A 56,106-nucleotide genomic window follows, 5' to 3' on the forward strand; every position below is an offset into this window, starting at 1 on the left:
ATCACACAATTGCCCTGAACGCTTTGCACGCGGATTGTCCCCTTCGAGCCGGTGTCCTGATTGAGCCAAGCCCTCTCCTGCCCCACGGATGGAGTGCCCGTCGACAGCAACGCGTTTGAGGTGTCGTTCAACACCTCAAAGTCAGCGGGGCTCAACCCCATTTCCGCGATGATTCGGGAAAGTGGTTTAGCCTGTGCTATTCCACCCACCCCCAGAAAAAGTGCAGCAACCAGCGCTGTGTAAACAAAGGCTTTCATCAAAGGGCCTCGCCGATTTGAATGACTTTCACGTCCATAGATATACCTCTATGCGTGTGCGGCCAAGCCCCACTTGGCCACCTTCAAATTATCCCGAACAAACCTTTCGCAAGGCGGGCGCTAGGTCCGCCCGTGAGATCGCCTCATATTGTGCCCAGACGAAGCAGAGGCATTTGATGACACATCCTAAATATTATGCACCGACAGGCGGACATCCGGGGCAAGAGCAACTGTTGACCGACCGTGCCATGTTCACCGATGCCTATGCGGTAATCCCCAAAGGCACGATGCGCGACATCGTTACCAGCTTTCTGCCTTTCTGGGAGAATACACGTCTTTGGGTCTTATCCCGGCCTTTGAGTGGTTTTGCCGAGACATTCTCGCAATACATAATGGAGGTGCAGCCCGGCGGTGGCAGCGATACGCCCGAAACCGACCCAAATGCGCAAGGGGTGATCTTCGTGGTCGAGGGCAGCGTCACGCTGACCCTGAACGAAGCGGATCATGTTCTTGAGATCGGTGGATATGCCTATATCCCCCCGGGCAGCGACTGGACGCTGCACAACCATGGCGATTCAGTTGCCCGGTTCCATTGGGTGCGCAAGGCTTATGATGCAGTGCCCGGCCTGCCCGCCCCTGACCCGATCATCACCAATGAACGCGACGTGGTACCCAACGAAATGCCCGGCACCGAAGGCCGCTGGTCTACCACCCGCTTCACCGATCCGCAGGACCTGCGTCACGACATGCATGTCAACATCGTCAATTTCGAACCCGGTGGTGTGATTCCCTTTGCCGAAACCCATGTGATGGAACACGGCCTTTATGTGCTTGAAGGCAAGGCTGTTTACCGGCTCAATCAGGATTGGGTCGAGGTTGAGGCCGGTGACTACATGTGGCTGCGCGCTTTCTGCCCGCAGGCCTGTTACGCAGGCGGACCGGGACGGTTTCGCTATCTGTTGTACAAGGATGTGAATAGGCACATGCCGTTGTCTGTACCGTCTAGGTAGCTGACGATCGGGGCTTTACCGGGTCAAGTTCTGGTAAAGGGGTTCACAGAATCGCTGGAATCTGATGAAATCAAATGAGTTTTCAGCACTGGAGATTGTTCGATGTTACTGCGCGGTACGATGATTGCACTGGTTGCCACCCTTGGCCTTTCGGCGTTCAACGCCGCCCCGGTCGCAGCCAAGGAAGAAACCAAATCCGTTTTCGTCATGAGCCGCACATGGGCGGTGACGCAGGTCTCGGACGCGCCTGTGGTTTATCGGGCGACGCGGGATAATAACAATCTGAACCCGTTTGGCCCGCCGCCACGTCTTCGCACCATCCAGGCAATGGCCGCGATACAGAAGGCGACTGGCTGCAAGGCGATCTATTCCAGCATGTATCAGAACATTTCGGGCCAGTTCTTTTCGCAGGTCAGCTGCAACTGAAATTGGTACAATACTTTGATTGAGATCGCCTGATCTGCCTGCCATAGCTTGCGCATGAAACTCGCGATCAACGGATTCGGCCGTATCGGCCGCACCATTCTGCGTCAGGTCTTAAGCCTGCCGCAGCATTCGGATGTAGAACTAGTGCTGATCAACGATATCGCACCGCTGGAAACATGCGCATACCTGTTCAAATATGACAGCACGTTTGGCCCCTATCAGGGTTCGGTCACGACCGAAGGTGAAGCACTGAATATCGATGGCCGCGTTATTCTGATGTCTCACAGCGCCGATTTGGCACAGGTCGATCTGTCCGGCGTCGATGTCATGCTCGATTGCACCGGCATCGCGCGAACATCCGACGTGGCCAGCCGGGGCTTGACTGCTGGGGCGGATAAAGTGTTGATTTCCGGTCCGTCACCCGCTGCCGAAGTCACACTGGTGCTGGGGGCAAACGAAGATCAATTGGGCAGCGCACGGATCGTTTCAAATGCATCCTGCACCACCAATGGTCTGGCACCGCTCGTCAAGCTGATTGATGAAATCGGCGGGCTTGTGTCCGGGCACATGACCACCATCCACTGCTATACAAACAGCCAGCCGATGGTCGATGCGCCACGCGGGGATTTGGCCCGATCGCGCGCCGGGGCATTGTCGATGGTGCCCACGACCTCGAGCGCGACGCATTTGATTGATATCGTCTTGCCAGACCTGGCCGGTCGTATGTCGGGGGCCGCGGTGCGTGTTCCGACGGCCAGCGTATCTGCCGTTGATCTTGTCGCCACGCTAGAACGTGGCATGAGCGCAGATCAATTCGAACAAGCGTTTCGCGACGCGGTCGCAGCTTCTGACGTGCTGGGCTGGACTGATTTGCCCTTGGTGTCATCTGATTTGCGGTCCCGCCCTGAGTCACTGGTAGTGGCGGGGCCCGAGACGCGCATGATTGGAGAGAGGCAGATCAGGGTCTTTGGCTGGTACGACAATGAATGGGGGTTTTCAGCCCGCATGCTGGATGTCGCGCGCCTGATGGCAAACGCCGGGTAATCCGCAGCGCTGAAGCACGCTGCGGATTACTTCAAGACTTCAATCGTGAGGTAGGCTACCCGCCCCGTGACCGGCCATACCCCCTGAAACCTCTTCAGTCGATTCTTCGGCCAATTCATCTGGCAGGACCAAATTCAGTACAATGGCGATCAGCGCTGCGGGCAGCAGGCCGCTGGTCATCAGGATACGAAGGGTATCAGGTAGGTGCTGAACCGCGCCGGGTTCCAGCTGCAACCCAAGACCGATCGACAGCGAAATCGCAAAGATCACCATGTTGCGACGGTTCCAATCCACGTCTGACAGCATCGAGATACCTGCCGCGACCACCATGCCGAACATGACGATCACACCACCGCCCAGCACTTCGATAGGCACGGTGCGGATAATTGCCCCGACTTTTGGCACAAGGCCACACAGGATCAGGAAGATAGCTCCACAGGTCACGACATGGCGGCTCATGACGCCCGTCATCGCAATCAAACCGACATTCTGGCTGAAGGACGTATTGGGAAACCCGCCAAACATACCGGCAATCGCTGTTCCGAAACCATCTGCATAAGTCGCGCCCGCGATTTCCTTGTCGGTTGCTTCGCGACCTGCACCCCCCTTGGTGATACCCGATACGTCTCCGACGGTCTCGATGGCCGAGACGAAAGACATGAGACAAAAGCCGATCACGGCGGCCAGAGAGAACTCAAACCCATATTTAAACGGCACGGGCAGAGCAAAAGCTGAGGCGCGTGACCAACTTGTGCCAATGGCCTCGAACGTCACCATCCCGACCATCAGGGCATAGACGTAGCCGATGGCCAAACCAACCAGTACGGCAGACACCGACAGCATACCGCGTGCAAAGAACTTGAGGCCAAGCGTCACAACAACCACAACCAGTGCAGCCGACCAGTTGAGCAGCGATCCATACTCAGGAGTTCCAATCGCAGGCACACCACCAGCGGCGTATTGTATGCCGACCTTGACCAGCGCCAAACCGATCATTGTTACGACAAGTCCGGTGACCAGCGGCGGAAGCGCAAACCGTATCTTGCCTATGAAGAGGCCAAGAAAGGCATGAAACAAGCCGCCAACCAGGACACCGCAAAACAGCGCCCCTAAGGCATCCACGCCTTTTCCGGCGACCAGAGGGATCATGATGGGCAAAAATGCAAAGCTCGTTCCTTGTACAATCGGCAGAGCCGCTCCGACCGGGCCAATCGTGATAGTCTGCAGCAGGGTCGCCAGCCCAGCGAACAGCATCGACATCTGGATCAGGTACAGCAATTCGGGAAAATCCGGGGAGTTCGACCCAAATCCAAAACCGGCAGCACCCGCCACGATGATGGCCGGTGTCACGTTCGAGACGAACATCGCCAAAACGTGCTGAATGCCCAGCGGTATCGCCTTGTGCAAGGCGGGTGTGAAGTTCGGGTCCCGAAGCTGTTCGGGCGTCCCTATCGAAGTTTCAGCCATGATCTCATTGTCCTCCCTAAGATCCAATGGGGTTCTTACCGCTTCTCTGGCGGCTTCGGTTCTGGTTTCAGCGGTTGACCACCTCGTACGGTGTGCTGAACCAGTATTCTTCTAAATTCAGGCCGACTCCGATGCGATCGACAACCGCAAACAGGCCGGGCCCATGCAAAGGCGTTAAGACGCCGTGCCATGTTCCACGGTGATAGTTCACGGCTTGCCCGGCTTGTGTGATGAATGCGCGTGGTTGACCCGGTTTCCCGCCTTCATCGGGGGCGACGACCACCAGAAAGGGCTGGTGGGTCATTGGAATGAAAGCCTGGCTGCCATCCGGATGACGCTCAACCATCTCCAGCAGGTAAGGCATCTCGCGCGAGTTGGCGTTGAATAGGCTGATGCCCGCGCGGGCATCACTGAAATCCAGTTTAGCCCGGTCGTGATACCGCCCGCATTGGCCCTGATTGATGATCTTGTCGGGCTCGCCCGAGATATCGATCAGATCACCAAACGGTGCGAAAGCTTCGGCCGAGATCGGTTCAGCGACAATCCGTGTCATGAGGGCAGCACATCGTGAAGACGGAACTCGGCAATCCGCTCGACCTGTCGGCAGGCCTCGGCGAACTCGGTTTCGCGATCCTGTTCGATGCGCCGTTCGAATGCGTTTAGGATCGAAGCCTTGTTGTGGTCCCGTACGGCAACGATGAACGGAAAGCCGAATTTTTCCGTATAGCGCTGGTTCAGTTCGGTGAAGGTGGCGCGTTCCTCATCCGTCAGCGCATCAAGCCCTGCCGAGGCTTGCTCGGACGTGCTTTCCTGTGTCAGCCGCTTAGCCTGCGCCAGTTTTCCCGCGAGATCAGGGTGGGCCGTCAAAACGCCCAACCGTTCCTCGGTTGAGGCGGACCGGAACATGCGGGTCAAAGCATTGTGTAATCCGCCTGCCGTGTCATGCGCCGCGCCCAATTCCAGATCATAGGCGCGCTCGGCGATCCAAGCGGAATGCTCGAAGATACCTCCATACGCAGAGACGAATTCTTCGCGGCCCATTTGCGAGGGTTGTGGACGCTCAGCCGCCGGGTGCTTCTCGGCCCAATGCTCGGCAATCTGCAATCGCGTCGCGAACCACACGTCCGAGAACCCGCGCGCGTAATCCAGAAATCGTTTCAGTGCCATAACACGACCCGGTCTCCCGATCAGGCGACAGTGCAAGCCGATCGACAGCATCTTGGGAGCGCTAGCTTCGCCTTCCGCATAAAGCACGTCGAAACTGTCTTTCAGATAGGAATAGAACTGGTCTCCGGCATTGAACCCCTGCGGCGTGGCAAAGCGCATATCGTTGCAATCCAGCGTGTAGGGCACAATTAACTGATCCCGACCACCGGTTTGCATCCAGTAGGGTAGATCGTCTGCATAGGTATCGGCAACATAAGCAAAGCCACCTTCCTCGGCGACCAGACGCACGGTGTTGTCCGAACAGCGCCCAGTGTACCAGCCGCGCGGGCGATCCCCTACAACTTCGGCATGCAGACGGATCGCTTCGGCGATCTGGGCCCGTTCTTCCGCCTCGGGCATATCCTTGTGCTCGACCCATTTCAGGCCATGGCTGGCAATCTCCCACCCTGCCGATTTCATCGCCGCAACCTGATCTGGCGAACGCGCTAACGCGGTAGCCACACCATAAACGGTGATCGGTAGGTCTTTCATCAAGCGATGCAGGCGCCAGAACCCCGACCGCGAGCCGTATTCATAGATCGATTCCATGTTCCAATGACGCTGGCCCGGCCACTGCGCCGCCCCAACGATCTCGGACAAGAACGCCTCGGACGCAGCGTCCCCGTGCAGGACACAGTTCTCGCCGCCTTCTTCGTAGTTCAACACAATCTGCACAGCCAGTTTTGCACCGCCGGGCCATGCGGCGTCAGGTGGGTTGGCTCCGTATCCGATCATATCGCGGGGGTAACGAGGCGGCTGCATAGGGTCTTCCAGTCCGGTTAGGTGTTTTGACAGCTTTACCGCAGAAACGGTCTATTGATTATCAAATCAATCCGAACACTGTTTCCAGTTCTTTCGGCATTTCAACCATTTTGCGGTTTGGCCCAGACTGTGGCACACCAAAAGAAACACATAGGAGAGACCCTTGGCTGGCTATCTGACAACCCACGTTCTCGACACGGCGCGCGGCTGCCCCGCTGAGGGGTTGAAAATCGCGCTCTACAAAGTGTCAGGGAACTCGCACCGTAAACTGGTCGAGATGGAAACCAACGCGGATGGCCGAACCAATAGCCCGATCTTACCGCAGGACGACTTTAAAACCGGCACTTATGAGCTGATATTCTTCGCCGGAGATTACCTGCGCGCGACGGGTCAGGATGGCGATGATCCTCTGTTTCTGGATCAGGTGCCGATCCGCTTTGGCATGTCCGATGCGGACGCGCACTACCACGTTCCGCTGCTGTTGTCCCCCTACGGCTACTCGACCTACCGGGGCAGCTAGCCCTAGATTTCGGCGCTTCGAACCACTTTGCCGATCCGGTCAATCATGAAATCCATAAACAGCCGCGCTTTCGGGTCCTGATGGCGGCGATGCGTATACAGACAGGCCATTTGCACGGGAACCGGAGGCGTCTTCATCGCCACCGGGATCAGCCTCCCCGCCTTCAAATGCTCTGACACCTCAAAAACGGGTTTCATGGCAATACCTTGCCCAGACAGCGCCCAATCGGTCAAAACATCACCATCGTCACATTCATACCTGCCCGAGACAGCAAATCGTTTCGGGCCATCGGGAGTTTCCAGCATCCACTGAAACTCTGCCGCGCCGGGGAAGCGCAGGTTCAAGCATTCATGCTTGCCTGAAATCAGATCGGATCCAGCTTCGGGCATCCCACATCGGCTCACGTAATCAGGGGCCGCGCATAGCACACGCTGGCAATCCGCAATCTTGCGAATGCGCAATGTGCTGTCTTCGGGCTGACCGATGAAAAAAGCCAGATCCAAGCCTTCGGTGGTCAGATCAACCGAGCGGTCTGTCAGTCTTAGGCGCACATCAATCTCAGGGTATTCTGACAGAAAATCAGGTACATGTGGCGCCAATAACCGGCGCCCGACACCTAAAGGCGCGGCAACAAACAGAGACCCGCGGGGGGCTTCGGTCAGATGCGTGACCTGGGCCTCTGCCTCATCAACTGCATCCAGAACCGCAACCGCGCCGGGGTAGAACGCCCGCCCCTGCTCTGTTGGTGTCAGGTTCCGAGTTGTGCGCTGAAACAGGCGTACTCCCAGATGATCCTCCAACTGCGAAATTCGCGCCGACGTCACCGCAGGTGAAATTCTCATATCCCGCCCGGCGGCTGACATGCTGCCCAAGTCATAGACCCGGACAAAGGTTCGAATGTTGTCGAGATAGGACATCTTATCGTTTTTTTTGATACAGTTTGACAATATACGGGAATACCGAAGAAAAGCCCGTTTGCCTAGTGTGGCGCAACGCAATCGGAGACATAAGCATGTACGACTTCGCCGTTTTCTGGGATTGGATTGGTTTTGGCGTGCGCTGGTTGCACGTTATCACCGCGATTGCCTGGATCGGATCATCCTTCTACTTCATCGCGCTGGATCTTGGTTTGAACCGCGATATCCCCGGACCGGCGGACGGCGAGGAATGGCAAGTCCATGGCGGAGGATTCTATCACATCCAGAAATATCTCGTCGCTCCAGAACGTATGCCCGACCACCTGACCTGGTTTAAATGGGAAAGCTACGCCACATGGCTCAGCGGTGCCGCGCTACTGATGATCGTCTACTGGGTAGGCGGAGAGCTCTATCTGATCGATGCCCAAAAGGCGGATCTGGCGCTATGGCAAGGCATATTGATCTCGGCTGCCTCGCTGACTGTCGGTTGGCTGGTCTACGATTTTCTCTGCAAGTCGGGATTGGGCGAGCGTCCGACATTGCTGATGGTTCTTCTGTTCGTGCTGCTGGTGATTATGGGCTGGGGTTATAACCAGATTTTCACCGGTCGCGCGATGATGCTGCATCTGGGGGCCTTCACGGCCACAATCATGACCGCAAATGTGTTCTTCATCATCATGCCTAACCAGCGCATTGTGGTGGACGACCTAAAGAACGGGCGCACACCTGATCCGAAATACGGCAAGATCGCCAAGCTGCGTTCGACCCACAACAACTATCTGACATTGCCGGTCGTGTTTCTGATGTTGTCGAACCACTATCCGCTGGCTTTTGCGACCGAGTACAATTGGATCATCGCCGCGCTGGTCTTCCTGATGGGTGTCACGATCCGGCACTATTTCAACACCCGCCATGCGCGCGCTGGAAACCCAACCTGGACCTGGCTGGTAACGGCTTTGCTGTTCATGACCATCATGTGGTTGTCGACCGCTTCGATGAACGACCCGTTGCAAGAGGCCGAAGCACGGCAACTAACTCCCTACGAACAGAAATTCGCATCAGCGGATGGCTTTGAAGAAGCACAGGACATAGTTCTGGGTCGCTGTTCTATGTGCCACGCGCGCGAGCCTGTCTGGGAAGGCATCCTGTGGGCACCCAAAGGTGTCCTGCTGGAAACAAAAGCTGACATTGCTCAGAACGCGCAGCAGATTTATCTGCAATCCGGCGTCACACATGCCATGCCTCCCGCGAACGTGACCTATATGGAACCTGAAGACCGGGATGCGATTGTTCGCTGGTTCCGAAATGCCGGTCTGTAGCGGATTGGCACACGAGTTTGCCAATAAAAACACCTGAACTTTGTTTAGTTCTTCCCCTAAGCGCCGTCAGATGCTCTAAATGAATTCAACACGCCGCATTCGTTTTGTTTCGCGGCCATAGCGATTTCGACTTGGGGCAGTTGGAGCCAGACAATGACAGGGAGCAGACCGCGCAGCGATCTGAGAGGCTGGCTTTTTGGTGCGTTTGTGGCCTTGTCCCCCAATCTTGCTACCGCGCTAGAAACGACCCTATCCGCCCCTGGTGCATCTGAAGATCTGGTCGACCGCTTGGAAGAGACTTCATCCATCTTCACCTCGGAATCGCGTGGTCTTGATACGTCACTGGAAATACTGTCGGCAGCTTTGTCCGACTACCGCACCATCGTTCAGATCATGTACGACGAAGGCTATTTCAGCCCCGTCGTCAGCATCAAGCTTGACGGGCAGGAAGCCGCCAAAATCAATTCGCTGAACGTTCCAGCCCAATTCAAACGGGCGACTATCCTTGTCACACCGGGACGGAAGTTCAAGTTCGGAACGGCTGTCGTGCAACCGCTGGCACCGGGCACGGAACTGCCCGAAGAGTTCGCCACGGGTAAGACCGCGACCACCGGAGCGATCCAACAGGCGGCTTCGGCCGGGGTGCAGGGCTGGCGCGATACAGGCCATGCCAAGGCGGAAGTGGAAGATCAGAAAGTAATAGCGCGCCATGCGCAGGCACGGCTGGACGCGACAATTGATCTGGCTCCGGGGCCAAGGTTGCGGTTCGGCAAAATGATCATTCAGGGCGATACAAATGTCCGCCATCGGTCGATCGAGAAAGTCGCAGGCTTCCCGTCGGGTGAGGTTTATTCGCCTGAACAGGTCCAAAAGGTTGGCACCCGCCTGCGGCGTACCGGCACATTCGCTACGGTTTCGCTCAAAGAACATGAAGAACCCAACCCGGATGGCACGCTTGATTTCGACGCGACGTTTGAAGACCTGCCACCGCGCCGCCTGACCTTTGGGGCCGAGATTGCCTCGCGCGACGGGGTTGATCTTACAGCTACGTGGACCCATCGAAACGTTTTCCGGCGAGCCGAAAGGCTGCGGTTCGAGGCGGCAATCCGCAATATCGGCGGTGCCGAGGATATCGATGGACGCATTGGTCTGCGGCTGGATCAACCTGATCGTCTGGGCCCTGACGACAATACATTCTGGAGCGCCCTGCTGGAACGGCGCAATACCGAAAACTACAACGTCACCGTCGCCTCGCTTGCCTATGGTGCACGCCGCACATTCTCTGACCGCCTCTACGCCGAAGCCTCGGCAGGTTTCCAATGGTCGGACGCGGATGACGCCTATGGCGATGGGCGCAAGTTTCGATACTTCATTCTTCCGTTCCGGTCAGAGTGGGATGAACGCGACAGCAAAGTCAGTGCTACGCGCGGTTATTATCTAGACTCGCAAGTCATGCCCTTTGTCGGGTTCTCCGGGTCGGATACCGGCCTGAGAATGTTCTTTGACGGTCGCGCCTATAACGATCTGGGCACCGCCGGTCGGCTGGTGTTGGCAGGCCGGGTGCAGTTGGGATCGGTCCTCGGACCTCCGGCAGATGGTGTGACTCCAGATTTCCTGTTCTTCTCGGGTGGTGCCGGTACAGTACGGGGTCAGCCATTTGAAAGCCTAGGTATCCCCGTCGGGGATGGTGTCGCCGGTGGCAAATCCTTTCTGGGGCTCTCAGCCGAGGTCCGAGGCAAAGTCACTGACGCAATCTCGTTGGTTGGGTTTTATGACTACGGTGTGGTCGACACGTCCTCATTCATCGGCGGCGGCGCGGAAGAGCATTCTGGCGCGGGCCTTGGAATCCGTTATGATCTGGGCGGCTTCGGGCCCTTGCGCTTTGACCTTGCGGTGCCGGTTCAGGGCGATACGGGTGACGGGCTGCAATTCTACCTCGGGATCGGGCAAGCCTTTTGATGCGTCGCGTTGTATATCCCCTGTTGCTAAGTTCAGCAGCGATCACCGTTCCCATCGCGGCGACCGCTCAGGACGAGGGCGGCAGCATGATCGAGCAGTTTCTGCAAGATACCCTGTCTGGTGATGATCAGAATGTGCGGGTGATCGGCCTTGAAGGAGCTCTGAGTTCGCGTGCGACGATTCAAGAAATCACAGTCGCCGATGACGACGGCGTCTGGCTCACCATTAAAAACGCTGAATTGGACTGGAACCGATTGGCACTGCTGCGCGGTCGGTTCTCGGTCAACACACTATCGGCGCAGGAAATCGATATCGCCCGCGCACCCGGTACAACAACTAAGGACGCACCGCCCCCTTCAGCCGAAACCCAACCCTTCCAACTACCTGAGCTTCCGGTTTCGATCGAAATCGGAGAGCTGCGCGTCGATGACCTGTCTTTAGGTGAGCCGCTGATCGGCGTCGCTGCCGAGCTTGCCGTGAACGGCAACCTATCGCTGGCTGATGGAACACTGGATACTACGCTGGATATCGACCGACTGGACCGCGCCGGGGACACGATTGATCTGAAAGCAGGCTTTCAGAACGACAGCCGCCAGATCGATCTGGACTTGACCGTAGCCGAAGCATCAGGCGGTCTGATCGCAACGGCCTTGTCCATCCCCGATGCCCCGCCGCTTGAGCTGACTGCAAAAGGCTCGGGGCCGATAACGGATTTTAATGCTGATATCGGTCTAAGCAGCGATCAGCAGCTTCGCGTGTCCGGTCAGGTACGACTGCGCACCGCCGAAGAGAGTGGCAACGCTTCCGATGGAATCGCGTTTACTGCCGATGTCGGAGGCGACCTGACGCCGTTTCTGGCCGAAGAGATGGACACGTTCTTCGGTACCGACACACGGCTGTTTGTAGATGGGCGCACCCATTCTGACGGGGCGCTGGATATATCGGATATCGAGATTACCTCGGAAGCGCTGGACCTCAAAAGCGAACTCAGCCTTGCTTCGGGCGGTGTTTTGAAACTGGTCGCCCTGCAAGGTCGTATCACGCCGCCGGAAGGTGACAAGGTCGTTCTGCCCGTCAGCGGCGGCGATACGTCAATCGGCGCGGCGCAGATTTCGGCCTTGTACAATACCGAGAATGGCAATCTCTGGGACCTGAGCCTGACGACCAACAAGATTGAAACACCCAACCTGAACCTCGATCATGCACGGATCAGCGGGCAAGGCACGCTAGATCAATCCAGCGGGCTGTCGGTCGATGGCGATCTGCAGGCTGTGCTGGATGGCATTGATCTGACAGATGCCGCACTGAATGCCGCCGTCGGAAATCAGATCACACTGGATGGACAGTTCGAGTACGGCAGCGACCAGACATTGCAATTGTCCGGGGTCGAACTGGTCGGCAGCGACTATACCCTAGACGCTGATGCGTTGATCAGCGGGCTTGCGACCGGGTTGCAGGTTGATGGCACGGCACTGCTGCAGGCGACCGACCTGTCGCGGTTCTCGGACCTGGCACAGCTTCAGCTTGGTGGCGAGGCTTCGGTCCAGGTGGCTGGAAAGGGCTCGCCACTGGAACGCAGCTTTGACGGCAAGGTCACGGTGAATGGGCGTGATCTGGTGACCGGGCGTGACGATATTGATCCAATGATCACGGGTGAAACCGAAATCGTTCTGGATGCCAAACGCGACACCGATGGGGTAACAATTCGCGATTTCACCGTGAATGGCGACGCTCTGACAGCGCAGGCCAGCGGCACGGTCACGACGCCAAATGGCAATCTGACGATTGACGGTCAGGCCAGCGTGAACGCCCCCGATCTGGCGGTGTTCTCAGGCATCGCACAGCGTGATCTGGCGGGCGCATTACAGGCCCGGCTGGATGGCAAAGGCACCGTACAGACGTTGGAATTCGACGGCCAAGCCAGCGTGATCGGAACAAATATCGAAACCGGGATGAGCGAGTTCGACCCGCTGTTGAAAGGCCGGACATCAATCAATCTGGACGGTGCGCATTCGGGCAACCAAATCGTTATTCGAAACGCCACGGTCAAAAGTGCTGCTCTTACTGCCGAGGTGGGCGCAACCATCGATGACCCCACCGGAAACATCACGGTGGATGGAAGCGCCAAGCTGAACGCCCCCGACCTGTCTTTGTTCTCCGGCCTCGCCGGGCTTGATCTGGCCGGGTCGATTGATGCCGACGTAACCGGTCGGGCCGCGCAAAGCAGCAAGGCCTTTGATATCAAAGGCAACCTGAGCGCAGACGACCTTGCCACGGGTATCCAAGCCGTAGATGCGTTGGTACAGGGACGAACCACGCTGAACGTGGATGCCGCCAACGATGATCAGGGGCTGAACATCCGCACTTTCAGTCTGAACGGAACCGCGCTGACCGCAGATGCATCGGGCCGATTGGATCGGGAGGCCGGTGGCCTCGATTTCTCGGCCATGCTGGACGACATCGGCCGTCTATCTTCGACATTGTCCGGGCCGCTCACGCTGGATGGCAACGTCGCCCCTACAGGGTCCGGTTTGGAAGGCAATGCGCGCCTGCAGGGACCAGATAGCTCGTACGCCAATTTAACCGGAACTGTAGAAACCGGTGGCACCGCGGATCTAAACTTTGACGCCCGCCTGAATCGGGTCGAACGTTTTGTGCCCGATTTCCCCGGAACCGTCGCCGCCAGTGGTACCGCCCGCCGCGACGCCGGGATGTGGACCATCGACGCAAAGGCTAATGGCCCCGCCGATATCAATACAACGGTTGCCGGGACCTTTAACGAAACCAGCGGCGAAGCGGACCTGAAGATGCAGGGCGGTGTCAACATCGGTATCGCCAATGCATTTATCTCTCCCAACAATCTGGCCGGTACTGCCCGGTTCGATCTGGCCTTGAAAGGGGCACCTGCGCTGGATGCGCTTAGCGGAACGATTTCAACATCCGGCGCGTCGATGGCCTTGCCCGATGTGGGACAGACAATCACTGGCATCGGGGGTTCCGTAAACATCGCGCAAAGCCGCGCCACGATTGCACTGCAGGGTGGGTTACGAGCGGGCGGAGGGTTTACCGTCAACGGCCCGATTGATCTGACGCCACCCTTCAACGCCCAGATAACCACAGCGCTCAACAATCTCGTGCTGACAGACAAGCTGCTCTATGAAACCACATTGAACGGTCAGATCGCCCTGACCGGGGCATTGGCCGGGAACAGTTCGCTGGCCGGGCAGATCAACTTTGGCGAAACCAACATCAATCTTGCAGCCGCCGCAGGAGCAGTCGGCGCAGCACCAATTCCGACGATCCAACACCTGAACGAAAGCCGTGCCGGTTTCGTAACGCGGGAACGCGCCAATCTGGTGGAAACCGAGGATGAGACTAAAAGCAACTCGCGCATGTCGCTCGACATCGGATTGCTTGCACCCAAGGCAGTCTTTGTCCGAGGACGCGGCGTGAACGCGGAACTGGGCGGTCGCATACAGATTGGTGGAACTACAACTTCTGTTGTGCCGTCAGGCCAGATTGAGCTTATCCGCGGTAATATCGATATCCTTGGTCGCCGCCTTGCGCTGACTAAGGGTGTGGTCACCCTGCAGGGTGACCTGACGCCATATATCGAGTTTGAATCGTCCTCCAGCACCTCGGACGGCACCGCAACGATCGAGATCGCCGGGCCGCTGGACTCACCCGAGGTCGACGTATTCTCAGATCCTGAACGCCCGACCGAGGAAGCGCTAGCAATGCTCTTGTTCGGCAACCGGTTCTCAGAACTGTCACCGTTTGTCATTGCGCAGATGGCGGCCTCATTGGCCCAACTCAGCGGCGCCGGCGGGGATACTACCAAAGGGGTGCGCGAGGCCACGGGCCTGGACACTATCGACCTTGGCGCGACTGAGGGCGGTGGGGGCAGCCTTGGTGCGGGCGCATATCTAAGCGACAATCTCTACACCGATTTCACCGTCAATACCGAAGGTGACACCGAGGTGAATTTGAACCTCGACGTCACCGACAGCTTCACGGTTCGCGGCACCGTGGATGGCCGAGGCGAGACGGGTTTGGGTATCTTTTTCGAACGCGACTACTGAAAATAAAGGCGACCCCAAAGGGCCGCCTTTTTTCAGTTGATTGAAGACTATTCCGCCGCGACGGCGTCTGCGATCTTTTCGACGCGAATTGCCGAAAACTTGAACTCGGGGATCTTGCCATAAGGATCGATGGCCGAGTTGGTCAGGATATTCGCCGCCGCCTCGACATAAGCGAACGGGATGAACACCATATCTTCGGCAATCGCCCGGTCGGCCCGCACCATGATTTCAATCGAGCCGCGGCGAGTAGTCAGACGAATCATATCGCCCGGCTCAATCCCCATCAGTTTCAATGTACGCGGGTTCATCGAGCAATTCGCTTCAGGTTCCACGGCATCCAGAACGTTGGACCGGCGGGTCATCGACCCCGTATGCCAATGCTCCAGTTGGCGCCCAGTGGTGGCGATCATCGGGTATTCATCATCCGGGGCCTCATCCGGTGGGATGACACTGGCTGGCGTGAACCGGGCGCGACCATCCGCACGTGGGAAACCATCGCCGAACACAATCGCCTGACCTGGGTCTGTCTCGGACAGTGACGGGTAAGTGATCGTCTCCGTCTCAAGCCGTTCCCACGTGATGTTGTCGAGCGAATTCATCGTCAGCTTCATCTCAGCAAAGACCTGAGAAACATCGGAATAATCCCAGTTCAAACCGATCCGCTGCGCCAGCTCAACGGTGATCTTCCAATCCTCGCGCGCCTCACCCGGAGGGGTCACGGCGGGCCGCACACGCTGTACCTGACGGTTGGTGTTCGACACGGTGCCGTTCTTCTCATAGAGCGCTGAGGCGGGCAGAATGATGTCGGCATAGTTCGCCGTTTCGGTCAGGAAGATATCCTGCACGATCATCAGTTCCAGCTTGGCCAGTGCGTCGCGCGCGTGATTCACATCGGGGTCGGACATGGCGGGGTTTTCCCCCTGGATGTACATACCCTTGATGTTGCCCGCATAAGCCTGATCGATGATCTCGGTGACGGTCAGCCCCTTCTCGTTCGAGAAGTCGCGGTCGTCATTCCAGACGTTGGTGAACTTGGCCCGAATGCCGTCGTCGGTAACGGACTGATAGTCCGGCAGGAACATCGGGATCAGGCCCGCGTCTGAGGCACCTTGCACGTTGTTCTGCCCGCGCAGAGGGTGAAGACCCGCACCGGGTTTACCAACATTGCCGGTCATCAGAGCCAACGAGATCAAGCAGCGCGAGTTGTCGGTGCCATGGATGTGCTGGCTGACACCCATACCCCAGAAAATCAGACCGGCCTTGGCTTGCGCAAAGGTACGCGCCACTCGGCGCAGTTGATCCGGTTCGATGCCGCAGATCGGCGACATAGCCTCAGGCGTGAACTGGCGCAGGTGTTCTTTTTCGGCTTCCCAGTTTTCGGTCCAGCGGTGGATGTACTGGCTGTCATAGAGCTCTTCTTCCACGATCACGTTCATGATCGCGTTCAGCATCGAAACATCCGCACCGGGACGGAATTGAAGCATCTCATCAGCAAACTTACGCATCCCAACGCCGCGCGGGTCCATAACTATCAGCTTGCCACCACGTTTGGTGAACTGCTTGAAGTAGGTCGCAGCGACAGGGTGGTTTTCAATCGGGTTGGCCCCGATGATGATCGCCACATCCGCGTTTTCGATCTCGTTGAAGGTCGCGGTCACAGCACCCGAGCCCACATTCTCAATCAGGGCCGCAACAGATGACGCGTGGCACAGACGGGTGCAGTGGTCGACGTTGTTGTGGCGGAAGCCCTGACGGATGAACTTCTGGAACAGATAGGCTTCTTCGTTGGTGCACTTGGCCGAGCCAAAGCCTGCAACGCTGCGCGGGTCTTCCTCGCGCAAGGCCATCAGCTTAGTCGCGGCCAAATCCATCGCCTCTTCCCAAGTTGCTTCACGGAAATGGGTATCCAGGTTGCCGGGATCGACGTTCAATCCCTTGGCTGGAGCATCCTCGCGACGGATCAGCGGCTTGGTCAGGCGATGCGGATGGTGAATGTAGTCAAAGCCAAAGCGGCCTTTGACGCACAGACGACCTTCGTTTGCGGGGCCGTTGATGCCCTCGACATACTTCACCTTACCGTCTTTGACCTTGAGCGAAACCTTACAGCCCACGCCGCAGAACGGGCAGACACTTTCCGTTTCCGAGTCGTAGTCCTTGCTGTCGCCTCGCTGCTGGTCATCCAGTACGGTTGCTGGCATCAAAGCACCGGTCGGGCAGGCCTGCACGCATTCACCACAAGCCACACAGGTCGAAGCACCCATCGGGTCGTTCTGGTCGAACACCACCTGCGCTGTGTGGCCACGACCGGCCATACCAATCACGTCGTTGACCTGCACGTCGCGGCAGGCCCGGACGCAAAGGTTGCAGTTGATGCAGGCGTCCAGATTGACGCGCATCGCAACGTGGCTGTCATCCAACAGCGGGATTTTCTCGGCCTCTTTCGCCGGGAAACGGCTGTCAATGACATGGTTCAGCTTGGCCATATCCCAGAAGTGGCTGGAGGTGTCGTGCGCTTCCTCAGGCTGATCCGCAACCAACAGCTCCATGACCATCGCGCGCGATTTCTCGGCCCGGTCGCTGTCGGTCTTAACCACCATGCCGTCGGCTGCCGGACGGATGCACGAGGCGACCAGCGTGCGCTCGCCTTCCACCTCGACCATACAGGCGCGGCAGTTGCCGTCAGGGCGATAGCCCGGTTGCGGCTTGTGGCACAGGTGCGGAATAGTGAACCCCTGCCCCTTTGCGGCTTCCCAGATGGTCCAGCCCTCGGGCACGGTGACATCTTCGCCATTCAGGTTGAAGGTGACGGTCTTGTTTGGGCTTGCATCAAGCATGGCTGTCTCCCTCAGATTTCGTCAGCGAAATGTTTCATGACCAGGCGGATCGGGTTCGGGGCCGCCTGCCCCAGACCGCAGATCGAAGCATCGCCCATGACCTGACACAGGTCTTTCAGCAGGTCCTGATCCCACTTGTCAGCTTGCATCAGCTTCACGGCCTTTTCGCAACCCGCCCGGCAGGGCGTACACTGGCCGCAGCTTTCGTCTTCGAAGAAGCGCAGCATGTTCAGTGCCGCATCGCGGGCGGTGTCCTGATCGGACAGAACCACAACCGCAGCGGACCCGATGAAGGTGCCATGTGGTTGCAACGTGTCGAAATCCAGCGGGATGTCATCCATCGATGCAGGCAACAGACCCGAGGATGGACCACCCGGCTGATAAGCCTTGAAGGTCTGGCCCCCGGCCATGCCTCCGGCAGCCTCGATCACGTCCAGAATGGTGGAGCCAGCGGGCAGAAGGTAAACGCCCGGCTTTGCGACACGACCCGAGACCGAATAGCTACGCAAACCCTTGCGACCGTTCTTTTCGGTGCTGTTAAGGCATTCAGGCCCTTCACGGCAAACTTTGGTCACCCAATAGAGCGTCTCGACATTGTGCACCAAGGTCGGACGGTTAAAGACCCCAACTTGCGCCACGAATGGAGGACGGTGACGCGGCAGTCCTTTTTTGCCTTCGATCGACTCGATCATCGCGGATTCTTCACCGCAGATGTAAGCGCCAGCACCACGGCGCAGGTCGATATAGCCTTCTTCGACGATCCCGGCTTGTTCGAGCGCGGTAATCTCACGACGCAGGATTTCCAGAATTGCCGGGTATTCGTCGCGCATATAGATAAAGCAGGTCTCTGCCTCGACGGCCCAAGCGGCGATCAGCATCCCTTCGAGGAAGACATGCGGCGTGCGCTCAAGATAGTAGCGGTCCTTGAATGTCCCGGGCTCGCCCTCATCGCCGTTGACAGCCAGATAACGCGGGCCTTCATTCATGCGAACAAAGCCCCATTTCTTGCCCGACGGGAAGCCAGCGCCGCCCAGACCACGCAGGCCCGAGGACAGTACGTCTTCCTGCACCTTCTCCCAATCGCCGCCCTCGCGCAGCTCTTTCAGTTTGGCGTAGCCGCCATTGGCTTCATAAACCGCAAAGGCTTCGTAATCGGGCAGATGGGCGTGGGTGTCATTCGCCGCAATCGCGGCCTGCACCTTTTCGGGGGTCGCGTGGTCGATGTGGTTGTGACCGATCTCCAGCACTGGAGCGGTGTCGCAGCGTCCCATGCAAGGCGCACGGACAACGCGGACCTGCGAGGCATCCAAACCGTCTTCCAGCGCTTTTTGCAGCTGCTGGGCACCGGCCATTTCGCAGGACAGTGAATCGCACACACGGATCGTCAACGCCGGAGGAGGCGTTTCACCCTCTTTCACTACATCGAAATGGGCATAGAAGGTTGCGGTTTCGTAAATCTCAGCCTGCCCGATCCGCATCTCAACCGCCAGAGCGGCGATGTGGTCGGCGCTGATATGGCCGTGTGCGTCCTGAATCAAATGCAGAAATTCAATCAGCAGATCGCGACGTCGCGGGCGGTCGCCCAGCAGACGTGCAATTTCTGCTTGTGCCTCGTCCGAGAATTGACGGCCTTTGGGCGTGTGCCGCCCCTTGCCTTTACCTGACTTCCAGACGCCCTTTGGCGCGCCTGATGGCTTGGTGTCTAATGGTGCCATGATGCCCTCCGATTGAGGCCCCGTGTCTCATCAGACTAGCATATCGTCAAATCGCATATTTCAATCGCACGATAACGACAGTTTATCACCGCAAAGGCGGCGTAATTGCCTCGGCCCTGCATTTACAGGGGTGCGAGGCGTCTGGCGGCGGACAAACGGCGGGAGAGATATAGTCTGCGAGGAATCAACAAGAAAAGGCGACCCGCTGGGGTCGCCCTTTTGTTTCATGCTCACCTCCGCATCCGTTCAGGCGGCAGTTCACAGTAGAACGCGTCCATCAGAGCGTTGACCTCGGGCCACGAATAATTGGCAGCAGTCGCACGGATACCAACACTGACACAGTTATCCTTGTCGTAGTCTACAGCGAACATCGGGCCAGAGGGTTCAGGACCGAACCTTGGGTCGTTGTGCCAAAGCCAGAAGCCGTCTGAATAGTCGTCGTTTTCGTCTTTACAAAGATCAGGCGACCACCAACGATCAGCCTCGATTTTGTACATGGTTTCGGGATATTCGTACTTGTCGGTCATATCATTCTCCAAATCAGAAACACCCCTATCGGGGCAGGTTCTGTCGGAGAATTAGTCGACCATGACTATGCTGGTCTGCGTCATCCGGCCCGGAGATAGCAGCATACTGTTCTGATTCTGTCCACAGGGTTTACTTTTGGGAGTTCAGACGCCCTCGCACCCCGCTCAGGGCGTAAGGGTGCACGCCGAAGTCACCACAAGCGTCAGAGCGGCCTCTCCAGCGCTGTCCAGACGCATTTCAACGGCGATTTCGGTGTGTTGTCACCGAACCGGGAGCCTGCAACATGGATGGCCGCACAGAACTCCCGGCTCAGTCACCATCGGCCACCCCTGACCAACGGTCTTCGTCAGGCCAGAACCCCTTCCGACCAGACGGCATCCCCCTATTTCTTCGCGCTCCCCTTCTTGGGCTGCGGTTTGGGGTCTTTCTTGTTGCCTGGCTTGTTGTCTGGCTTCTGACCCCTGCGGATCATTTGGGGCGGTCTTTGCCGGGCCAGCAGAAATTCTTCGATGAAATTATGCTCAGCAACAATCGCCGCCCGACAACCATTCTGCCGATACAGTGTTACCACTCCGGCGCTGTGGCGAACCGAATATCCGGCGTTTTCTGCTGACAGGATTGCAGCGGCGAGGTCGTTTTGCGTGTTCATGCCTGGGCCTCACTCTCAGCGTCCCTCTGCATCCGCCACCGCAACTCACGACGCAGATTTGCGGCAGCGATGCGCAGGCCACTGGTTTCGCAAACCTCCAGCCGGGACCGGAGTTGCTGCAACGACAAGGATTTGACAGCGCCGGATCGCGTTTGGTGGATCAATGAAGATTGGTGGGGCCTGCTTACCTTGTCATCGGGCAGATGGCGGATGGGGTCGGTGTGGTCGAGTTTCATTGCATCATCGACCCACGCTTTTTATGGCCTCAATCTGGGCCAGAAACTCGGCCTGTTGCTCGTCGGACAGATGCGCGGTCGAAATCACACCTTGCGGCGCGTTCCCATGCGCGAATTCCAGTGCTGTGGCAAAATACGGATGTTTCCGAGCGTCCATTCGCACGGCGCTCAGATTAAGGGCAGGGAAAGCCTCGACCACTTGCAGACCTTGAACGGCGGATTCTGGCAAGGCGAACATCCCAACAACGGTGGATAAATCAGAAATTCGCGTTAGCGCGGTCATACAGACCGGCGTCAAACCTTCGATCCAATAGGCCCAGATTTGCCCCCCGTCCTGTTCCAGCATGTAAGACAGTTCCGATTCGATGGTGTCAGAATGAACCCACCAATGCGCGCACAAGACCGCAGCAGTCGCGGCCCAATGCCTTTGGCCTTCGGTCAGGTTCAGGGCCCCGAATTGCACCAGATCATCGCCCCCAAACCCTTGGCGTTTCAGTGCTTCCACCAACCGTCCGCCAAGGCGCAATAGGTCAGGTGCAAGTTCCGGTTGCCGGTAAACGATCTGCGTTACGCACCCCGCCAGCAGGCACAAGCCCTCTATTGCGTCGGACGCGTCGGGCGGTTCGTGCAGGCATATGCCGCGCGGGCCATCACCCTCGGGATAGGCGACCCGCAGCACAATCTCCCCATGCTCAGACGGTCGAAACAAACGAGAAAGTGCGTGGCCCAACTCGTGAACCATCGTCAGGGCCTCTGCATCGTCGCAGCTTGGCTTGGCGCGTTCATTCATTTGTTTGACTCCCTCAACCGGTCATTGATCTGCTCAGTCGCGCTCTTGCCCCCCATCAGTTTTTCAAGCCGGTTTGTGGCGGCTTTCCACGCCCCACGGGCGGCGGGCATCGGAACAAGGTCACCAAGGGTCAGTGGTTCGACATGTTGATTTGATATGTCGCGGATCAGTTTCGCCATTTTCTCAAGGCCAGCGAACCCCAGACGGGCGCGCAGATGCTGCACGGCCAGAACCGTTTTCACGGCCAAGGTCGGCGGTCCATCGAACTGGGCGAATAGTTGCAGGTCGGCAGTCGATAGGTCGCCAGCTTCGGCGAGTCCCTTGGTATCGCCGGCCCTCATCAGATCAACAGCATTTTCAGCAGCGGCGACAGGCCCGATTGCGTAGAGTTGCGCCAGCCGCTCTCGCGTGGCGTCGGGTATTGTGTCCGGTGGCGCGGCACCAAACTCGCCATCGGTTGCGGTGGCGGTTACATGGACCTCGGTTGTCTTGTATTCATCACCAGTGAATCCCAGCCCGACAGCGGCCACGGCAGCACCTAACAAATGGTCGGACTCATGCAGCGAAACAGTACGGGCGTTCATTTAACCACTCCCTTGACCAATTTCGGCAGCGGGCTTTTGACCACGCGGGATTTGTGCAGCGTGATCCCGTCGCAATAGCCTTGCAGGGTTGTCAGGTTCGCGGCCAGCAGCGCGGTGGCGGTTCCCTTTAGGACGCTGGCCCCGTCAACACCCTTTAGCCGCTCGGCCAGATCGGCGGTTGCGTTCCCGTGCTTTTCCATCGCCTCGAATACATCGGTCAGCGTTTCATTTACCTGCCCGACAACTATATTCCGTTGCTTGCGCGCGGCCTCGCTGGCGGTCTTTTCAATGAATGCCCGCCAATCCTTCGGCCCATACAGATACTCTTTAGACATTGGCCCATACCCCCTTTGCACGGTCGATCAGATCAGCGCGGCGCTTGTCTTTGGCGTCAGCCTTTTTTACCCGTAGCGCGGCCCGTTCCTCAGCCTTGTGTTTCTGGAACCGGGCGCGGAACACCTTCACCGGACGATCACATTCAGCGGCGATTGCGGCGGTTACATCCTCGGCAAATTCATTGCGGGCGCGGTCATGGTCATAGGCGAACTTCTCAAAGTAGGAATCCATGTCCAAGCCAGACCATTTCAGGAACCACGCGCGGGCATAATCCCGGTTCCCTTTCCCTGCAGCTTGCAACAGGGCGTAGTCGTCAGGCCCCGGAACCTCGGCAGGCGGCGGCGGTTCATAATTCCAGCCATCCGGCCCTGCGTGTTTTTCCAGCACCTCGAAGGGATCAACATCTGCCCTCGCCAGCACCTCACCAACAGCAGTTTTCAGGATCGTTTCCAGCTTATCGGCTCGGGTCTTTAGCGTGACGGCATCCCGGGCGAGATCGTGCGCGGTTCGGGACAATACCTCTTTTACCCGCTCGACCTCGGCGAGATCGGCTTGCGGCTCGGCGATGGTGATAGCGTCGGCCAGTGCCCGCACGTTCATAGCGGTGTCAATCAGCGGCCCGGTTGCGGTGATCGTCTGGCCTTCGATCACTTCGGACGCGGCCAGCGTATCAAGCGCGGCCTTCTCAATTTGTGGCACCAGTTCCCGAAGGGTTGCCAGATCGGCGGCGACCTCGGCCAGATCGGCCATAGGTTCGGAACAGGTAGCGATAAATTTCAGGGATTTGGTTGCTCGGTGAACCGCAGATTTTCCAATCTGGCCTCCGATGCGGGCGTTTAGTGTGATCGTGCCGCCATCCTCAAATGAGGCGACGGGCGACGACAATAGCCGGGTCAACATTTTCTTCTCCTCATCCGCCAAGACCACTCGTCTGTGGGGATAAGGAAAGGATAGCGGTTGCGTTGTGCCGCACCTAACGAAATTTATGGGGTTTTACTTTACAATCAATGGCTTGCACTGGGCCTGAACTGCTTTAGAGTTTCCCAATGGTTCTGCGCCCACTGCATAAAACTCGTTTTGCGCGGATGGCAAGCATAGCAGAACAGAAAGAATGGTCCTAAACTAGATCACGGGGGTTCCGTGCCACGTTTAAGCGAAAAGGAAGCGGCGTGTTCTGGCGAAGCAAATTCAAAGAAATTATAGCGCGCATAAAACAGTATGACATTGGCGGCCTGAGCTTTGGATGCTTTGGTCTTGTTGGTTCGCTGCAAACCGATAGGCGATTTGATGAGATTGCATGCTACTGGTTAGAAAACGGCCAAAAGCTGCGGAAAAATCCTGAGCAGGCCGCACTTCAAACCCTCACCGATTTTTCTAAGTGGTATCTTTCAGAATACGCGAGCCACAAAAGCGCAGTTCATACATATGAACCGACGGAAGTGGCTGCTCTTGAGAAGGACTATGTTTTACTGCGCAAGCAATTGCTTCATTGGACCTTAATGGCCAATCCCCAACTTACAACGGCAGAATGCGATGAGCTACTTCCGGCTAGGTTTGGGCATGAGAATATCAACTGGGCAAAATATGTAAGAAGGCCACCAGCATCTAAGGTCCAAGAGCCAGATGAGGTACCATAAACGACGCCGGCATTTGCATCCATCATCCTACAGGCTCATTAGTTGCCTATGCCAATCGGTCATTTCCCTAAGCAGAAGGCCTAAACTGCTTTAGAATTTCCCAATGGTTCTGCGCCCATTGCAGCAATTGGCCCCGCTTCTCGTACATCGTCTTGCGGCTGTGGCACCCGTGGCAGAGCAGAATAAATGGGCCGGTGAAAAACCTATCGCGCCAATGCGCAGGAACATCCATGCTCAGACAGAATGCCAATTCGTCGGCCTCTGAGTCAGAATGCCCTAGCAGGTGGTCAATCTGGTTGGCCTTGGCCGCACCACATATCTGACACCGGCGCTGCTCTGGCTTCGCACCCATGCGGTCCAGAATTCCCCGGCGCACCCTCCACCACTTATCACTCTGGTACATCGCCTCGCGCTCTCTGGCATCCGGCGACAAGTGGTTCGGGCGGTCTAGGGTGGTTAACCGTGGTTCAGCAGCAACCAGCCGAACGCGAGCGGCTCTTAACTTTCCCATACCGTCACCCGATCATCGCCATGGCGTCCACCACACGCGGGCGGCGCATAACCAGCATTCCAGCGGCATCAATCAGCGCAGCCAAAGCGTCGATCTTGCCACCGTCCACCTCGCGTTCCAGCTTCGTGTTCGTACCAACCTGCGTCATGATCGCGTTGCTGATGCACCATGCCAGCGCGGGACCACTGTCCGCGACCAGTTTGCCTTCCAACATCTGCCTTTCAAGGCGCTGGATAGGCGCGTTGAGACCCTGGATCGTCTGACGGATTGCCAAAATGTCCGGCTTGTCGCCTTCGATTTCGTAGCCGCGTTGCTCGGCGGGATCATAAAGGCTGCTGCCAGCATAGGGGTCCATCCCCAACCCGTGGAACTTTCCGGCATCACGAACGCGGTCCATTATGTCTAGGATTTCAACCAAGTCTTGTCCTGGCTCCACGATCCGCAGATCACCATGCTCAATGAAGCGGTCGAGGTTGGTCTGTTCTTTCTTATGATAATCGTAGCTTTCCTGAAAGCACCAACTCTGAGCCCACGCCATCCAGTTGTCATCTTTATCCACGCCAATGGCGGCGAGGCTGGTCCAATCTCGACTTCCCCCAAGGTCGACGCCCAGCGCCACCAGTTCCGAACGCTCCAGCAATGCGTCCAAGGGTATCGGCTCGGTCGCGACCCGGTCCCACTTCTCGGCCACGGTCCAGCCCTGTGTTTTCAGGTTCTTCTCCGGCTGCATGTTAAAGAACTGAGACTTCATAATCTGAACCGATGCTGGGCCAGCGTCTACAGCCGACTGAATGGTTCGGCGATAAAACTGGGTGTCAGAAATATTCGGAAAGCTGGGCAGAATTTTCGGCCACGAACTCTCGTCCTTGGTCGGGTCCAGTCCGTCCCACGGCTCATAGAGGCACGGCAGGAATGTTGGGTCGTCTATTTCTCCTTCACGAACCTGTCTGGCATATTGCAGCAGGTGCGAAAACATTCCGCGCGGCAGGCTGTCACTAACGGTCGTAATATAGACGATTTTTGCGTGTTCGTCCGCAGCCAACGCACCCCGGAGTTGCGCCCGTAACCGGTCAGACGCCGCAATTTCCCCGGCCAACCAAAGTTCGTCCAGCAATATCGAACCTTTTATGCCCGCTACAGCACCGGCATCTAAAGGCTTAATCCCCAGTTTCGAACCGTCCGATAACCGTTCAATTTCTTTGATGCTATCACGGATATGAAACGCACGTTTCAGGCTTTCATCCGCCCGGATAGCACCGCTGATAATGTCAAAAGTGTTCTGGCTGATCCGCACCGTCGGAGAGAGAATGGTAAAGCTGGCCTGCGGCTTCCTGTTGCCGATGAACGCGCTCAGAAACAACAATGCGCCACCGGCGGTCTTGGCATTTTTCTTGCCCACGCAAATCAGCGCTTCGCGAATGGTGTCGTCGCCCCAAATCGCCTGACCGACCGTTCGCAACCACTTGGACGATGGCAACGAACCAAAGGTCGGCTGTCCGATGATGTCGGGAACCCGAAGGCGGTCCACCCGCTTGCCAAATTTCACCGCCTGTTCGGTGTTGATCGGCAGTCGCTCAAGGGTGATTGGCATCTCACCGCGTTTCAGTCGCTCTTGCCAGTCCAAACAGGCTGTTGGCGAATGGTCGGTGTTCATAGCAGGTCTCTCCAATCGTCGTCGGATTCCAATGCCATTTCGCCCATCTTTGCCTTTGCGGCCCGACCAGCCCGAATGCCGGGATGCGCCTTTAACTGCGTCAGCCCAGCGCGAACCGAACTCGCTGCGGAGTTCGCCAACCTCGATTGCGCTGCGAATTCTTCCATGTCTTTGGCCTGCAAGGCGTCAATAGCGAGGGTTTCGTGCAGTAGCGCACGGCGCTGGCTTCGCACAACAGCAGCGATCATCTCACCGTCGGCAGGCACCAAACCTGACTGAGTGGAAACGATGTCGGCGAGGTCTTGGAATGCGGTGGCCCAGCGACCCGTCAAATCAGGCGGGCATAACGTGACCTTGCTCTGCTTGCCTTGGTTGCCAGATATGGGGATCACTTTGTCTGTCATAGACGAAGTATAACCGGGACTGGCTGCCGATAAATCCCTAGAAATATTAGATAAATTGAAACAGTGAGAACACAGGATATTGTGAAAACACCGAATGACTGAATGCAGATATTCGGTAGACTTGTTGGTAAAGGGGCTGTGCGGCCAAATCAACCGTTCGTTTCAGATGCGCTGAGGTCGGCTTTAGCGGCGTTACAAAGGTTGATTCGGACCAATAGCACACACCCAATCAAGGGACGAGGACTGCCGGTCTCACTTGCCAAAGCAAGTCCTGGGATGCCCCTTTAATTTACTTGCGGAAGAAAGTTCCGGCTATGATATTATAACTACCATTCCGCCCAGGACACATAAGAGCAGTAACAGTGTAACCATCTTCATCTGTACCTACGACGGGACCGCTGCAATAGTATTCAGCCACTTCAGGAATCTTGATGTGTAAAGTAACGACATTGCTGGAACAGGATAAACGCGAAACAGTACCGCGACGAAGATGACTTTTCACGCTATGTTCTCTAAATCTGCCCACAAAGGCTTCGTTGCTGTCGAAAAAAAGCAATATGTCGTGGTGTGGGTGCTGTGGGCCAGCATTTATTGTGCCCACTAGCAAAGTTCTCCCAAGGCAATCGCTTGCAAGAACTCTAGACGGCGCTATCGCCAATCCGAAAAGAGCAAGCAACCAAATGAAGCGTAGATTAGTTCGCGTAGCCCAAAAGCCAAGAAAACAGGGATTACGTGGCATTTCTGGTTGAACCACCGGAAGGGATAGTGATTGAGATTGGTTCATGTTCTTCAATATCTTCCCAGATCACTTCTGATTCATCGTCGAACGGCTTAGCTTCTTCGCTAGTAACGTCAGCGTACACATCTTCATCCAAAGCCCTGGCAAAAACTTCGTAAGTGAACCCCTTGGAGTTCAGACATCGCCCTCCAACATGAATGTCCAAGTCTTTTCCTCGTCGGTCTGCAAATCGATGCATGTGTACCCTGGCTGGCTCGCCATTGGAGTTTTTAAACGAGAAACACACACGTACCTTCAAACCAATCGATACGTAAATTTTTCTTTGTGTTCCGTGCCTTATGTGAAGTGGATAATCGGCCATAAATTTGCTCCTAAATTTTCAGTTCCAAACGGAACCAGCCTTTCCGCGCCGTTATGCGTCGCTCGTAGTTCGAACTGGGTCCTGCTAAACAATAATACCTTCAAGACCATTTGGCGAGTACCTCCCGCAGGACTCTGCCTGGCGCACGAGTTAATCAGACATCAGACCTGCATTTGAATTGATTGAGCGAGAAGCGGCCTTAATCAATTCCAAGGTGCATTTTGTGATTCTATCGGTGTCAAAACACGGTTCTCTGATAGCGGCTTTGTCCAGCGGGCGCTGGTGCGAAGCGCAACATTCGGTATTTTGGGCTCTAACCTGTCATTCTCTGCGTCCGGAGTGAAAGGCCGGTTCTGTGTCGACTGCGAAATAGCGTATTTTTTATAAACCGAACCCCAGCGCGGCGGAGCTGCCCCGTTGCGATGTTCGCTGGACACCCCCAACCCCTTGTGGCCGACCCGGTACGAGCAGCCTCGGAGCAACGTGTCTAAGGTGGTCACAACATCAATGCAGCAACACTTGAACCCGATTCAATCTGAAACTCTTGCCAAATCATATGCCTGGGGGCGATTGTTGCTAGGATTATGAGAGGTTAATATGTCTAAAGATCAACGGCCAACGGTTGTCGAGTGGCTTTGGCCCTATTTTCAATTTGATCCCTCAAAGTCTCCGTGTGTTGGCCGTATCTTAGGGCTTATTCTTCTTTTGATTTTCGGCGTTTTGACTGTCGGCATTGCTGGTGCACTCTGGGGCTTCATTGAAGCGGTGTTTCGTTTCGGACCATATGACGGACTAAGCACCGATGAGGCTATTCGCAACTTTGGTCTGTTTCTGGTGGCAGTCTTCGGCGCACCATTTCTTATTTGGCGGGCTAGAGTCGCTCAACTTCAAGCCAACGTTGCCGAACAAGGCCATATCACAGACCGCATCAACCAATCAGTACAAGGTCTTGGTGCTGAGAAGACTGTCAAGCGTCATCGGACGAATAATTTAGGAAAACTGCTTTATGAAAATAGCAGTGACGGGAAGGTGGATTTAAAGAAACCGATTTTTGACGAGCTAACCTTACCAAACCTAGAGGTTCGCATCGGGTCAATCTACGCACTGGAACGCGTTGCTAACGAGAGCGCAAATGATCGAGAGCAAATTTTCGAAATTCTTTGCGCCTATGTCAGTAATAACCACTACATTCCAGAGACTTTTCCCTATCCGCCAATGGAACGATTCAGCGACGAAGATCCGGAACCAGGCATCAATGAGCGGTTTCGTGGAGGTTCAATTGGCTTGGGGCGAAGCTGGGCCCATAAACTGAAAAAACCGAGACCAGATACACGTGCTGCGATTGAGGTGATAGTTAGAACCATAAAACGATACGCAGGGGATCGGGATGTATCAAACACTCAGACCCTCATGTTTTCAGGTGCAAACCTACAGCGGGCCAACCTACGCGGTGCAAATTTAGCAGGAGCGTGGTTTGAGGGTTGCCAACTGGATGGAGTGGATTTGGAGAATTCAGATTTGTCAAACGCAACGTTTTTCAACTGCTCGTTAGTAGGCGCATCGATCAATGGGGCTGATTTAACAAAAACCGCATTTAGGGGATCAAGGCTAGAATGTGTAAATGCTGGAAATATCAAACGAATGTCTGGATGCTATTTCTTTGATTGTGACTGCTCTGGGGGCATGTTCGATGGCTCGGATATGACCGGATCACATTTCTCGGTCACGGCTCGTAGGGCCAGTTTCCGCGTTGAGCAGATGAACGACACTCACTTTTCAATGTGCGACATTCGTGATGGAGAAATTAGTGCGCATTCAATGAAGGGCCTTGGGATTAGCGCGACATGGGTTCCCGAAACTGGCGTACAACTGATGGAACGCGTTCAACACGGAGGAGGTGCGAGTACAACTCGAATGGCAAAGCGTGTGAGATTATTTGCCCACCCGTTCAATTCGAACCTTGTAAATTCCACAAAGTTTTCGGGGCATTCAAAGTCTAAAGAAGAAATCGAACAGGGTGGAGCCGAATTGTTTGATCCGTAAAGGCTCACATTTGCCCCTCTTTTGGGGAGTACAGACCCTCATGGCATACGGCGCACTGCGGTAATGGTCGTCAGTCATTCAACAACCCGAACTTCTCCGGCTCGGTCGGCAACTCATGGTCGGGCGCAGCCACACCGTGCGCCACCAACCACTCCCGGATCACTGCCCAATCATCCTGCGGCGAACGAGAATAGCGGACGTCTCGGGCAGACTCCAACGCACAGCGCAGGTCATACGGGATGGTCATGGGCCACCCAGAACCAGGCATGGAGTCAGGCATGGCGTCGGGTTCGTCTGTAGTCGTGCTCATACTGAATGTTCTATCTTTGTTCTCGCTGCCAAACAAGAACTTGCCAATCGCATATCCCGTTAATAGCGTGCAGCCATGGAAAGCATTCTATCTCCCATCCTCGCTATCGCCATGCTCGTGTTCGTGGTCTGGTTGTACTTCATCCTGCCGTGGCAGATGGCGGAAAGACGCAGACGGAACCCATGGATTTGGCTGGGGATCAGTCTGGTCGGATCACCTCTGCTGGCTATCCTTTTACTGCTTGCGCTGGGCGATGCGCCGAACGTGATTTAGGCCGAAGTAAAGGCCGTACCGCTATACGGGTATGCGACCCCCAAAACACTAAACCTCTATACGTGGTCGAGTAGCCTTAAGAGCCTTAATCTCTAAAATCTAATGCATAAGGAAAAAGGGTATTTTTTAGAATACAAAAAACCCTACCTTCCCTATATATTAGTAAGACAGAAATTAGGGCTCTTAAGGCTACTCACCCCTCAATCCTTGTGTTTCTCTATTTCCACCTTCTTCCGGGTCTTGTGGTTCCTCAGGTACGGACGACCATCGGTATCGGTTATGGTGTATCCTGCTCGTTCGAGGTCTTTGCGTATCTTTCGTTCGCCCTTGGCTTTGTAGCTATTGCCGATGCACCACATTCTGTAGTCGTCTTTGAAGCTGGTTAGCAGGGTGTGTTCGCCGGGTTGCTCCACGAGTTCGGCTTTCGCATAGGCAATTACTGTGTTGCCAGCAACAGTCCACAGTTCACGATCATCGGTGTTTAGTTTTGGTTCCCTAAACCCGCCACGACGCGCAAGGCGTTCCCGAGCATCCAACAACCGATTAAGGATGCCTGATCGTTCGGCCTTTAGCTTTGCTTCCATCTTGTCGTCGGTCAGTACAATCGCGCCTGCTTTGATCGAGGCTTTCCCGTCTTTGTACCCAAGCTGCTTCGCTTCCTTTTCAAGGTCACGCGGCAACGTGTAGTGTTGCTGGAACGAAACGACATTGGCCCTGCGCAGAAACCCATAGGAGTTATCACCAGCCGCAGGGAAATCCTGGGCATTGAGCCATGGAGTGACTTCCGCGATAAACTGATATTTCTTTCCGTTCTTTATCTCGCCATCCATGCGCTTGCGTTCAGATACCTTCTTCAGCTTCGCCTCCGGTATCTGTTGCCTGAGGTCGTAATCGTCGTCGATTAGGTTAGACACTCCGACCAGTGCACTCGAACTGAAGTTGTTGGCAAACACGCTTTCCAATGTTCCGGCATAACAGCCTAAACCAGACATGTTTTCGATCAGCTTTACGACTTGAGTTTTGCCGTTCGAGCCTTCGCCGACAGACAACACAAAGCAACCCTGCACAATCTTGCGAGGCGAAATCGCTTCTGACATGAGTTCTTCGAGGTGCCTTGCCCGGTCTTTGGCAATTGCTGCCACCTCATCTTCCGTGCGTTCCCGGTATTGCTTCTTTTCGTCGTCCCAAATGACCTTGTAGCGGTCATCTTCGTCTTTGATTGCGCAGCGGTCTGTTTCGGGCCGCATAACCTGCTGTACAAATTTGTCCCAAACCGGGCTGGTAGCGTCTGGGTCGTATTCCACGTCGATGGGAATACGCAGATACGACTTTGGGTCGTGTGGCCGCAGTTCACGAACATCCGACGACAGGTCAAGTTCCCCGTTCAGCAGGCAAAGGACATTCGGCGGTGGCAAAAGAAAACCCAGAACGTCGTCGGCTCGGTGTACAACATTGCGCAGGAGTTCGGTGGCGTCGGCCACCATGGTCTTCAGCTTGGCGTCGCCGAGATCAATATTCTCGCTTTCCACCCGGTTCTGCACGATTGTCTTGACCGTCTGTTCTTGCATCGCGATCCAATGGCGACCGTTGAAATGCCAGAAATTGCCATCGGTTAGGTGCATCAGGTGTTCACCCGCAGCAAAATCCTTCTCGAGAACCAGTTCGGCAATCGCCCGGCCAAAGTCGGAAATATCTTGTTCTTGGCGCCGAACGTTGCGGAACTCTTGTCGCAGCACACCAATACCGAGGCGCACAACAGGGCTGATCAAGTTTTTGATTTCTTGCAGTCCCGATTCAACGTCAGACGGGCTTTTGCTGATGAGCTGCCTCACCCGGTCCTGTACTTGGTTGTTGTCGTATTTACCATTGTACCCTTGACCAAACGGTATCTCACGCGACCGTTCCTGCTCCCACAGCACTGGATCTTTACCTTCAGCCAATATGTCGGCAGCATCGTATCCGTTTGGGAGTCCGGTGGTATCAATGGCGAACAATTCTCCGTCCCAGTAAAGGCGGATGTTCCTGACAAGCTTTGCCCCCATTTCGTCACCAGCCGGTCCAGCATCCATGTGCAACACGAGCCGGTCGCCCGGTTTTACCCACTTGTCGAACATATGATCGTAAGGCCAAGAATTCACCGAACCAGCACCGTTGGGTCCGGTCAGGTTGGCATCTTCCGGCCATAGTTGCTGGGCAGCATCGACAGCCTTTTCGCCTTCGTGGAACCGCTTTGTTGTTCTCCCGACGACACTCGGCCAATTGTAAAACACCGAACCCGGCGGAAACCCGACAAACTCAACGCTGCCATTCACCAAACGACAGGGAACGAATGCCTTACCGCCTTCCGGGTTTTTCTCGCTCGGCGGCAACTCGTACCGAAGCATCCACCCAACGTGCTCACCTTCGAGGTCCAAGTATTTGTAACGGGCGACGACAGGAAACCCGAGGTATTGCGTTGGGGTCTCTAAGACAGAGGGCCAAGGCTCAAGCGGAGGTTTTTCTTCGTACCTCCAATTGTCGGCAATCAGTTCTTCCGCGATACCCAGTCGGTCTATCAGTGCGCGCTTCACCGCGTTGTGCGGGCATCCAACCAGGCACTTGGCGTGTGCGGTTCCCGGTTCTTTGCCGGGGCGAACCAGAAGTGATGGTGATAAATCAGGATGTTCGGCAACCGGGCAATGCGTCAGGTCTTGTTTACCCGAGTTGACCACACCCAGGAATTCTTCATTGGTGTAGTCGTCCCGAAGCTGCGGGTCTTTGATACGGCGATCGCTCTTTTTCTGAGGCACAGGATTTCCCCCTATATTTTTCGGCGTGGGGGTTTACTCCGGCCATAGGCGCAGCTAAACTACTTCTGGTTGTACACCACCACAAGATTACGTGAAAATTGGGCCCACGACTGTTTATCCGGTCGTGGGTTCTTTTCTTTAATCCTGTAGCTCTGTACTCAGCTGCTATCGTGCTTAAAACACACGGCAAACAGCCTTTTACTTTTGGGCCGTTAGCGGTATATTTCGTATGAACTTGGGGCATATCAGCTAGTCTGTCTCTTGTTGTATTGGTCCCCGGTCGTCACAGATGCGGGGATCAATCATTTTCGGACCCTACAACTTTAGCGTGTCTCATTGCTTCCGACTAGGCTCAGGGTTTGCGCTTCACCACATGGGGTTTGCGCTTCTTCCTGCGTTCCCAATATTCGTCGTGCTTGGTGACAATTTTCACCGCGCGTTGCCGGTGGTCGGGTTCAACGGGTTCAACGACAGAACCATCGAGCGCGAACCGTTGTGAATCTTCCTCGGCAACTGCACGGTGGTATTCGATGCGCCGACACCAATGTTGAATCGACTTGCGAACCAGCGACCGCGATATGTGTGGGTACGCAGCGAACAGCAGTTCAGTGACGCGGATAACCAAAGGCAACGGAGCATCAGCATTGAGCACAACCGGGTATTGCTTACGGAACTCAGCCAGCGTGGCTTTGATCCGTGCCTTCTTTTCTGCGGCTTCCCGCTTTTCCCGTTCAGCCACCGCCTCTTTGCGAACCGTTGACGGATGTTTTAGCACTGGGCGGTTCATTTCTCGCCCCTAGCAACCGGGTCATAGGCTTCGGTCACCGGATTGAAGACCAGAAAACGAACGTCCACTTCCAGTGCTTTTGAGATAGCCTCAACAGTGCGCAGTTCTGATTTGCTTTCGACCTTGAGGCCATAACCGTTCCTGGCAGCATATCTGACCGCACCAATCAGTTCTTCGTCGCGCAATGTCATTGCCCTCATCGCTACTGAACTCCAGCACTGCCGTAATGCAGGCGGTGGTAGATGGAACCCGGACCTGTCTCCAAGTCTTCGAGTGTAGCCAAGTCATCTGGAGCGCGGTCCTGTACATGCGCGGCCTTGGTCTTGTTCTTTGCCAGCGCCAACGCTGACTCCGGAGTGGGGCCAAAGGCTTCCACCGCCACCTCGTCGTCTTCAATCGTATTCGGATCATCAGGCGTCACGATGAGATGAATCCGCCAGCAGATTTCATCGCCGTTCTTAAGCCATCGCTGTAAGAACCCGTTTTGGATTTCCTTTTCAAAGTCGGTCATCCAGCATCACCCCCGCCGCCGATCACGTGCTTGGTGTTTCGGTCTCGGTAATCAATGATCACCTGCCCACGGATGCGCTTGGTGCGCGGTCCGTATTCAACGAACTCCAAGTGGCGCTGCCGCATCAGAAACAGCACAAAGCTTACATTCAGATTCAAGGCCGCAGCCGCTTCCTTGGGCGTATATTCCCGGTTTGGGTCTACCGCCGGTGTTTCCACCACCATATTCATATTATACTCCAATACAGCTCCATAACGGTATAGCTTCCTATACTATAACTTTACTTCCCCGGTAAACCCCTATACTAAAAAAGATGAGCGTTAGCGTACATTGCAGGAATACAGATGATAGAGAAACGACAACAGGCCATCTTGCGAGAAATCGCAGACGCCAAGAACCACGAGTTGCGGTTCAGGGCACTGCACTACCTCGTCGGCACCTTTGAACCCGAAACAGAAGCCCAGATCGGAGCCTTGGTCGCGGCCATAGCCGAGGTGATTGATACGGGCGATTTTGAACACATAGAACTGGGGCACGCGGAGAGCGTTGTCCACGCCTGTAAAACCCTCGCCAGCGCCTATACGCCAGAACTGGTCCCGCTCAACGCAGAACTCGCTCTCGACGCTGCTCCGGCGCTGATAATTGACCACCTCCACTGGCTGCACACAAAGAACGGACAGTACAGGCCGGAAACCAATGACCCATTGACGGCAATCGTCGTGTCCGGACTGCACACCATAGGCGAAGGCAAAGGCATCAAGCGTTGCGGATATTGCGACCGCCACATCGTTCCCAAGCGGTCATCGGCTGCTTGGTGCGGGCCAAGTTGCAAATCTGGCGCTCAATATCGGCGCAACCGCGACCTGCAAAACGAAACAGGAGGCGAAAATGCCTAGCATCGAACGCACGAAGACAAAATCAGGCAAGCCACGCTGGCGGGTGAAGTCAGAAAAGACCCTGCCCGATGGTTCCCGAGTTCACGCCCCCTCCGCCACGTTCGCCACCTATGCCGAAGCCAGGGCCGAAGCCGCACGGCGAGAACTACAGGGCGGCACAACGGCCAAGGGCACACTGGGCAAATATTTGCGGGACTGGATCGAAAACCAAGAAACAATGGGCCTGATTCGGCCAGTCACAGCCGCCAAGTATCGTCCCATCATCGCGGACATAGACCGACACATCGGCAGGGTGCCGTTGGCAAAGGTTGACACACAAGACGTTCAATTCTGGCTTGCGGCGATGAAGCAGCGCGGGGTGGCGAACAGCAGTTTGCGCACCTACAAGGCTGTTCTGTCAAAGGCTCTGTCAGACGCCATAGAACGCAAGCTGATTGCCCACAATCCCTGCTCTGCCGCCAAGGTTGCTGGCGACGATGGCAAAGCAGAGCGCGTGGTGCCACCTCTTGAGCAGATGCGCGAGTTTCTGAAACTGACGGACCTCACCAAGCACGGACCACTGTTTCGGCTGGCAGCAGCCACAGGCATGAGGCGGGCGGAACTGTGCGGTTTGACATGGGAAAATGTTGATTTTGACCGCCAAGAACTCCAGGTTCGGCAGGTGGTGACGAACGTCAGCGGCAAAAGACTTGTTGTCGGGCCACCAAAGACGAAGGCGGCGAAGCGGACAATCCCGCTCTCTTCCACTGCTCTGCATCTTCTCCGAGAGGCGAAAATACGCGGCGGTGGGGCCAGCTATGTATTCCCCGGTGAAGGTTCCTCTCCGCGCTCTCCAAGCTCGGTTTCAAGTGCCGGGAAACGCGCCAAACACCAACTGGGCCTGCCTGCCAACTTCTCGCCGGTTCATGGGTGCAGGCATATGTTCGCCACCAACGCACTCCGGGCTGGTGTCAATCCGCGCACACTTCAGCAACTGCTGGGTCACACCAAGATTGAAGAGACACTGATGTACGTGAAGCCGGACGAGGAAGACCGTCGAGAGGCTGTGCAAGCGCTTGATGGGATGGTGTAGGTGGCGCTAATTATTAGCGGGACCATTCCAAGAACAACGGCGGGAAAACGGCGGGAAAAAGCGGAGAGCCTAACAGCCTTTACCATAAGCAACACTAGATAGAGAATACAACAATATTGTTATTAAATACGAAGCGCGTCTAGCATTGCTAATTAATACTACAGACGCCTTATCACCGCAAAGACGCCATCACTGTGCGCAAGGCCGCGACCGTGGGTAATTCCGGGTCACGAGTGAGCGTGGCCAGACAAATCGGCTTGCTCACCACGGGTTCGATCAGGGACAGCACCCTTGTGTCCTTCAGGTCGCCCAGCGCCCGCACCAGCACGCGTGGAATCACGGTGGCCGCTAGCCCCTCGCGTGCCATGACCATCGAGGCAGTGAATCCGCTGGTCTCGGCCACAATATCCGGGTGCAAGCCCTGTTCGGCGAATATCCGATCCAGAATCCGCCGGTTCTGCATCTGTGGTTCCAGCAGGCTCAGGGGAAACTCGGCCACGCGGGCCCATGGGATCGGGCCTGTCTCATCGGTCATATGCGAGGGGACCAATAGGACATAGGTTTCTTCGTACAAGCGCTGCACTTGCCGTAGATCGGTACCGATACTGTCGCCATAAGTGATGCCAGCATCCAGACTTCCTTCGTCCAACCGGTGCTGAATGGCCGTTGCAGACATTGTTTCAATCCGGGTCACGATACGTGGATGCGCATCGCGCAATCGCTTCGTAAGACGCCCGGTGAAGGCAATCGCTGTAGGGATCACACCCAAAATAAGCGTGCCGGTGATCTCACCCTTTGCAGCGAGCACCTGTTGTTCCAATGCCTTGGTGTCGTCGAGAATGCGCCGCGCGCGCTGAACAATCATCTCGCCCTCTTCGGTCAGCCCCTGAAATCGGTTTGCACGGCGAACGATGGAGACACCCAGCCGATCCTCCAGGTTTCGGATTCGCATCGAGAACGCAGGCTGTGAAATCCCGCATTCCTCAGCTGCCTTGGCGAAATGACGATGCCGCGCCAATGCGCTGAGCAATTGCAGGTCGCGGATTTCGATCATCTAGAGCTGTCTCAAGTATCAGGTCAAAATCCAAACTAACCACATTTCTGCACAAGAGAAATGTGCGAGATGCGAGCATCGTCAATTTGTTGGCTGCCACAGGATCGGCGCTTCAGATACATGCAATACTCGGGTGGTTGAGCCTGCCGAACTGCTGTTCCAGCCCAAATGAAACTAACAGGATCGCATCTTGCCACCTGAGCGGTTTTGACACTTCGCCATAACGCGCGATATGCCGGTTTAACAACAACATAGAACCGAATTATTCCATGAACCTTACGAGAAACCAAATTGAGGACTTCTTGGTGCGTGAATGCGTCGATTTTGATCCTCTCAATTCCAAAGAAGGTGGTGAGGTTGTTCAATGCTGGCATCAGACATTCGCCGGGAACGTAAAGAAATCAACCGGTTCCTGGATTCACAATCGCTTTCGCTGGCATGGTTTCAGTTACGGGTTTCAAATCGCGCGGGCGGGCGATGACGCTTTAAATGCCTATAAGAACCAGTGGCCTGCCGCGTATGTTATCTTTGATGAAGATATCAAATGGTCGTATAGTTGCGTCTCAGAATCATATCCAGATTTCACATCTTTTGGCGCGGATATCTACGTAGCCCACCACAACATGAAGTGGACAATGGCATTCACACACGAGCAACCCGATATCGGCCCGTTCTTCGCAGAAATTCCGAGGTTATAAGCTGAGCAGTGGCTGCTTTGGTGGCTTCTCAGGTGTTGAACAAAAAGTGCATCACATCGCCATCCTTGACGATGTAGCCTTTCCCTTCGGCCCGCATCTTACCCGCCTCTTTGGCACCTTGTTCGCCATTGGCAGCGATGTAGTCGTCATAGGCGATAGTCTCGGCACGGATGAAACCCTTCTCAAAGTCTCCGTGGATGACACCTGCGGCCTGTGGTGCGGCGGTGCCGGTGCGGATGGTCCAGGCCCGGGCCTCTTTCGGGCCGACGGTGAAATAGGTTTCCAGCTTAAGCAAGTCGTAGCCCGCGCGGATCAGACGGTCGAGGCCGGGCTCTTCCAGACCCATTTCCTCTAAGAACATCTGTGCCTCGTCGTCTTCCAGAAGGCTGATCTCTTCCTCGATCTTGGCACTGATAATGACATGAGCATTACCTTGCGCGGCAGCCATCTCGGCGACTTTGGCAGAGTACTCGTTGCCTTCGGCGGCCTCTTCTTCGGACACGTTGCAGACATAAAGCACCGGCTTGGTGGTCAGAAGTTGCAGCATTTTCCATGCCTTGGCGTCTTCATCAGACACTTCAACCAGACGCGCTGGCTTGCCGTTTCCCAGCATCTCCTGCGCCTCGGCCAGCAGGCGGTCCTGCTGTTGCGCTTCTTTGTCATTGCCCTTCAGCTTGCGCACCAGATTGGCGCGACGCTTTTCGATGCTTTCCAGATCGGCCAGCATCAGCTCGGTTTCGATCGTATCGGCATCGGCCACCGGATCAACGCGGCCATCCACATGGGTCACGTCACCATCTTCGAAACAACGCAGCACATGGGCAATCGCGTCAGTCTCGCGGATGTTTGCCAGAAACTGGTTGCCCAGCCCCTCGCCTTTCGAGGCCCCTTTCACCAGACCAGCGATATCCACAAAGGTCATGCGCGTCGGGATGATCTGTTTCGAGGACGCAATCGCCGCCAGTTTATCCAGCCGGTCATCAGGAACGGCGACATCCCCCACATTGGGTTCGATGGTGCAGAACGGGAAATTCGCCGCCTGAGCTGCCGCAGTTTTGGTCAGTGCGTTGAAGAGAGTCGACTTGCCAACATTCGGCAAACCCACGATTCCCATTTTAAAGCCCATGACGGCCTCCTGATACCATTCGAGCGCCGCTTCTAGGCAGGTCCGGTGCAATGCGCAAGGCAAAGTGCCTGAACACTGCCGCGAGTCTATTCTGCCACATCACAAAATCGACATCGATTTGTGTTCTTGCGTCCATTGAAAACATGCACCTACATTCCTCAATAAAACCAATACCAACGAACGACGGACATAGTAGGTAAAAATGAAATCCCTTGTTATTCTGGCTTTTGCGCTGACAGCCGCTACTGCAGCACAAGCCCAATCCATCATTTTCGGAGCAGGCTACGCAGATTATTCCAGCGCTGAGAGCGAAGATCAGGCAATTGTTTCGCTGGAATACCAGCATCGCTCTTTCTACGAAGCGACCCGTTTCAGCGCCACCTGGGGTGCGTCCCTGTCTGTTGATACCGACGGTGACACGCATGTTGGCGCGGGCCTGATCGGGCTTTACACTTTTGCGAACCGTTGGTTCATCGAGGGCAGTGTCATGCCGGGATACTATAGTGAATCCAACGAACTGAATGATCTGGGCGGCAGTTTTCAGATACGCAGCTTACTGGGCCTTGGCTATACGCTGGAAAGCGGCAACAAACTGTCTGCCGCTATCACTCATATATCCAACGCCAGCACGCAGGAAGACAACCCAGGCGTAAACGCACTTTTGCTGAGATACCATTACGCCTTCTGATCGGAAGCCCACCAAGCGGGATTGATTTTCAGCGAAAGTTTCTGCACATCAGGTCCAAACCCGAGTGCAAGGATTTCCGATGACCCGTATTGACGCCAAATTCGACGCCCTGCAAAAGCAAGGCAAAAAGGCATTTGTAGCTTATGTCATGGCCGGAGATCCCGACTATGACACTTCGCTGGAGGTCGTGAAGGGTTTGCCCGGCGCAGGTGTCGACGTCATCGAGTTGGGCCTGCCCTTTACCGATCCCATGGCCGATGGCCCGACCATTCAGGCTGCTGGCCAACGGGCGTTGGATGGTGGAATGACATTGCAACGCACTCTGGATTTGGCCCGCGCCTTTCGTGAATCCGATGACACCACACCGATCGTGCTGATGGGATATTACAATCCGATCTACAGCCGAGGTGTCGAGAAATTTCTGGCAGATGCAAAATCAGCGGGGATCGACGGGCTGATCGTCGTCGACCTGCCCCCCGAAGAGGACGAAGAGCTTTGTCTGCCCGCGCAAGCTGCAGGGCTGAACTTCATCCGCTTGGCGACGCCGACGACCGATGACCAACGCTTGCCTCGCGTACTGCAAAACACATCCGGATTTGTGTATTATGTATCGATTACCGGCATAACCGGTGCTGCCGAAGCGCAGGCAACCGATGTTGGGCCCGAGGTCGCTCGGATCAAAGCTGCAACTGATTTGCCCGTGATCGTCGGTTTCGGCATCAATACGCCAGAAAAGTCTCGCAACATCGCGAGTGTATCCGATGGCGCGGTAGTTGGATCTGCCATTGTCAGCCAGATCGGTTCCGGAAAACCGGTGACCGAGGTTCTGGATTTTGTCAAAACACTGTCAGATGGCGCACACTCCGCCTAACAATTTCTTTCCATTTTCAGATGGTTCTTCACCGCAGCAGGCGCGCCGCCTACTGCGGTGTTTTTAGTTTTGGCCACGCGGCAACCAACCGCAGCAAGCGGGCATTGCAGTGTTTCAAAATAATTGGTAAATAAACTTAACCAATCCTGCGAGAGCCTGATCAATGCCAGTCATTACCAATATCGAAGACCTCAAACGGATCTATGAGCGTCGCGTTCCGCGCATGTTTTTTGACTATGCAGAAAGCGGCAGCTGGACCGAACAAACCTTCCGCGAGAATACGTCGGATTTCGAAGATATCCGCCTGCGCCAACGGGTCGCCGTAGACATGACAGGGCGCTCGACCGCATCGCAGATGATCGGGCAGGATGTATCCATGCCCGTTGCATTGGCTCCGGTAGGTCTGACAGGAATGCAACACGCGGATGGCGAGATCAAAGCGGCCAAAGCCGCCGAAGCCTTTGGTGTACCCTTCACACTGTCGACCATGTCGATCAATTCGATCGAAGATGTCGCTGAAAACACTTCGGCCCCTTTCTGGTTTCAGCTCTACACCATGAAAGATCAGGACTATGTCGGGCGACTTATCCAGCGCGCGAAGGATGCGAAATGCTCGGCCCTTGTCATTACGCTTGATCTGCAAATCCTTGGCCAACGACACAAGGACCTGAAAAATGGCCTATCTGCGCCGCCAAAGCTGACCCCCAAAACCATCGCCAACCTGATGACGAAATGGGCCTGGGGCATCGAGATGCTAGGTGCCAAGCGCCGAGAATTCGGGAATATCGTCGGCCATGTCGATAGCATCACAGATACACGCTCGCTCGGCACATGGACCGCCGAGCAATTCGATCCCAGCCTCGACTGGGGCAAAGTCGAGAAGCTGATGGAACAATGGGGCGGCAAGGTGATCCTTAAGGGCATACTCGATGCCGAGGATGCCAAAATGGCTGCCAAGCTGGGCGCAGATGCAATTGTTGTCTCAAACCATGGTGGACGGCAGCTGGATGGCGCGCTCAGTTCGATCCGGGTTCTGCCCGAGATCATGGATGCCGTCGGCAGTGATGTCGAAGTGCATCTGGATAGCGGCATCCGTTCAGGGCAAGACGTGCTGAAAGCTTTGGCGCTTGGGGCCAAGGGCACCTTTATTGGTCGCGCCTTTGTCTATGGGCTGGGTGCAATGGGTCAGAAAGGCGTGACAACGGCATTGGAAGTGATCCAGAAAGAGCTCGATACAACGATGGCACTTTGCGGTGAACGTAACGTAGCCGATCTTGGGCGCCACAATCTTCTGGTCCCCGAAGACTTTGGCGGTCGCTGGCAGGCTTGACCCAACGCCTCCCACGTAGATGGAGACGCCGCCTGGCCGCCCATTGAGCGTCTCGTTCAAGGTACTTGCAGCCAGATGAAGCAGAGGATCCGTCCTTCATCTGGCCATAAATACCTCGGAGCGCGAGGCAGAGCCTCGCAAAATTTCTCGGGCTACAAAAAGCCCTTTCCAAACCAACTGAATCAAGCTAAGGACGCGGCTTCACGCGGGCATACAGCCTTGGAGGATGCCCGCCCTAACATTGGAGAATTATCATGGCTGGAGAGATTCCTGATCTCGTAGCTCTGGAACGGACGGGGACAGGCAAGGGCGCCGCTCGTCAAGCACGCCGCGATGGCATGGTTCCGGGCATTGTTTTTGGTGGCGACAAAGAGCCGCTGCCGATCCAGATCCCGTTCAACGTTCTGTTCAAGCGCCTGAAAGCAGGCCGGTTCAAGTCGACCCTGTGGAACCTGAAAGTCGAAGGTCACGAAGACGTGCGCGTCATCTGCCGCGATGTCCAGCGTGACGTTGTCAAAGACCTGCCGACCCACCTGGACCTGATGCGCCTGCGTCGGACCACCAAGATCGCGCTGTTCATCCCCGTTGAATTCATCAACGAAGAAGAAGCCCCCGGTATCAAAAAAGGTGGCGTTCTGACCGTTGTCCGCCCCGAGGTTGAACTGCTCTGCACAGCCGGTGACATTCCTGAGAAGATCACCGTTGATCTTACTGGCATGGAAATCAACGACGTTGTCACCATCTCTTCGGTTGTGCTGCCTGAAGGCACCAAGCCCACCATCGATCGTGACTTCGTGATCGCCAACGTCTCGGCACCCACCGGTCTGTCGACCAGCGACGACGAAGAGGGTGATGAGGAAGAAGTGGCTGCAGATGAAGTTGAAGTCATCGGCCAGGAAGAAGAATAAATCCTGATCAAATCCAGATTTGAAACGGGGCGCCATCTGGGGCCCCGTTTTCTTTTGCGTGTACGGGGCTGGAAAACATCCCCTGATCCATGCAATGAGATAACGACGCGAGACTGTAAGGGACAAAGCGATGAAACTGTTTGTCGGTTTGGGAAATCCGGGATCAAAATACGCTCGCAACCGGCACAATATCGGCTTCATGGCGTTGGAGCGAATTGCCGAAGATCACAACTTTGGTCCGTGGAAGTCCAAGTTCCAGGCTGAAATTGCCGAAGGACGTCTAGGCGGCCAAAAAGTGCTGCTGGTCAAGCCGCAAACCTTCATGAACCGCTCTGGCCAGTCAGTAGGAGAGGCAATGCGCTTCTACAAGCTCGACTCGACGGACGTGACCGTCTTTCATGATGAGCTGGACTTGGCACCCGGTAAAGTGCGCGTTAAGGCAGGCGGTGGCCACGCAGGCCATAACGGGTTGCGGTCGATCCACGACCATATCAGCCCGGCCTATGATCGCGTGCGGCTGGGTATCGGTCATCCGGGCCGCAAAGAAATGGTCTCGCCTTATGTTCTAAGCGACTTTGCAAAGGCGGATGCGGACTGGCTGGATGACGTGCTGCGCGGCGTCTCGGACGGTGCCACTTATCTTGCCGATGACGAAAGCGGGAAATTCATGAATGCCGTTGCACTGCGCACTGCTCCACCCAGATCATCGAAGCAGCCCACTAAACCTGAAACGCCCCCCAAAGCTGCCGCCGAAGCCGTTTCAGCGCCCGATGAGCGTTCGGCCATGCAAAAGCTGCTGGATAAATTCAGATAATCATTCCGCAACGTTGCGCTTGCGCAAAGCCTCAGGCCAAAGTCCAATGTCAGAGGCAAAGGGAGGTGACGAATGAAAACAGCGCTCAGATGGCTGCTGCGTATCCTGTTGACCTTGGCATTGGCAGCGGCGGTTGTCGGATTTTGGAAACGCGAGGAAATCCAGCGCCTGATGGCAGTGAATTCGCTGTTTTCAGAAGAAAAGATCGTCCACAACTTTTCGAATATGGACGAAGCCTTTCTGACGGTCACTCTGCCGCGTGGCAATGGCCCGACCTGGGAGCTGCCGTATGGGCCTGGCTTCGATCTTCCCGATGGAACAGACCAGTGGATCGAAGATCGCTCGGTAACATCCCTGTTGGTGATGCAGGACGGAGAAATTCGTTTCGAAGAATACTATCTGGGCACCGGGCCGGATGATCGCAGGATCTCGTGGTCAATTGCTAAAAGCTATTTGTCTGCCTTGTTCGGTATTTTGCTGGATGAAGGCGCGATCAATTCGCTCGACGATCCGGTTGTGCAATACGCACCCGACCTCAAGGGCAGCGCCTATGAGACCGCCACGATCCGCAACGTGTTGAACATGGCCAGCGGCGTGACCTTTGACGAGGATTATCTGGACTATAATTCCGACATCAATCGCATGGGCCGCGTCGTGGCGCTGGGGGGTGAGTTGGACGACTTCGCGGCTTCGTTGAAGGACAGTTTCGTCGCGCCGGGTGAAACGTGGCAATATGTGTCGATCGATACTCATGTGATCGGAATGGTCATCCGGGGGGCAACAGGACGCAGCGTTGCAGAGTTACTGACCGAGAAAGTGATCACACCGCTGGGATTGGAGCGAGAAGGCTACTACATCACCGATGGAGCAGGCGTTGCATTTGTTCTGGGTGGTCTCAACTTCACAACGCGCGATTTTGCCCGGTTCGGGCAGTTGATTTTGCAGGATGGCGAACGCGATGGATGGCAGATTGTACCCGCGGATTGGATCGACGCCGCTACTTGGCCAAGCGCACCGACCGAACCGGGCAAGATAGGGTATGGCTATCAATGGTGGATCCCGATCGGTGCCCATGAAGGTGAATTCATGGCGCGGGGCGTGTATGGGCAGTACATTTACTTCGACCAGCCACGTGGTGTTCTGATTGTCACGACGGGCGCAGACCGGAAGTTCCGCGATCCCGGTGTCGGTGAGCAAAACATAGAAATGTTCCGCAAAATTGCGCGAAGCCTGTAAGATACCATCATGCAGAAGCAAGACAGCATCAATGTTCTGGGCGGCGTGCTCGCGCCTTGCTCGCGCACACCGTTAACCGGTTTCTTTCGCGATGGCGCCTGCAACACCTGCCCCGAGGATCAGGGAAGCCATACGGTTTGCGCCGTGATGACGGCCGAATTTCTGGCCTATTCAAAATATGTCGGAAACGACCTTAGCACGCCCCGGCCTGAATTCGATTTTCCCGGGCTCAAACCCGGTGATCGCTGGTGCTTGTGTGCGGGGCGCTTTTTGCAAGCCCATGACGAGGGATGCGCGCCCAAGGTGCACCTTGAAGCCACGCACCAGAGGGCGCTGGATATCGTATCTCTCCATATTCTAAAAATGCAGCGCGCTGAAGACGAGCACTAGATGGCGATCGCCCGATATCCGCGAGACGTGCGCGACGGCGGCCCGGTTGGAAAGCCATGCTCGGCCTGCAGATCCCAGCCCGAACGCGCGAGCATCTCCGCCACAATATCCGGTCGATAGGTTCGGTGCCGCCATTGGAACCAGATGATCGCATTACACCAATGTGGCTTGCTGACTACCAACCAAAGCGTTGCACCCGGTTCAGCCAGATCGCGCATGCGGCGCAAAGCATCTATCGGATCAACGCAATGCTCCAGAACATGCGCAGCCAACAGGCAGTCAAAACGGGATGCCGGATGGAACTCTTCCAAGCGCGATTGGACAGTCTCGGCGTTTCCACCGCGCCGTTGCAACGCTGACCCTGCCAGTTGCAGCATTCGGGCCGAAGGTTCCAAAAGCGTCACATGCCCTTCGCGCCGGATCACGGCGCGTGCTTCGGCAAAGGCTCCCGTACCGCACCCGACATCCAGTGCGTTACGGCCCAATTCGACCTGCGGGTCCGAGGACAGAAAACCCAGATAGGCATCGAAATACCCCAGCAGACGCATCTTGTCTGCCCAGCTCGGGGCGGCCTGATCGTATTTCTGGTCAAGTCGGTCGGGTCCGGCCTTTGAGGAAACACTGCACATGCAATGCAAACTGGCACAGTTCCTCAAAGGCGCAAAGCCTGTTAGGCCTAATCAGTCCGCTGCGCGACCTTCGGTATCCGACATATCAAAGTTCAGGTACCGTGCGACGGTCTGCACATCTTTATCCCCCCGGCCACACATATTCATGCAGATCAGGTGGTCCTTGGGCAATTCCGGCGCGATTTTCATAACATGCGCCAGCGCATGGCAGGGCTCCAGCGCAGGGATGATACCTTCGGTGGCGCAGCACAACTGGAACGCTTCAAGCGCTTCTTTATCCGTGATCGAGACATAGTTGGCGCGACCGATGTCGTGCAGCCAGGAATGCTCGGGGCCAATGCCCGGATAGTCCAGACCGGCCGAGATCGAATAGCCTTCGAGAATCTGCCCATCATCATCCTGCAGCAGATAAGTGCGGTTGCCGTGCAGCACGCCCGGACGACCTCCGGTCAATGAGGCGCAATGCTCCATCTTCTCGTTAACCCCCTTGCCGCCCGCTTCAACACCGATGATATTCACATCCTTGTCGTCGAGGAACGGGTAGAACAGGCCCATCGCATTCGAACCACCTCCGATGGCGGCGATGATGGTGTCGGGCAAACGGCCCTCGGCCTTTTGCATCTGTTCCTTGGCTTCCTTGCCGATGATCGACTGGAAGTCGCGTACCATCGCCGGGTAAGGATGCGGGCCAGCAACGGTGCCGATGCAGTAAAAGGTATCGCGCACATTGGTCACCCAGTCGCGCAGAGCGTCGTTCATCGCATCTTTCAGCGTACCCCTGCCGGATGTTACCGGGATCACTTCGGCTCCCAACAGGCGCATACGGAACACGTTCGGGGCCTGGCGCTGAACGTCATGGGCACCCATGTAGACAATGCACTTCAGGCCGAATTTGGCGCAGACGGTGGCTGTGGCCACGCCGTGCTGCCCTGCCCCGGTCTCGGCGATGATCCGGGTCTTTCCCATGCGCCGCGCCAGAATGATCTGGCCCAGCACATTGTTGATCTTATGCGCGCCGGTGTGGTTCAGTTCGTCACGCTTCAAGTAAATCTTTGCGCCGCCCAGATGTTCGGTCAGGCGTTCCGCGTAGTAGAGCGGCGAAGGGCGACCCACGTAGTTTGCCCACAGATCGTCCATCTCGGCCCAAAATGTGGGGTCATCCTTGGCTTTGTCATATTCCTCTTCCAGTGACAGGATCAGCGGCATCAGCGTTTCGCTGACAAAGCGCCCGCCGAAGATGCCAAAGCGGCCTTGTTCATCGGGGCCGGACATGAAGGAATTAAAAAGATCGTTGGCCATGGAAGTCTCCCTCGTCGTACCCGATGTTCATAGGAGGTGACGGAGTGATTTGCCATCGCAAAACGTATCATTCCGCCGCCTGAGCGCGCTGTTCCCACACCTGAAGTGCCTGAACTCGACTTGGAACAGCAATGCAGGGAAATTGACAGAACACATTGATATCGGCCAGACGGGTCGACGCGCGTACTACACGGCGATGAGGGCCGGAATGTGCGAATGTCAGCATAGCTTCGATATCATGCCAGACTGTGTATGAAAAATAACAGCCTTGACGCACAAATACCTCGGCATGCAGGCACAGCGCGTCACCGCGTGCCTGCCGCAAGGATTGATGAGCGCGCCAGAAGAACTCGGGCCCGTGATACCATCGTTTAAGTGAAACTCCGCCGATCACTGCCAGCATGCTCTCCCCCATTTTGAGGAGATACGCAGGTTCGTGCAGATCAGATCAACTTGCCGCGTCGATAAAGGCGCGGATCAGCCCGGCATCCTTTACACCCGGAGAGCTTTCGACGCCGGATGAGACATCCACCTGCTGTGCGCCGGTCATTCGCACCGCTTCTGCGACATTGTCAGGGGTCAGACCTCCGGCCAGCATCCATGGCCTACGCCAGTATTTACGACCTGCCAGCAGGCGCCAATCAAAAGACAAACCGTTACCACCAGGCAGCTCCGCGTTTCGCGGTGGCTTTGCGTCGATCAACAGCTGATCCGCCACATCTGAATAGAGATCGATGGCCGCGAGGTCTTCGGCCTCGGCCACACCAATGGCCTTCATTACTGGCAGGCCGAAGTGGTCTCGCACTTGCTGCACACGCTCAGGACTTTCTTTGCCATGCAGTTGCAACATATCCAGAGGCACGATCGAAAGAATGTGATCCAAATCCTCGTCCGTCGCATTCACTGTCAGCGCCACCTTGGCGACGCCCGCAGGCACCTCCTGTGCCAATGTCGCAGCTATCTGGGGCTCAACATGCCGCGGGGATTTGGGGAAAAACACAAAACCAACATAACCCGCGCCCGCATCCACAGCAGCGCGCACGTGGTCAGGGGCGGTCAGGCCGCAGATTTTAACTCGGATACCAGCGGGCATCGTAGGGCCTCAGCTTGCCTCATCCAGAATGGCCAGCACATCATCCTGACCTTCATTCTGCTTTTTCTTGAGCTTCTTAACTTCACGCTCAAGCTTGCGCACTTCGCCTTGCTTCACGGTCACATCCTTGCGGTGCTTATGCTCGCGTAGCCATTCCCACAGGAAGCCGATGACCAGGCCGGCAACAACCCCACCCAGCACGACCAGAAACAGCGGCAAGGAGGTTGACAGGTTGAACCCCAGCAACTCGGACAAAGCATCCGGCATAAGCTTAAGTTCAACAATTTGGCGATTGGCCAGCGAAACCGAGACCAGAACGATCCCCAATGCAGCCAGAAAAGCATAACGAATGTAGCGCATCATGAGGCTAGGCTTTACCGTTCAAACGGTCCCTTAGCAACTTGCCAGTTTTGAAAAATGGAACACATTTTTCTTCAACCTGCACAGTCTCACCAGTGCGAGGATTGCGGCCTACACGTGCGTCACGCTTTTTCACCGAAAACGCGCCGAAACCGCGCAGCTCTACGCGGTCGCCGCGTGCCATGGCGTCGGTCACTTCTTCAAAAACGGTATTCACGATCCGCTCGACGTCGCGTTGATAGAGATGCGGGTTTTCGTCGGCAATTTTCTGAATCAATTCTGAACGGATCATACGCAATACCCTCCCAGGCGGACGATGTGACAAGCCTATTGTTCTGACAGTATAGGAAAAAACCCGGATCGGGGGAACGGATACTCTGCCAGCAAAGGCGGCATTTTGCGACAATCTCACGCGAATTTTTGCCTGTTGGCCTGATTTCCACACTTCATGCGCGAACGATAGGCAAATTAAGCCGACTATTTGGAAGATATTGATTCGCAACAAAAACGGCCCCGCACCATGGTGCGAGGCCGAATTTCATGTTTGGGATAAGCCCCGGACTTAGTCGCCCGACTTCAGTGCTGCACCCAGGATATCGCCCAGCGACGCGCCCGAGTCGGAAGAACCGTACTGTTCCACGGCCTCTTTCTCTTCTGCGATCTCGCGTGCCTTGATCGACAGGCCCAGACGGCGGGTCTTGCTGTCGACGTTGGTGACGCGGACGTCGACCTTGTCGCCGACCGAGAAACGCTCGGGGCGCTGCTCAGCACGGTCACGCGACAGGTCCGAACGACGGATGAACGACTTCATGCCTTCGTACTCGACCTCGATGCCGCCATCTTCGATCGCGGTCACTTCGACGGTGATGACCGAACCACGCTTCACGCCGCCCACGGCTTCGGCGAACTTGTCACCGCCCAGGGCTTTGATCGACAGCGAGATACGCTCTTTCTCAACGTCAACTTCCGAGACGACGGCCGAAACCATGTCGCCTTTGCGGTAGTTCTGGATCGCATCTTCGCCACGCTCGTCCCAGGACAGGTCGGACAGGTGAACCATGCCGTCGATGTCGCCTTCGAGGCCAATGAACAGACCGAATTCGGTGATGTTCTTGACTTCGCCTTCGACCTCGGTGCCCTCGGGGTGTGTTTCTGCAAACACTTCCCATGGGTTGCGCTGAGTCTGCTTCAGGCCCAGAGACACGCGACGCTTGGCGCCGTCGATTTCCAGAACCATGACGTCGACTTCCTGGCTGGTCGAAACGATCTTGCCGGGGTGGACGTTTTTCTTGGTCCAGGACATCTCGGACACGTGCACCAGACCTTCGACACCGGCTTCCAGCTCGACGAACGCGCCGTAGTCGGTGATGTTGGTGACGCGACCCTGATGGACCGAGCCCAGCGGGTATTTCGCAGCAACCAGATCCCACGGATCTTCCTGCAGCTGCTTCATGCCCAGGCTGATGCGGTGGGTCTCTTTGTTGATCTTGATGACCTGAACCTTGATGGTTTCGCCGATCGTCAGGATCTCGGACGGGTGGTTCACACGGCGCCATGCCATGTCGGTGACGTGCAGCAGGCCATCAACGCCGCCCAGATCAACGAATGCACCGTATTCGGTGATGTTCTTGACGACACCCTCGACGGTCTGACCTTCGGACAGGTTGCCGATGACTTCGGCACGCTGTTCGGCACGCGATTCTTCCAGGATAGCGCGACGCGAAACAACGATGTTGCCACGGCGGCGGTCCATTTTCAGAATCTGGAACGGCTGCTTCAGACCCATCAGCGGGCCAGCGTCGCGCACGGGGCGAACGTCAACCTGCGAGCCGGGCAGGAACGCAACTGCGCCACCCAGATCGACGGTGAAGCCACCTTTGACGCGACCAAAGATTGCACCTTCGACGCGCTGGTCGTCGGCATATGCTTTTTCCAGACGGTCCCATGCCTCTTCACGGCGGGCCATCTCGCGCGAGATGACAGCTTCGCCACGGGCGTTTTCTGCGGCGCGCAGGTACACTTCGACCTCGTCGCCTACAGCGATTTCAGGGGCTTCGCCGGGATTTGCGAATTCTTTCAGATCAACGCGGCCTTCCATTTTGTAGCCTACGTCGATGATGGCTTGGCCGGCTTCGATCGCCAGAACCTTGCCTTTGACAACAGAACCCTCTTCGGGCGTGTCCATTTCGAAGCTTTCATTCAGGAGGGCTTCGAATTCCTCCATGGATGCGTTAGCCATGTGGCGTTGTTTTCCTTTACATAACGTTTTTGCTGGCCGAGCGGTTGTCTCCGCCGGTCTTGTTTCATGATGCCTGAATGCGTGATCCAGAACGCGCCCGAGCTAACAAACACAAAGGGCCGAGGTAACCCGGCCCTGCTCAGATACGTCATCCGGACGTTAACCGCCCTTGTTCAGACAGCGCGCGTATAGGCGGATTCCGTGTCATGTGCAAGAGCAAAGCCCTTAAACACTGGCCAATCCCACAAAATCCGAACATCAGGTCCGGGCATCAAAGCAAACGCGATCCGATCCCCGGCCTTCTTTGTCAGTTCTGCCGAATGATACCATGCGGCGCTAGAACAGTTGCAGATCCTTCTTGCCGCTTTGAATCTCAGCGAGGTTTGGCATGTTCTCGATCACCACGGGTGCCGGTTTCGCGCCCGGCATTGCGACAGTCGGCTGCCCCATTGCCGCCTTGCCAAAGGCAGGCTTCTCCAACTCGCCCCGGATATCTCGCAGCAGGGTTTTGTGATCCGGCATGGTCTTGAGGATCTGCGCAAGGTCCATTTTTGCCCCCTTCCACCACTGGAACCAAATCGGTTTCTTCAGCGGTCGCAGACGATCACGGATACCTTCGCCATACCCCGTATCATACACCTGTTTGCCCAGAAGAACCGTCTGATAGACGCGGAAATTGAACAGCGTCGCAAACTCGATATCGTGTTCCATCGGCAGACGATGCTGCCACAGCTCAAGGTTCTCGGCCAACCGATCCGGAATCTTCATCTCGGTGCGGGCGTCGATCCAATATTGATCATCGGTGCGGTTACCCAACCGGTAGTGCAGGCAGATAAAATCCAGTACCTCGTCATAAAGCTTGTTCATCTGCCGGTTATATCGGTTGCGCAGCGCGGGCTCGATATCGCGGGTCGGCAGATGCTCGGCAAACCAGCGGATCGCGTGATCGATCATGTGGATCGCGGTACTTTCAAGCGGTTCGATAAATCCACCAGACAAACCGATCGCCAAGCAGTTCTTAACCCAGGCATTGCGTACACGACCAACACGCATGGGGATCACGCGCGGTGTAAGCCCCTTGCCGCTGTCGCCCAACCACTCAAGATATTCGTCCGCCGCCTGATCATCGGTCCGATGCGCGGATGAATACACATATCCCGTACCTACACGATTGTAGAGCGGCACACGCCACGTCCAACCCGCACCAAGCGCGGTCGAGCGTGTAACGCTTTCGATCTTTTCGGGGTTAGGGTGCTCGATCTGCAAGGCCATGGCACGGTCGTTGGGCAAGTAGTCCGAGTAATCCATGAACGGCTCGCCCAACGCTTGATTGATGATCAACCCCCGGAAACCGGTGCAATCTATGACCATCTCAATGTCATGGCGTCCCTTGCGCTCTAACATCAGGTGGCTGACATTGCCCTGCTCGTCCAGTTCGACCGATTGCACCTCATCCTGAATATGCTCGACGCCGCGCTTGGCGCAGACCTTTGTTAGCATGCCCGCAAATTTCACGGCATCCAGATGATAGGCATAGCCAAACCGCTGTTCGAACTCAGGTGCACCCAACGGGCGCGCACCCTTGCACAACCGGGCCAGATCATCATGCGGTGAGATTGACTGCGTGAAATCCCGATCCCCGTTACCAAAACGCAGAAAATACTCGGCAGCCTCCAATCCCTCCAGCAATTGACCATGGGCAAACGGGTTTACGTAGTCGATCCGATTGCCCTTGGCGTCGTTGTTCCAATTGCAGAACTTAACTCCCAACTTGAACGATGCGTTGGTTTCGCGGAAGAAATCCCGCTCTGATATGCCCGCCTGACGGAGCGTGACTGGCATACGCGGCACCGTCGCTTCACCGACACCCACAGTCGAGATGTTGGGGCTTTCGATCAAGCAAATGCGTGGGCGATCCTTGGGTGCTGACGTGCGGGAGAACACCATGTCCAGGATGAGCGCAGTCATCCAACCTGCCGTACCACCACCCACGATGGTGATCTTACGCAAACGATTATTCATATTTTTTTGTCCCTGTTGGCTTGGGAATTATTAGCTGCTTCCCCCTTTTTTGAGTGTTGGGGATTTCGTAGCAGCTTTCCCTTATTTAGCTGTGGAAGGACTATAACAGCTTTCCAGCATCCAGCTAGAGCCTATGACGCCAAGGACCGCAGGCACATTCATCGTCAGATTTCTGGCTGCGCACCTGTTTTAGCGGAGTGTTAGATTTCCTCACCCTTCTTAAGTAGTTCTTCGATCAACTCACGCTGCAGATCATGGCTGTCGCCCCCTCCGAATTCCGCCGCGCCACCGGTGTACAATGTGCCATAGGTGTTGGCGATATTCACAGTCTGGGCCAGACCCGAGATCAACTGATCCCTTTGCAACAGCGAAAGCGGGTGAATGAACGCAGCCCATAAGGTGCCATTTGCGATCGCATAACGCGCATCCAGCGTGCTGTCGAAATTTGCCTGCATCATCCGTTGCAAATCGGCTGGCGACAAATCCGCAGCACTGCCGATCGCGACCATCGCCCGCATGCGGTCAGCATTGGTATCGGTGACAACCAGCACCGTCACATCAGATATCGTCAACTCAAACCCCGGCCCGATCGGTTGCGCCTCGGGATCTAGCGCAAAGATGATTTTTCCCAGACGCTCGTAAGTCATTGGAGGTTCGGCCTCGGGCACCGGCGCGTCTGATTGCTGCGCAGCTACGCTACCTGCAAGAAAGAACAAAAACAGGGCTAGTCTGATCATGGGCAACTCCTACGGTTGTCCAACAAGCTTAGGCGGCCATCGGACAGGTGGCCAAACAAAGCTATGTGAACAGTTTTTGCAAAACGCTCTGATCTTTGGACGATCTGCAAAATCTCATGACCTATCTGCGATTACCCGTCCGAATAACCTTTTCTAACTTAGTTACATCGGCTTGGGGCGGACCCGAGCCTTGAACCAAAAAGGGAAAGGACCCCTACTATGAAATCGCTCGCACTTACTGCATTAGCCGCAACTCTGGCCCTGGCAGCTCCGGCTTTTGCCGCAGACGAAATCAACGTCTCCAAAGGCCTGTCGGCGGCTGGTGCACCCCTGGCAGCCCATGGCGTCGATCTGGTCGCGCTTGTCAACAATGGCAATCCGGTAGAAGGCTTCGCCAATCATTCGGCGACTTATGACGGCGCATCCTATTACTTCACCAGCGCGGAAAACCTTGAAGCGTTCGAGGCCAATCCGGCGGCTTACTTGCCCCAGCACGGTGGCTATTGTTCGTTCGGGGTGTCTGTTGGCAAAAAGTTCGACGGCGACCCGGATCAGTACCTGATCGCAGACGGCAAGCTGTATCTGTTCCTGAATGCTGATACCCGCGCTGCTTTCCTGAAAGACGTCACCGGCACCGCTAAAACCGCAGATGACCAGTGGGCCAATATCAAGAGCATCGCAGTTGGTGAATTGTAACTGACGGACCCTTGTCCGCAGCCACTTCAGGCTGCGGGCAGGTTCTGTTCTATCGTTTCGAGCGCCCGTGCCAATGCGGCCTCGATGCTCAGGTTTGACGTATCAAGCTGCACGGCGTCATCTGCAGGTTTCATCGGCGCAGTGTTGCGATCCGCGTCACGTGAGTCACGCTCTTTGACATCCGCAAGCACCTGTTCGCGTGACACGTCCGAACCTTTGGCCGAAAGCTCAAGATATCGCCGTTCCGCCCGGACTTCGGGACTGGCGGTGACAAACAGTTTGACCTCAGCGTTTGGGCAAATCACGGTTCCAATATCGCGCCCGTCCAGCACGGCGCCTCCGGCGCGACGGGCAAACGCCCGCTGAAAATCAACGAGTGCGCTTCGGACTTCAGGAATGACCGCAACTTTCGAGGCCGCCTGTGCGATCTCAGCCGTACGCAGATCACCCTGCTGCAATTCTTCTGCTGTCAGGGACCCTGCCGCTGCAACCGGTTCGTCACCTTGCAGCATACGACGCCCCACCGCGCGATAGAGAAGACCGGTATCCAGATGCGCAAACCCGAAATGCGCGGCAACGCCCTTGGAAATCGTCCCCTTGCCCGCCGCCGCAGGGCCGTCGATAGCTACGGTGAATCTCATGTACGCTCGACCTTGGCACCGAGCGCGGCCATCAAAGGCTCAAAAATCGGGAACGACGTTGCGATCGGTCCGCCGTCATCCACCGAAACCGCCTTTTTAGCCCCCATCCCCATGACCATGAACGACATGGCAATGCGGTGGTCCAAGAAGCTTTCGCAGGTCCCACCACCGGGCACACCGCCGATGCCGAGACCGTCGACTGACCACCATTCGTCACCCTCGTTCACGGTCACACCGTTGGCGCGCAGGCCACGGGCCATTGCGTCGATCCGGTCACTTTCCTTGACGCGCAGTTCTTTCACGCCGCCCATCATTGTTGTGCCCGTCGCATTTGCGGCCACAACAGACAGCACCGGGTATTCATCGATCATCGATGCCGCGCGCTCGGGCGGGACATTGATCCCCTTCATGTTGGGCGAGTATTTTGCACGCAGATCGGCAACCGGTTCACCCCCCTCTTCGCGCTTGTTTTCGTAGGTCAGATCGGCACCCATTTCGCGCAGCGTGGTGAACAGGCCTGCGCGGGTTGGGTTCAGGCCGATACCGGGGACCAACACGTCCGAGCCCGGTGTGATCAGTGCGGCACAGACGGGGAAGGCCGCACTGGACGGGTCGCGCGGCACGGCGATGACTTGTGGCTTCAGCTC

The 56,106-nt window shown here is 56.1% G+C and carries 57 protein-coding genes (2 of these 57 only partly in view); 21 read left to right on the forward strand and 36 right to left on the reverse strand.

Annotation, left to right across the window (positions count from 1 at the left end; genetic code table 11):
• On the reverse strand, positions 1-257 hold the 5' portion of the coding sequence (locus ACR0DE_RS17720) for a hypothetical protein (RefSeq protein WP_170404458.1). Its footprint begins 100 nt before the window's first position; the window shows 257 of its 357 coding nt (coding positions 1-257); its start codon is at positions 255-257; its stop codon lies beyond the left edge, outside the window.
• A gap of 176 nt (positions 258-433) precedes the next feature.
• Here ACR0DE_RS17720 and ACR0DE_RS17725 point away from each other — a divergent pair, with 176 nt between their 5' ends.
• The 3 genes from ACR0DE_RS17725 (at position 434) to ACR0DE_RS17735 (ending at position 2,737) form a co-directional block, all read left to right on the forward strand.
• A complete protein-coding gene (locus ACR0DE_RS17725) occupies positions 434-1,267 on the forward strand; it encodes a bifunctional allantoicase/(S)-ureidoglycine aminohydrolase (protein WP_170397455.1) in 834 nt (277 codons plus the stop codon).
• Positions 1,268-1,369: 102 nt separating this feature from the next.
• Entirely contained in the window at positions 1,370-1,693 is a 324-nt protein-coding gene (locus ACR0DE_RS17730) for a hypothetical protein (RefSeq protein WP_170397457.1), read from the forward strand.
• Positions 1,694-1,747: 54 nt separating this feature from the next.
• Positions 1,748-2,737 carry a glyceraldehyde 3-phosphate dehydrogenase NAD-binding domain-containing protein gene (locus ACR0DE_RS17735; protein ID WP_170511356.1) on the forward strand — a complete coding sequence of 330 codons (990 nt, stop codon included), beginning with the start codon at positions 1,748-1,750 and terminating at the stop codon, positions 2,735-2,737.
• Between the two features lie 39 nt (positions 2,738-2,776).
• Here the strand turns inward: ACR0DE_RS17735 and ACR0DE_RS17740 are convergent, their stop codons facing one another.
• The 3 genes from ACR0DE_RS17740 to puuE all read right to left on the reverse strand — a co-directional run bounded on the left by ACR0DE_RS17740 (position 2,777) and on the right by puuE (position 6,172).
• Positions 2,777-4,204 carry a nucleobase:cation symporter-2 family protein gene (locus ACR0DE_RS17740; RefSeq protein WP_480754511.1) on the reverse strand — a complete coding sequence of 476 codons (1,428 nt, stop codon included), beginning with the start codon at positions 4,202-4,204 and terminating at the stop codon, positions 2,777-2,779.
• A 67-nt stretch (positions 4,205-4,271) separates the two neighbouring features.
• Positions 4,272-4,757 carry an ureidoglycolate lyase gene (locus ACR0DE_RS17745; RefSeq protein ID WP_480754513.1) on the reverse strand — a complete coding sequence of 162 codons (486 nt, stop codon included), beginning with the start codon at positions 4,755-4,757 and terminating at the stop codon, positions 4,272-4,274.
• Positions 4,754-6,172: an allantoinase PuuE gene (puuE, locus tag ACR0DE_RS17750; RefSeq protein ID WP_480754515.1), complete on the reverse strand. Its 1,419-nt coding sequence runs from the start codon at positions 6,170-6,172 to the stop codon at positions 4,754-4,756. Before puuE ends, ACR0DE_RS17745 begins: the two co-directional genes overlap by 4 nt.
• A gap of 163 nt (positions 6,173-6,335) precedes the next feature.
• Here puuE and uraH point away from each other — a divergent pair, with 163 nt between their 5' ends.
• Complete coding sequence (gene uraH / locus ACR0DE_RS17755; protein ID WP_170404478.1) at positions 6,336-6,692, forward strand: hydroxyisourate hydrolase; 357 nt, start codon at positions 6,336-6,338, stop codon at positions 6,690-6,692.
• Positions 6,693-6,694: 2 nt separating this feature from the next.
• On the opposite strand, the gene ACR0DE_RS17760 is transcribed toward uraH, so the two are convergent.
• Positions 6,695-7,609: a LysR family transcriptional regulator gene (locus ACR0DE_RS17760; RefSeq protein WP_170397469.1), complete on the reverse strand. Its 915-nt coding sequence runs from the start codon at positions 7,607-7,609 to the stop codon at positions 6,695-6,697.
• 95 nt (positions 7,610-7,704) lie between these two features.
• On the opposite strand from ACR0DE_RS17760, the gene ACR0DE_RS17765 reads away from it, so the two are divergent.
• From ACR0DE_RS17765 to ACR0DE_RS17775, 3 genes are all read left to right on the forward strand, one after another.
• Positions 7,705-8,928, forward strand: coding sequence for a urate hydroxylase PuuD (locus tag ACR0DE_RS17765; RefSeq protein WP_480754518.1), 1,224 nt, complete (start codon positions 7,705-7,707; stop codon positions 8,926-8,928).
• A gap of 153 nt (positions 8,929-9,081) precedes the next feature.
• The gene (locus ACR0DE_RS17770; protein ID WP_170596961.1) at positions 9,082-10,887 is read left to right on the forward strand and encodes a BamA/TamA family outer membrane protein; all 1,806 of its coding nucleotides are present in this window, start codon (positions 9,082-9,084) and stop codon (positions 10,885-10,887) included.
• Positions 10,887-14,969, forward strand: a complete 4,083-nt coding sequence (locus ACR0DE_RS17775) for a translocation/assembly module TamB domain-containing protein (RefSeq protein WP_480754520.1) — start codon at positions 10,887-10,889, stop codon at positions 14,967-14,969. The genes ACR0DE_RS17770 and ACR0DE_RS17775 overlap by 1 nt, the downstream gene beginning before the upstream one ends.
• A 47-nt stretch (positions 14,970-15,016) precedes the next feature.
• Here the strand turns inward: ACR0DE_RS17775 and fdhF are convergent, their stop codons facing one another.
• The 8 genes from fdhF to ACR0DE_RS17815 form a co-directional block, all read right to left on the reverse strand.
• Positions 15,017-17,803 (reverse strand): formate dehydrogenase subunit alpha, encoded by a 2,787-nt coding sequence (fdhF, locus tag ACR0DE_RS17780; protein ID WP_480754522.1) that lies wholly within the window; start codon positions 17,801-17,803, stop codon positions 15,017-15,019.
• 11 nt (positions 17,804-17,814) lie between these two features.
• Positions 17,815-19,518, reverse strand: a complete 1,704-nt coding sequence (locus tag ACR0DE_RS17785) for an NAD(P)H-dependent oxidoreductase subunit E (protein ID WP_480754524.1) — start codon at positions 19,516-19,518, stop codon at positions 17,815-17,817.
• Between the two features lie 230 nt (positions 19,519-19,748).
• Positions 19,749-20,045: a hypothetical protein gene (locus tag ACR0DE_RS17790; RefSeq protein WP_480754526.1), complete on the reverse strand. Its 297-nt coding sequence runs from the start codon at positions 20,043-20,045 to the stop codon at positions 19,749-19,751.
• Positions 20,046-20,428: 383 nt separating this feature from the next.
• Positions 20,429-20,695, reverse strand: a complete 267-nt coding sequence (locus ACR0DE_RS17795) for a hypothetical protein (protein WP_480754528.1) — start codon at positions 20,693-20,695, stop codon at positions 20,429-20,431.
• A 240-nt stretch (positions 20,696-20,935) separates the two neighbouring features.
• On the reverse strand, positions 20,936-21,721 hold the full coding sequence (locus ACR0DE_RS17800; protein ID WP_480754530.1) for a hypothetical protein: 786 nt from the start codon (positions 21,719-21,721) through the stop codon (positions 20,936-20,938).
• A complete protein-coding gene (locus ACR0DE_RS17805) occupies positions 21,718-22,305 on the reverse strand; it encodes a hypothetical protein (RefSeq protein WP_480754532.1) in 588 nt (195 codons plus the stop codon). The genes ACR0DE_RS17800 and ACR0DE_RS17805 overlap by 4 nt, the downstream gene beginning before the upstream one ends.
• A complete protein-coding gene (locus ACR0DE_RS17810; protein ID WP_480754534.1) occupies positions 22,302-22,640 on the reverse strand; it encodes a hypothetical protein in 339 nt (112 codons plus the stop codon). The genes ACR0DE_RS17805 and ACR0DE_RS17810 overlap by 4 nt, the downstream gene beginning before the upstream one ends.
• Positions 22,633-23,541 carry a hypothetical protein gene (locus ACR0DE_RS17815; protein ID WP_480754538.1) on the reverse strand — a complete coding sequence of 303 codons (909 nt, stop codon included), beginning with the start codon at positions 23,539-23,541 and terminating at the stop codon, positions 22,633-22,635. Before ACR0DE_RS17815 ends, ACR0DE_RS17810 begins: the two co-directional genes overlap by 8 nt.
• A 269-nt stretch (positions 23,542-23,810) precedes the next feature.
• On the opposite strand from ACR0DE_RS17815, the gene ACR0DE_RS17820 reads away from it, so the two are divergent.
• Positions 23,811-24,278, forward strand: a complete 468-nt coding sequence (locus ACR0DE_RS17820) for a hypothetical protein (RefSeq protein ID WP_480754541.1) — start codon at positions 23,811-23,813, stop codon at positions 24,276-24,278.
• A gap of 67 nt (positions 24,279-24,345) precedes the next feature.
• On the opposite strand, the gene ACR0DE_RS17825 is transcribed toward ACR0DE_RS17820, so the two are convergent.
• From ACR0DE_RS17825 to ACR0DE_RS17840, 4 genes are all read right to left on the reverse strand, one after another.
• The gene (locus ACR0DE_RS17825; protein ID WP_480754543.1) at positions 24,346-24,789 is read right to left on the reverse strand and encodes a hypothetical protein; all 444 of its coding nucleotides are present in this window, start codon (positions 24,787-24,789) and stop codon (positions 24,346-24,348) included.
• A gap of 4 nt (positions 24,790-24,793) precedes the next feature.
• Entirely contained in the window at positions 24,794-26,443 is a 1,650-nt protein-coding gene (locus ACR0DE_RS17830; protein ID WP_480754545.1) for a terminase TerL endonuclease subunit, read from the reverse strand.
• The gene (locus tag ACR0DE_RS17835; RefSeq protein WP_480754547.1) at positions 26,440-26,847 is read right to left on the reverse strand and encodes a hypothetical protein; all 408 of its coding nucleotides are present in this window, start codon (positions 26,845-26,847) and stop codon (positions 26,440-26,442) included. Before ACR0DE_RS17835 ends, ACR0DE_RS17830 begins: the two co-directional genes overlap by 4 nt.
• A gap of 728 nt (positions 26,848-27,575) precedes the next feature.
• Positions 27,576-27,947 (reverse strand): hypothetical protein, encoded by a 372-nt coding sequence (locus ACR0DE_RS17840; protein ID WP_480754549.1) that lies wholly within the window; start codon positions 27,945-27,947, stop codon positions 27,576-27,578.
• Between the two features lie 597 nt (positions 27,948-28,544).
• On the opposite strand from ACR0DE_RS17840, the gene ACR0DE_RS17845 reads away from it, so the two are divergent.
• Positions 28,545-29,990 carry a pentapeptide repeat-containing protein gene (locus ACR0DE_RS17845; RefSeq protein WP_480754551.1) on the forward strand — a complete coding sequence of 482 codons (1,446 nt, stop codon included), beginning with the start codon at positions 28,545-28,547 and terminating at the stop codon, positions 29,988-29,990.
• Positions 29,991-30,060: 70 nt separating this feature from the next.
• Here ACR0DE_RS17845 and ACR0DE_RS17850 read toward each other — a convergent pair whose 3' ends face one another.
• Positions 30,061-30,300 (reverse strand): hypothetical protein, encoded by a 240-nt coding sequence (locus tag ACR0DE_RS17850; protein ID WP_480754555.1) that lies wholly within the window; start codon positions 30,298-30,300, stop codon positions 30,061-30,063.
• A gap of 75 nt (positions 30,301-30,375) precedes the next feature.
• Between ACR0DE_RS17850 and ACR0DE_RS17855 the strand changes: the two genes are divergently transcribed.
• Positions 30,376-30,573 carry a hypothetical protein gene (locus tag ACR0DE_RS17855; protein ID WP_480754557.1) on the forward strand — a complete coding sequence of 66 codons (198 nt, stop codon included), beginning with the start codon at positions 30,376-30,378 and terminating at the stop codon, positions 30,571-30,573.
• A gap of 200 nt (positions 30,574-30,773) precedes the next feature.
• On the opposite strand, the gene ACR0DE_RS17860 is transcribed toward ACR0DE_RS17855, so the two are convergent.
• From ACR0DE_RS17860 to ACR0DE_RS17880, 5 genes are all read right to left on the reverse strand, one after another.
• Positions 30,774-33,362 carry a hypothetical protein gene (locus ACR0DE_RS17860; RefSeq protein WP_480754559.1) on the reverse strand — a complete coding sequence of 863 codons (2,589 nt, stop codon included), beginning with the start codon at positions 33,360-33,362 and terminating at the stop codon, positions 30,774-30,776.
• A 352-nt stretch (positions 33,363-33,714) separates the two neighbouring features.
• Entirely contained in the window at positions 33,715-34,101 is a 387-nt protein-coding gene (locus tag ACR0DE_RS17865) for a ProQ/FINO family protein (RefSeq protein ID WP_480754561.1), read from the reverse strand.
• Positions 34,102-34,145: 44 nt separating this feature from the next.
• Positions 34,146-34,340 carry a hypothetical protein gene (locus ACR0DE_RS17870; RefSeq protein ID WP_480754563.1) on the reverse strand — a complete coding sequence of 65 codons (195 nt, stop codon included), beginning with the start codon at positions 34,338-34,340 and terminating at the stop codon, positions 34,146-34,148.
• A gap of 11 nt (positions 34,341-34,351) precedes the next feature.
• Complete coding sequence (locus ACR0DE_RS17875) at positions 34,352-34,660, reverse strand: hypothetical protein (RefSeq protein WP_480754565.1); 309 nt, start codon at positions 34,658-34,660, stop codon at positions 34,352-34,354.
• Positions 34,657-34,890 carry a hypothetical protein gene (locus tag ACR0DE_RS17880; RefSeq protein WP_480754567.1) on the reverse strand — a complete coding sequence of 78 codons (234 nt, stop codon included), beginning with the start codon at positions 34,888-34,890 and terminating at the stop codon, positions 34,657-34,659. Before ACR0DE_RS17880 ends, ACR0DE_RS17875 begins: the two co-directional genes overlap by 4 nt.
• A gap of 114 nt (positions 34,891-35,004) precedes the next feature.
• Here ACR0DE_RS17880 and ACR0DE_RS17885 point away from each other — a divergent pair, with 114 nt between their 5' ends.
• Positions 35,005-35,556, forward strand: a complete 552-nt coding sequence (locus ACR0DE_RS17885) for a hypothetical protein (protein ID WP_480754569.1) — start codon at positions 35,005-35,007, stop codon at positions 35,554-35,556.
• A complete protein-coding gene (locus ACR0DE_RS17890) occupies positions 35,549-36,628 on the forward strand; it encodes a tyrosine-type recombinase/integrase (protein ID WP_480754571.1) in 1,080 nt (359 codons plus the stop codon). The genes ACR0DE_RS17885 and ACR0DE_RS17890 overlap by 8 nt, the downstream gene beginning before the upstream one ends.
• 172 nt (positions 36,629-36,800) lie before the next feature.
• Here the strand turns inward: ACR0DE_RS17890 and ACR0DE_RS17895 are convergent, their stop codons facing one another.
• Positions 36,801-37,682, reverse strand: coding sequence for a LysR family transcriptional regulator (locus tag ACR0DE_RS17895; RefSeq protein ID WP_170404498.1), 882 nt, complete (start codon positions 37,680-37,682; stop codon positions 36,801-36,803).
• Positions 37,683-37,951: 269 nt separating this feature from the next.
• Between ACR0DE_RS17895 and ACR0DE_RS17900 the strand changes: the two genes are divergently transcribed.
• Positions 37,952-38,380, forward strand: coding sequence for a DUF4275 family protein (locus ACR0DE_RS17900; RefSeq protein ID WP_480754573.1), 429 nt, complete (start codon positions 37,952-37,954; stop codon positions 38,378-38,380).
• A 28-nt stretch (positions 38,381-38,408) separates the two neighbouring features.
• Here the strand turns inward: ACR0DE_RS17900 and ychF are convergent, their stop codons facing one another.
• A complete protein-coding gene (gene ychF / locus ACR0DE_RS17905; RefSeq protein WP_170626499.1) occupies positions 38,409-39,506 on the reverse strand; it encodes a redox-regulated ATPase YchF in 1,098 nt (365 codons plus the stop codon).
• A gap of 202 nt (positions 39,507-39,708) precedes the next feature.
• Between ychF and ACR0DE_RS17910 the strand changes: the two genes are divergently transcribed.
• From ACR0DE_RS17910 to ACR0DE_RS17940, 7 genes are all read left to right on the forward strand, one after another.
• Positions 39,709-40,194, forward strand: a complete 486-nt coding sequence (locus ACR0DE_RS17910; RefSeq protein ID WP_170612063.1) for an acyloxyacyl hydrolase — start codon at positions 39,709-39,711, stop codon at positions 40,192-40,194.
• A gap of 79 nt (positions 40,195-40,273) precedes the next feature.
• Positions 40,274-41,065 carry a tryptophan synthase subunit alpha gene (gene trpA, locus ACR0DE_RS17915; RefSeq protein ID WP_170404505.1) on the forward strand — a complete coding sequence of 264 codons (792 nt, stop codon included), beginning with the start codon at positions 40,274-40,276 and terminating at the stop codon, positions 41,063-41,065.
• Between the two features lie 163 nt (positions 41,066-41,228).
• Complete coding sequence (locus ACR0DE_RS17920) at positions 41,229-42,395, forward strand: alpha-hydroxy acid oxidase (protein ID WP_170397492.1); 1,167 nt, start codon at positions 41,229-41,231, stop codon at positions 42,393-42,395.
• A 254-nt stretch (positions 42,396-42,649) separates the two neighbouring features.
• On the forward strand, positions 42,650-43,303 hold the full coding sequence (locus tag ACR0DE_RS17925) for a 50S ribosomal protein L25/general stress protein Ctc (protein WP_170397494.1): 654 nt from the start codon (positions 42,650-42,652) through the stop codon (positions 43,301-43,303).
• A 130-nt stretch (positions 43,304-43,433) separates the two neighbouring features.
• Entirely contained in the window at positions 43,434-44,117 is a 684-nt protein-coding gene (gene pth, locus ACR0DE_RS17930) for an aminoacyl-tRNA hydrolase (protein ID WP_170596957.1), read from the forward strand.
• 72 nt (positions 44,118-44,189) lie between these two features.
• Positions 44,190-45,353, forward strand: coding sequence for a serine hydrolase domain-containing protein (locus ACR0DE_RS17935; protein WP_480754576.1), 1,164 nt, complete (start codon positions 44,190-44,192; stop codon positions 45,351-45,353).
• A 9-nt stretch (positions 45,354-45,362) separates the two neighbouring features.
• Positions 45,363-45,743, forward strand: coding sequence for a DUF2237 family protein (locus ACR0DE_RS17940; RefSeq protein ID WP_480754578.1), 381 nt, complete (start codon positions 45,363-45,365; stop codon positions 45,741-45,743).
• Here ACR0DE_RS17940 and ACR0DE_RS17945 read toward each other — a convergent pair.
• The 9 genes from ACR0DE_RS17945 to ACR0DE_RS17985 all read right to left on the reverse strand — a co-directional run bounded on the left by ACR0DE_RS17945 (position 45,740) and on the right by ACR0DE_RS17985 (position 54,122).
• Complete coding sequence (locus tag ACR0DE_RS17945) at positions 45,740-46,372, reverse strand: class I SAM-dependent methyltransferase (protein ID WP_480754580.1); 633 nt, start codon at positions 46,370-46,372, stop codon at positions 45,740-45,742. The genes ACR0DE_RS17940 and ACR0DE_RS17945 overlap by 4 nt on opposite strands.
• A 51-nt stretch (positions 46,373-46,423) precedes the next feature.
• Positions 46,424-47,671: a tryptophan synthase subunit beta gene (gene trpB / locus ACR0DE_RS17950; protein WP_170397508.1), complete on the reverse strand. Its 1,248-nt coding sequence runs from the start codon at positions 47,669-47,671 to the stop codon at positions 46,424-46,426.
• A 67-nt stretch (positions 47,672-47,738) separates the two neighbouring features.
• A complete protein-coding gene (locus tag ACR0DE_RS17955; RefSeq protein ID WP_480754581.1) occupies positions 47,739-48,074 on the reverse strand; it encodes a hypothetical protein in 336 nt (111 codons plus the stop codon).
• A gap of 45 nt (positions 48,075-48,119) precedes the next feature.
• Complete coding sequence (locus ACR0DE_RS17960) at positions 48,120-48,764, reverse strand: phosphoribosylanthranilate isomerase (RefSeq protein WP_480754584.1); 645 nt, start codon at positions 48,762-48,764, stop codon at positions 48,120-48,122.
• Positions 48,765-48,773: 9 nt separating this feature from the next.
• The gene (locus tag ACR0DE_RS17965; RefSeq protein WP_170397774.1) at positions 48,774-49,124 is read right to left on the reverse strand and encodes a LapA family protein; all 351 of its coding nucleotides are present in this window, start codon (positions 49,122-49,124) and stop codon (positions 48,774-48,776) included.
• A 7-nt stretch (positions 49,125-49,131) separates the two neighbouring features.
• A complete protein-coding gene (ihfB, locus tag ACR0DE_RS17970) occupies positions 49,132-49,416 on the reverse strand; it encodes an integration host factor subunit beta (protein WP_050603110.1) in 285 nt (94 codons plus the stop codon).
• Between the two features lie 270 nt (positions 49,417-49,686).
• On the reverse strand, positions 49,687-51,363 hold the full coding sequence (gene rpsA, locus ACR0DE_RS17975) for a 30S ribosomal protein S1 (RefSeq protein ID WP_039532111.1): 1,677 nt from the start codon (positions 51,361-51,363) through the stop codon (positions 49,687-49,689).
• 336 nt (positions 51,364-51,699) lie between these two features.
• Positions 51,700-53,385, reverse strand: a complete 1,686-nt coding sequence (locus ACR0DE_RS17980) for a tryptophan halogenase family protein (RefSeq protein ID WP_170404526.1) — start codon at positions 53,383-53,385, stop codon at positions 51,700-51,702.
• A 200-nt stretch (positions 53,386-53,585) separates the two neighbouring features.
• Positions 53,586-54,122 carry a hypothetical protein gene (locus ACR0DE_RS17985; RefSeq protein ID WP_170397520.1) on the reverse strand — a complete coding sequence of 179 codons (537 nt, stop codon included), beginning with the start codon at positions 54,120-54,122 and terminating at the stop codon, positions 53,586-53,588.
• Positions 54,123-54,341: 219 nt separating this feature from the next.
• Between ACR0DE_RS17985 and ACR0DE_RS17990 the strand changes: the two genes are divergently transcribed.
• Positions 54,342-54,818, forward strand: coding sequence for a YHS domain-containing (seleno)protein (locus tag ACR0DE_RS17990; protein ID WP_170397523.1), 477 nt, complete (start codon positions 54,342-54,344; stop codon positions 54,816-54,818).
• A 26-nt stretch (positions 54,819-54,844) separates the two neighbouring features.
• On the opposite strand, the gene cmk is transcribed toward ACR0DE_RS17990, so the two are convergent.
• On the reverse strand, positions 54,845-55,459 hold the full coding sequence (gene cmk / locus ACR0DE_RS17995; RefSeq protein ID WP_170397526.1) for a (d)CMP kinase: 615 nt from the start codon (positions 55,457-55,459) through the stop codon (positions 54,845-54,847).
• Positions 55,456-56,106: the 3' portion of a 3-phosphoshikimate 1-carboxyvinyltransferase gene (aroA, locus tag ACR0DE_RS18000; protein ID WP_480754587.1), read on the reverse strand. 696 nt of this gene lie beyond the right edge of the window; the window shows 651 of its 1,347 coding nt (coding positions 697-1,347); its start codon lies beyond the right edge, outside the window — the gene reads right to left on this strand; the stop codon is at positions 55,456-55,458. The genes cmk and aroA overlap by 4 nt, the downstream gene beginning before the upstream one ends.

This window comes from Ruegeria sp. C10 (assembly GCF_056537805.1).

Excerpts from the sequence above, each read along its gene's own strand:
- ACR0DE_RS17725 (WP_170397455.1), top strand. The coding sequence starts at position 434 with ATGACACATCCTAAATATTATGCACCGACAGGCGGACATCCGGGGCAA.
- ACR0DE_RS17730 (WP_170397457.1), top strand. The coding sequence starts at position 1,370 with ATGTTACTGCGCGGTACGATGATTGCACTGGTTGCCACCCTTGGCCTT.
- ACR0DE_RS17735 (WP_170511356.1), top strand. The coding sequence starts at position 1,748 with ATGAAACTCGCGATCAACGGATTCGGCCGTATCGGCCGCACCATTCTG.
- ACR0DE_RS17740 (WP_480754511.1), bottom strand. The coding sequence starts at position 4,204 with ATGGCTGAAACTTCGATAGGGACGCCCGAACAGCTTCGGGACCCGAAC.
- ACR0DE_RS17745 (WP_480754513.1), bottom strand. The coding sequence starts at position 4,757 with ATGACACGGATTGTCGCTGAACCGATCTCGGCCGAAGCTTTCGCACCG.
- puuE (WP_480754515.1), bottom strand. The coding sequence starts at position 6,172 with ATGCAGCCGCCTCGTTACCCCCGCGATATGATCGGATACGGAGCCAAC.
- ACR0DE_RS17760 (WP_170397469.1), bottom strand. The coding sequence starts at position 7,609 with ATGTCCTATCTCGACAACATTCGAACCTTTGTCCGGGTCTATGACTTG.
- ACR0DE_RS17765 (WP_480754518.1), top strand. The coding sequence starts at position 7,705 with ATGTACGACTTCGCCGTTTTCTGGGATTGGATTGGTTTTGGCGTGCGC.
- ACR0DE_RS17770 (WP_170596961.1), top strand. The coding sequence starts at position 9,082 with ATGACAGGGAGCAGACCGCGCAGCGATCTGAGAGGCTGGCTTTTTGGT.
- ACR0DE_RS17775 (WP_480754520.1), top strand. The coding sequence starts at position 10,887 with ATGCGTCGCGTTGTATATCCCCTGTTGCTAAGTTCAGCAGCGATCACC.
- fdhF (WP_480754522.1), bottom strand. The coding sequence starts at position 17,803 with ATGCTTGATGCAAGCCCAAACAAGACCGTCACCTTCAACCTGAATGGC.
- ACR0DE_RS17785 (WP_480754524.1), bottom strand. The coding sequence starts at position 19,518 with ATGGCACCATTAGACACCAAGCCATCAGGCGCGCCAAAGGGCGTCTGG.
- ACR0DE_RS17790 (WP_480754526.1), bottom strand. The coding sequence starts at position 20,045 with ATGACCGACAAGTACGAATATCCCGAAACCATGTACAAAATCGAGGCT.
- ACR0DE_RS17795 (WP_480754528.1), bottom strand. The coding sequence starts at position 20,695 with ATGAACACGCAAAACGACCTCGCCGCTGCAATCCTGTCAGCAGAAAAC.
- ACR0DE_RS17800 (WP_480754530.1), bottom strand. The coding sequence starts at position 21,721 with ATGAATGAACGCGCCAAGCCAAGCTGCGACGATGCAGAGGCCCTGACG.
- ACR0DE_RS17805 (WP_480754532.1), bottom strand. The coding sequence starts at position 22,305 with ATGAACGCCCGTACTGTTTCGCTGCATGAGTCCGACCATTTGTTAGGT.
- ACR0DE_RS17810 (WP_480754534.1), bottom strand. The coding sequence starts at position 22,640 with ATGTCTAAAGAGTATCTGTATGGGCCGAAGGATTGGCGGGCATTCATT.
- ACR0DE_RS17815 (WP_480754538.1), bottom strand. The coding sequence starts at position 23,541 with ATGTTGACCCGGCTATTGTCGTCGCCCGTCGCCTCATTTGAGGATGGC.
- ACR0DE_RS17825 (WP_480754543.1), bottom strand. The coding sequence starts at position 24,789 with ATGGGAAAGTTAAGAGCCGCTCGCGTTCGGCTGGTTGCTGCTGAACCA.
- ACR0DE_RS17830 (WP_480754545.1), bottom strand. The coding sequence starts at position 26,443 with ATGAACACCGACCATTCGCCAACAGCCTGTTTGGACTGGCAAGAGCGA.
- ACR0DE_RS17835 (WP_480754547.1), bottom strand. The coding sequence starts at position 26,847 with ATGACAGACAAAGTGATCCCCATATCTGGCAACCAAGGCAAGCAGAGC.
- ACR0DE_RS17840 (WP_480754549.1), bottom strand. The coding sequence starts at position 27,947 with ATGGCCGATTATCCACTTCACATAAGGCACGGAACACAAAGAAAAATT.
- ACR0DE_RS17845 (WP_480754551.1), top strand. The coding sequence starts at position 28,545 with ATGTCTAAAGATCAACGGCCAACGGTTGTCGAGTGGCTTTGGCCCTAT.
- ACR0DE_RS17850 (WP_480754555.1), bottom strand. The coding sequence starts at position 30,300 with ATGAGCACGACTACAGACGAACCCGACGCCATGCCTGACTCCATGCCT.
- ACR0DE_RS17855 (WP_480754557.1), top strand. The coding sequence starts at position 30,376 with ATGGAAAGCATTCTATCTCCCATCCTCGCTATCGCCATGCTCGTGTTC.
- ACR0DE_RS17870 (WP_480754563.1), bottom strand. The coding sequence starts at position 34,340 with ATGACATTGCGCGACGAAGAACTGATTGGTGCGGTCAGATATGCTGCC.
- ACR0DE_RS17875 (WP_480754565.1), bottom strand. The coding sequence starts at position 34,660 with ATGACCGACTTTGAAAAGGAAATCCAAAACGGGTTCTTACAGCGATGG.
- ACR0DE_RS17880 (WP_480754567.1), bottom strand. The coding sequence starts at position 34,890 with ATGAATATGGTGGTGGAAACACCGGCGGTAGACCCAAACCGGGAATAT.
- ACR0DE_RS17885 (WP_480754569.1), top strand. The coding sequence starts at position 35,005 with ATGATAGAGAAACGACAACAGGCCATCTTGCGAGAAATCGCAGACGCC.
- ACR0DE_RS17890 (WP_480754571.1), top strand. The coding sequence starts at position 35,549 with ATGCCTAGCATCGAACGCACGAAGACAAAATCAGGCAAGCCACGCTGG.
- ACR0DE_RS17895 (WP_170404498.1), bottom strand. The coding sequence starts at position 37,682 with ATGATCGAAATCCGCGACCTGCAATTGCTCAGCGCATTGGCGCGGCAT.
- ACR0DE_RS17900 (WP_480754573.1), top strand. The coding sequence starts at position 37,952 with ATGAACCTTACGAGAAACCAAATTGAGGACTTCTTGGTGCGTGAATGC.
- ychF (WP_170626499.1), bottom strand. The coding sequence starts at position 39,506 with ATGGGCTTTAAAATGGGAATCGTGGGTTTGCCGAATGTTGGCAAGTCG.
- ACR0DE_RS17910 (WP_170612063.1), top strand. The coding sequence starts at position 39,709 with ATGAAATCCCTTGTTATTCTGGCTTTTGCGCTGACAGCCGCTACTGCA.
- trpA (WP_170404505.1), top strand. The coding sequence starts at position 40,274 with ATGACCCGTATTGACGCCAAATTCGACGCCCTGCAAAAGCAAGGCAAA.
- ACR0DE_RS17920 (WP_170397492.1), top strand. The coding sequence starts at position 41,229 with ATGCCAGTCATTACCAATATCGAAGACCTCAAACGGATCTATGAGCGT.
- ACR0DE_RS17925 (WP_170397494.1), top strand. The coding sequence starts at position 42,650 with ATGGCTGGAGAGATTCCTGATCTCGTAGCTCTGGAACGGACGGGGACA.
- pth (WP_170596957.1), top strand. The coding sequence starts at position 43,434 with ATGAAACTGTTTGTCGGTTTGGGAAATCCGGGATCAAAATACGCTCGC.
- ACR0DE_RS17935 (WP_480754576.1), top strand. The coding sequence starts at position 44,190 with ATGAAAACAGCGCTCAGATGGCTGCTGCGTATCCTGTTGACCTTGGCA.
- ACR0DE_RS17940 (WP_480754578.1), top strand. The coding sequence starts at position 45,363 with ATGCAGAAGCAAGACAGCATCAATGTTCTGGGCGGCGTGCTCGCGCCT.
- ACR0DE_RS17945 (WP_480754580.1), bottom strand. The coding sequence starts at position 46,372 with ATGTGCAGTGTTTCCTCAAAGGCCGGACCCGACCGACTTGACCAGAAA.
- trpB (WP_170397508.1), bottom strand. The coding sequence starts at position 47,671 with ATGGCCAACGATCTTTTTAATTCCTTCATGTCCGGCCCCGATGAACAA.
- ACR0DE_RS17955 (WP_480754581.1), bottom strand. The coding sequence starts at position 48,074 with ATGCTGGCAGTGATCGGCGGAGTTTCACTTAAACGATGGTATCACGGG.
- ACR0DE_RS17960 (WP_480754584.1), bottom strand. The coding sequence starts at position 48,764 with ATGCCCGCTGGTATCCGAGTTAAAATCTGCGGCCTGACCGCCCCTGAC.
- ACR0DE_RS17965 (WP_170397774.1), bottom strand. The coding sequence starts at position 49,124 with ATGCGCTACATTCGTTATGCTTTTCTGGCTGCATTGGGGATCGTTCTG.
- ihfB (WP_050603110.1), bottom strand. The coding sequence starts at position 49,416 with ATGATCCGTTCAGAATTGATTCAGAAAATTGCCGACGAAAACCCGCAT.
- rpsA (WP_039532111.1), bottom strand. The coding sequence starts at position 51,363 with ATGGCTAACGCATCCATGGAGGAATTCGAAGCCCTCCTGAATGAAAGC.
- ACR0DE_RS17980 (WP_170404526.1), bottom strand. The coding sequence starts at position 53,385 with ATGAATAATCGTTTGCGTAAGATCACCATCGTGGGTGGTGGTACGGCA.
- ACR0DE_RS17985 (WP_170397520.1), bottom strand. The coding sequence starts at position 54,122 with ATGATCAGACTAGCCCTGTTTTTGTTCTTTCTTGCAGGTAGCGTAGCT.
- ACR0DE_RS17990 (WP_170397523.1), top strand. The coding sequence starts at position 54,342 with ATGAAATCGCTCGCACTTACTGCATTAGCCGCAACTCTGGCCCTGGCA.
- cmk (WP_170397526.1), bottom strand. The coding sequence starts at position 55,459 with ATGAGATTCACCGTAGCTATCGACGGCCCTGCGGCGGCGGGCAAGGGG.